Raw genomic sequence first — 55,639 nt, 5'->3', positions numbered from 1 at the left:
CAGTTCTGGCTTGACGTCCTGCAGCTGAAGGGCTGCCGCATCCGGCTTCATCTTCTTATAGATGTCCGTCAGGCCGGCCTCGGCCTGTTTGAGGAAATCGTCGCGCCGCTTCAGCCAGTCCTGGTATTCGGCCTTGCGCCTGTCCATTTCGGCAACGCGGCTGTCGATATCGGCGCGCAGCTTTTCGAGCTCCTGCTTCTGGAGGAGATAGCGCTGATCGCGAGCCGGATCGGCGATATTCGTGCAGAACTGCTTGACCTCGTCCGTCGAGGTGATGTCGCCTGCCGGCGCCACTTCCTGAGCGAAGGCGCCGGGAATGGAAAGTAGTACGAGGCCCGCGGCCGGCAAGGACAGCCGGCGCAACAGCTGGACGACCGGATTCTCGTTCTTGACCTTGATCATTGCAGCACAAGCTCCGCTTGCAGGGCGCCTGCAGACTTGATGCCCTGGAGAATGGCGATGATGCCATCCGGTTTGACGCCGATATTGTTGAGACCGGCAACGAGGGTGCGCAGGTCAGGACCGTCGATGATCGCAACCCGGCCGCCCGTTTTCTGGGCCTGGATATCCGTCTGCGGCTGGACGGCCGTCTCGCCGCGAGAGAACGGCTCCGGCTGGATGATCTGCGGCGTTTCGGTCACCTGCACGGTCAAAGTTCCATAGCTGACGGCGACCGGCGAGACGCGGACATCCGAGCCGATGACAATCGTGCCGGTGCGCTCGTTGATGACGACCTTGGCCGGCGTGTCGGTCTCGACCACGAGATTTTCGATATCGGCCATCAGGCGCGTGAGGTCTGCCTCACGCGGCTTCTCGATGACGACTTCCTGCGAATCCTTGGCTTCCGCGACCGGGCCGCCGAAGCGGGCCTTGGCATAACCATTGACGATATCGGCGATGCGGATCGCGGTGGAGAAGTCAGGGTTGCGCAGCTGCAGGACCAGATTGACCGAATCCTTGAAGCGGGATGGCAGCTCGCGTTCGATGATGGCACCGCCTGGCACGCGGCCGGCCGTCGTCACACCTTCGGTCACGGTCGCCGCCTGTCCCTGGGCCTGGAAGCCGTTGACGATGGCTGCACCCTGGGCGACGGCATAGATCTGGCCGTCGGCGCCTGAGAGCGACGTCATGACGAGCGTACCGCCGCGCAGCGACGTCGCGTCGCCGAGCGAGCTGACCGTCACGTCGATACGGCTGCCGGGGCTTGCGAAGGGCGGCAGGTTGGCCGTGACCATGACAGCCGCCGTATTCTTGGCATTCGACTGGCTGCCCTGGGTGGAAATGCCGAGGTTCTGCAGCATCGCGCGCATGGACTGCTCGGTGAAGGGCGAAGCGCGGAAGCCGTCACCTGTACCCTGCAGACCAACGATAAGGCCGTAGCCGATAAGCTGGTTGTCACGGCCGGCCTGCAGCGAGGCAATATCCTTGATGCGGGACGTCAACGCCCAGGCAGGCGCGACATCGGTCAGGCTCATCGCCAGAACCGCAACCAGGCTCAGAATACGAAAGAAGAAACTCATTTTGCCCTCACATGGACCGTACCATCGGCGAGCACGGTGCCGCTGACGATGACGCCGGAGTCCATATTGCGTGCACGGATCATCTGGCCGGTCGCACCATCTTCAAGGGGCGAACCGGCAGCGGAAATGGTCATCTGGCCGAGCTGGAAGACCAGGCGGATGTTGGAACCGCGCGTCACCGTATAGGGTTCACGCAGTGCGGAGATCGAAATCGTCCGGCCCGGCAGCAGCGTGCGCTTGGAAACGTACCCTTCGACCTGGGAGATCGACTTTGCATAGTCGCCTGCGAGGTTGGGATTCGTGACTTCGACTTCCTGAAGCTGAGAGTTCGAAATCGTGTCGCCGGGGTAAATGATCGTCGTCGGGACGACGGCATAACCCATGCCGGCATCCGCTGCGACCGGCACGAACATGCCGGTGATTGCGATCGTGGCCGCAGCCACCCATCCCTGGACGTATCCTGCCCGGCGAAACATCATGTTCGGCCCTTCCCTCTTACTTCAGGTTCTTGCTGACGATGGATGCCATTTCGTCAGCGGTGGTGATCACCTTGGAGTTCATTTCATAGGCGCGCTGGGCCGAGATCAGTTCGGTGATTTCTTTCACCGGATCGACGTTCGACGATTCCAGGTAGCCCTGCTTGAGGTAGCCCATGTTGTCTTCATCGGGATTGCCGATGACGGCATCGCCGGATGCCGGGGTTTCCTGGAAGAGGTTGTCTCCGATCGGCTTCAGGCCAGCCTCGTTGACGAAGTCGGCAAGCGTGATCTGACCGAGCGTCGTCGGATCGGTCTGGCCGGGCAGCTTGGCGGTCACTTCGCCGGAGCGGCTGATCGTCAGTTCGGTGGAACCCTGCGGGATGGTGATGCCCGGGATGACCTCATAACCGTCGATGTTGACCAACTGGCCCTGGTCGTTCTTGTTCAGCGCACCGGCGCGGGAATAGAGCGTCGTGCCATCGGTCGACTGGATCTGGAAGAAACCCTTGCCGACGATTGCGACGTCGAGGTCGTTACCGGTCTGGGTCAGCTCACCCTGGAGATGCAGATTGCGAACGGCAGAGGTCTGAACGCCGAGGCCGATATTGGCACCTTCCGGCACGATGGCCTGGTTGGCTCGGTTGGCGACACCCTTGGCGCGCTCCGTCTGGTAGAGAAGGTCGGTGAATTCTGCGCGGGCGCGCTTGAAACCGGTCGTATTGATGTTCGCGATGTTGTTCGCGATGACTTCCAGGTTGGTCTGCTGGGCATCCATGCCCGTTGCTGCGATGGCGAGCGCTCTCATGTGTTCGTCCTCAAATCAGTTACATCTGCATCTTGGTGACTTCGAGGAAGGCCGAAACGACCTTGTCGCGAATGGCGATTGCAGTCTGAAGGGTCTGTTCCGCCTGCAGCATCGAATCGACGACTTCGCGTGTGGAAGCCGTCCCCTTGATGCCGGCGAAGGACATGTTTTCTGCACCCTTCAGGCTGCTGACGGCTTGCGTCGCCATGTTGCCCATGACGGAAGCGAAGCTCAGGCCGCCGGATGCACCAGCCGCAGCAGACGAGGCCGCAGTCGTGGAGGAGGCAGAATTTTCGGTATCGATGGCGCCGAGGGCGCGGGTCATCGAAAGATTGCTGACATTCTGTACGCTGCTGATCATTATTGTCCGCTCTTCAGGAGATCGATCGTCGAGGAGATAAGGTCGCGAGTCTGCTTGATCGTCTGCAGATTGGCGTCATACGAGCGGTTGGCTTCACGCATGTCGGCCATCTCGATGAGGATATTGACGTTCGGCATCTTGACGATGCCCTTCTCATCCGCAGCGGGGTTGCTCGGGTCGTATTCCTTGGTGAAATCGCCTTCGTCGGTCCCGATCTTCTTGACGTTGACAGTCTCGACGCCGCTGGTGCGATCGAGCTGCTGGCCGAAGGTGATCGTCTTGCGGCGATAGGGATCGGCACCCGGCGTGTCGCCGGTCGAACGGGCGTTGGCGATGTTTTCCGAGACGATGCGCAGACGTGTCGACTGCGATTCGAGCCCGGAACCTGCGATTTTCATTGCTGCTGAAAGCGGATCCATCCGTCTACTTCCTTACCGTCATCAACATCATTCGATGAAAGGAACTGACGAGCGAGGTGTTCAGGTCATACTGACGCTTGATCTCGCCCGACTTGGAGAGTTCTTCGGCGATACCAACGGTGTTGCCGGATTCCTGGACACCGATTTCCTGATCGAGCGCGGCGTCCTTGACGTCGATATCGCCGCTCGTGCTGAAATCGTTGCCGCTCAGATGCATCGGATTGGTGCGCGCCATGGTCACGTCCGACTGGTCGAGCACGGCCTGGAAAGGCGTCACATCCTTTGCACGAAACTTCGGCGTGTTTGCATTCGCGATGTTGCCGGCAACAACCTCCTGACGGATCGTCAGCCATTCCGCCTGCTTTGAAGCCAAGTCGAAAAGTTGAATCGGTTGCATGAGAACTCTCCGTTTTTACTAGGCCGAACCTAGGGCGGTAATCTTGCGTGGGACTTACGGTAAATGCAGGATTTGCAGGCCATTGCTCGAGGTTACTTGCAGACATCGACCAACCGTCGCCCGACCGTTTCTCCGACACGGGCCTGCAGCGATTCACCTTTTGTCTGAACTGAAGCGTGTTACGATCCTCAGGGTTCGCCACCAACACTTCAGGCTTTGATTTCGCAGGTCTTTGTCGCAGAACCGCTGCCCGGTTTTGCGCGGCATGCTTTAGTTGTTCTGGTAGATCTCACCCTTGGAGGTAACGATCACCCACTTGCCATCGCGCTGTTCCAATGTGGCAAGGCGGCTTTCGTCAGGCAGGATCGAGCCGACGCGCACGACATACATGCCGGAGGGATCCTCGATGAGGGCCCGGCCATTGGCCACGTGCAGCAAACGGAAAGAACCCTTGCCGGGGAAAGGCTGGTCCTCCATCAAGGCGTCGCCGTTGCGCTCCTTGCCGAGCTCGGAAACGGTTGCCGTCGTCAAATTGTCGATCGGCGGGACTTTCTTGCCCTCATCGTTCTTGTTGACCATGGCGAGCGGCGACACGCTGAAGACGTTGCGCGCCGGCCAGTCCGGCAAATCGCGGGAGGCATTGCTGTCGGCGACGTTGATGCCGAACTTGTCCTCGTTGAAGAAGACGTACCAGGGGAAGAAGGCGGACGCACCGGCAAGTGCCAGACCCAAAAAGGTCAGCGCGCGATCGAGCAGCACGCCTTTGTTGCGCTCTTTCAGTGCGGCTATCCGTTCGTCTTCGAAATCGGCCATGATCAGGCCCTCCTTTGAATAGGCGCACTCGGAGTGGGCACGCCGGCGGCGGCCTTCAGAGCACCGGCAAGATCCGCAAAGGCATCGAGCGATTCTCGGTCTCCGGGAGACTGTTTCAGGACGTCATAGATGATCGGCACCTGCCTGACCGCCATGTCGAGATCGGCATCAGCGCCCGGACGGTAGCCGCCGATAAGGCGCAGGTCGCGCGTTTCCTCAAAGCGATGGATCAGCACCTTGAGGCGCGAAACCAGCTTCTCCTGATCCGGGGTCCAGGCCTTGCGGGCAAGACGCGAGATGGATGCGAGCGGATCGATCGGCGGGTAGCGCCCCTCCTCCGCCAGGCTTCGCTGCAGAACGATATGACCATCCAGAATACCGCGCGTCGAGTCGGCGATCGGATCGTTGTGATTGTCGCCATCGACAAGGATGGAAATGATCGCGGTGATGGTGCCCGCACCTTCCGCACCGGGACCGGCGCGCTCCAGAAGGCGCGGCAGCTCGGTAAAGACGGAGGCCGGATAGCCGCGCGCAATCGGCGGCTCACCGGAGGCGGTCGCGACTTCGCGGATTGCATGGGCAAAGCGCGTAACGCTGTCGACGATGAAGAGGACGTTTTCACCCTTGTCTCGGAAGTGCTCGGCGATGGTTACGGCCGTCAGCGGCGCCATCTTGCGCAGCATCGGGCTCTCGTCACTGGTGGCAACGACCGCAATCGCCTTCTTCATGTCGCTGCCGAGCGTATCCTCGATGAATTCGCGGACTTCACGACCACGTTCGCCGACCAGCGCGATCACCACCTTGTCGAAAGCGTCGGCACGAGCCAGCATCGACAGGAGTGTCGATTTGCCGACGCCCGAGCCGGCGAAGATGCCGAGACGCTGGCCGAGGCAGAGCGGCGAGAAAATATCGATCGCGCGCACGCCGGTCTTGAACCCTTTTTCGACGCGCTGGCGCGTCATCGAAGGCGGCGCAGTATTCGAGATCGACCGGCGGTCCAGGCCTTCGGTGATCGGGCCGAGCCCGTCGATCGGCTCGCAGAGGGAATTGATGGTGCGACCACACCAACTGTCCGACGGGGAGATGCGGAAGGCACCCTTGCGGATGACAACGTCATGGATGCCGATCGGCTCGCCCGGTTCGATCGGGCAGACATAAACCAGATCCGGCTCTACCCGGACAACTTCGCCGAGATGTATACCCGTCGCGGATTTATGGGCGACGAACTCGCCAAGACGCACATACCTCGAAATGCCGCGCACGGTATAGTGACCGGCTGCGATCGTATGAACGCGGCCGCCATGCGTCACCGAGAATTCTGGCGAGGCATAGCGTTCTGCAAGGGCGCCGAGATGCGTCAGCTTCGGCGAGAGTGCGTCTTCGGTCAAGAGCGTGGTGTTCATGCTTCACGCCCTGCCTTAGCGGCTGCCGCCCAGCGTCTGAACCGCTTCCTTGAAGGAATCTTCGCTGTCGCGCATCAGGGACGAGACGCTTTCGAAAGCGCGGTTCACTTCGATCAGCTGCGTCATCTCATGCATCGCATTGACGTTGGAATTCTCGAGGTAGCCCTGCTCGACACCGACATCGAAGCGATCGACGACGGCACGCGGCTGCTCTGTCGTCATGACACCGCTATTTTCGTAGCGCAGGAAACCCTTGTTGAGATCCGCTTCGAAGAGGCCAAGCGAGCCGACCTGGCGGTCGTTCTGGTAGATGATGCCGTCGGTGCCGACCTTCGGTTCGCCGCCGGCTGTGTTGAGGACGATGGGCGCACCACCCGCATCGAGAACCGGATAGCCGCGGGTGGAAACCAGTTCGCCGGTATCGCGCATCGTGAAGCGGCCGTCCCTTGTCAGAACGCGGCCCGCCGGTGTGTCGAGAGAGAACCAGGCATCGCCCTTGATGGCGAAATCGAGCATGTTGCCGGTGTGCTGCATCTCACCATGGGAAGTGTCCATGTAGTCGTTGCCCTGGGAGACGAAGGCGACCTTGGTGTTCGTCTTGTTCTCGTTGTTCGCCATCATTTCGTCGAACTTTACCTCGGTGCCGCGAAAACCGGTCGTATTCACGTTGGCCATATTGTCGGCGATCGTCGTCAGGCGTTTTTCGAGAGCCATCTGGGACGACAGGGAAACGTAAAGACCGGATTGCATGTCGGTAAGCTCCACATTGGCGATAAACGGGACGAAACACCGGGCTCCTTTTCGTTCGGCCACGGGTTCCGCTGAGCGGCATCTCAGACATGGGCGCGCATAGGCCCACTCGTCACGTTCAATATGAAGGCAAATCCTTGCGCGAAACTGGCAGCGCAAAAGCATACGCCAAAACGGCATTCATCAGCCTCACGCAAGGCACAAACCCTATCCGTCGCAAAGAAAAGCAACGTTCAGATTGGGCTGACGATGAATATTATTATCGGATTTGTAGTTGTCTGCGGCTGTATCGTCGGTAGCTTCATGGCCATGGGCGGCGAAGTCGATGCTCTTTTTCAGCCCTTCGAATTCCTGATCATCGGCGGCGCCGGCCTCGGCAGCTTCATCATGGCGAACCCCATGAAGGTGGTGAAGGACTCCGGCAAGGCGCTCGGCGAAGCCTTCAAGCACTCCGTTCCCAAGGAGCGCAACTACCTCGACACGCTCGGTGTGCTCTATTCGCTGATGCGCGACCTGCGTACGAAATCGCGCAACGAAATCGAAGCGCATATCGACAACCCGGCTGAATCGACGATCTTCCAGCAGGCTCCGACAGTTCTGAAGAACAAGGAACTGACGGCCTTCATCTGCGACTACGTGCGCCTGATCATCATCGGCAATGCCCGCTCCCACGAGATCGAGGCGCTGATGGACGAAGAAATCAACACCATCCTTCATGACAAGATGAAGCCTTACCACGCGATCCAGATCATGGGCGATTCGTTCCCCGCCATCGGTATCGTCGCGGCGGTTCTCGGCGTCATCAAGGCCATGGCGCATATCAACGACTCGCCGGAAGTGCTTGGCCACCTCATCGGTTCGGCACTCGTCGGCACATTCCTCGGCATTCTGCTTTCCTACTGCGTCTGCTCCCCGCTGGTCTCCCAGATCAAGGTCGTCCGCTCCAAGCAGCACCGTCTCTACGTCGTCGTCAAGCAGACCCTGCTTGCCTACATGAACGGCTCGGTGCCGCAGGTCGCCCTCGAATACGGCCGCAAGACGATCTCGGCGTATGAACGCCCGTCGATCGACGCAGTGGAACAGGAAATGATGAACCCAGGTGGCGAAAACAAGGCAGCTTAAATGACTATGAGCAATGCTTCGCATGACAACCAGACAATGGATCCCGCCCTTCTTGCCAAATTGACCGGCGGTCTCGGCGACAGGGGCAGGGTTGCCAAGCTCTGCAGTTCCTTCGGCGACATATACAGCGAATTCTTTCCCGACGTCCTGAAAAGCGAAACCGGCCTCGATGTGACAGTCGGCTATCTTGGCTGCGAGATCGGCTACAAGAATCACCTGATCGACGATCTCAGCACCAACATGACGCTGGTCGATGCGACGCTGCGCAATTGGTCGCAGAACATCACCATCGGCTGTGGCAACGGTTTCATCATCACCCTGATGGAGCACCTGCTTGGGGCCACGGCCGAAACGATCGAGGAGCCGGCCGACCGGCTTCTCTCCATTATCGAACTCGATCTCGCCGGCATGGTGTTCGACAAGATTTCCAAGGTGCTGCGCTCGGCCGTGAACGCGCCAGGCGGATTCGAGCCCAGCCTCTCGGCGCCCTTCGCGCATGAGGCCCGTGTGCGTCCGCCGGAGGATCGCACCGACGAATTTGCCGCTGCGATCAACATGTCGATCACGCTTGCCGGCATCGTTTCCGAATTCAGCCTGATCGTGCCGCAGACGGCACTGCTCAAGACGACGGTTTCGGCCCCGAAGCCGAAGAAGCAGCCCAGCAAATCGCCCGAGTTCACCGAGCAGATCGGCGACCAGGTTCGCCGCTCGCAGGTCACCCTCGAAGCGAAGATCCATCTCCAGGACCTGACATTGCGGACGATTTCCAAGCTAATGGCTGGCGATGTCATTCCTTTCCGGGACAGTGGCGACGTGCGCGTTGAAGTCAGCGCCAACAGCCGGGAATTGTATGTGTGCGAGTTCGGGCGTTCAGGCGACAACTACATGGTGCGCGTGAAAGACACCATGAATTCGGATGACGAGCTGATCCGGCACTTAATGAATTAATCGGTTCTCTCGCTCTCAGCGCCACAAAGGCAGTTTGAGGCAAGTTTCAACTGGAATAGTGATTTCATGGCTACGAAGAAGACACAGCAGAATAGTGACCTCTCCCTGGACATGCCGGGCAATGAAGCCGATCTGGATCAGGCTATCGACGATCTGCGCGGCGTGTTGAAGAAAGATACGGACGGCGACTTTCCGCAGTTCGGCGACGACCTGCAGAACGATGCTTTCGCAGCAGGAACGGATCTCTCGCCATTCGGCGGTGATGCCGGCGAAACATCCTTCGGCGGTGCCGATTTCGCAGGAAGCGATTTCGGGGGCGGCGATTTCGGCGACGATGCTGCCGGCAGCGGTGCAGCAGGCTTTCCCAGCCTCGACGCTGCGCCGAGCTTCGGCGGCAATTCCTTCCAGTCCGCTCCGGCACCGCTCGGCAGCGCGCTGAACTCGAACTTCGACCTGATCATGGACATTCCTATCGATGTCCAGATCGTGCTCGGGACGAGCCGCATGCAGGTTTCCGGCCTGATGAACCTCACCGAGGGTGCCACTATCGCGCTCGACAAGAAGATCGGCGAGCCGGTCGAAATAATGGTGAACGGCCGCAGGATTGCACGCGGCGAGATTACGGTTCTTGATAACGACGACACGCGATTCGGTGTAAAACTGATAGAAGTTTTGAGCACGAAAAAAGCCTGATCCCTGTGTGGGACGGAGAGGTTAGACCATGATGGACTTTGACGATTTCGGCGGCGCACTTGCCGGGAAACCGTTGACCCAGGCTGAAAAGGCGGCGGCAGTTCTTCTCGCTATGGGGAAGGGGGTCGCCGGCCGGCTGCTGAAATATTTTACGCAGGCCGAGTTGCAGACCATTATCGGATCTGCCCAGGCGCTTCGTGCGATCCCGCCGGACGAGCTCCTCCAGCTCGTCAGCGAATTCGAAGATCTCTTCACCGAAGGCGCGGGTCTGATGGACAACGCCAAGGCGATCGAGGCCATCCTCGAGGAAGGGCTGACCCCTGACGAAGTCGACAGCCTTCTCGGCCGCCGCACCGCTTTCCAGGCCTACGAAACCTCCATCTGGGATCGTCTGGCCGAGGCGGAACCTGCTTTCGTCGCCCAGTTCCTGTTGCGCGAACACCCCCAGACCGTTGCGTATATCCTATCCATGATGCCCTCGTCCTTCGGCGCGAAGGTATTGCTGCAGCTTCCCGACAACCGTCGTGCCGACATCATGAACCGTACGGTCAACATGAAGAGTGTCAGCCCGAAGGCTGCACAAATCATCGAAAACCAGGTGATGACGCTGCTTGCCGAGATCGACGCAGAACGCAACGCATCGGGCTCCACCAAGGTCGCCGACCTGATGAACGAGATGGACAAGCCGCAGGTCGATACGCTGCTCACCTCGCTCGAATCGATCAATCGCGAAGCGGTCAACAAGGTTCGTCCGAAGATCTTCCTTTTCGAAGATCTTATGTTCATGCCGCAGCGCAGCCGCGTCATGCTGCTCAACGACATCTCGACCGACGTCCTCACAGTCGCCTTGCGTGGCGCATCGGCGGAAATCCGCGAATCGGTTCTTTCCTCCATCAGTCCGCGCCAGCGCCGCATGATCGAATCGGATCTTCAAAGCGGCATGGCCGGCGTCAATCCGCGCGAGATCGCGATTGCACGGCGCGCCGTGGCGCAGGAAGCGATTCGCCTGGCCAATGCCGGCCAGATCGAACTCAAGGAAAAGGAAGGCGGTCCGGCGGCCGCCTAAACCATCGCAGCTGTTGACAATTCGACTGGCCGGCAAGGCGGCGGTTGATCGACAAGACGCACACGTCTACCCTTCTTGGAAACGGGCCGCGCTTTAGCAGCGGCCTTTTTCTTTGACGGAGGGCCGCAGACTTGGCCGATGAAGACAAGGACAGCAAAACAGAAGCCCCTACCGCGAAAAAGCGGTCTGATGCTGCCGAAAAAGGTAATACCCCCCACTCGCGTGAAATTTCGATCTTCACGACGATTCTCGCGACCTTCATCTACCTCGTCTTCTTCCTTCCCAGCGCAACGTCGCACATGGCCGAGACCCTGCGCGACATCTTCGAGCAGCCAGACCAGTGGAAGATCGAAACCGGACCTGACGTCATCTCGCTCTTTGTGAAGCTCGGCTGGGCCGTTGCGGCGCTTCTTGCCCCGGCTTTCATCATGTTCATAGTGTTCGGTATCGCCTCATCCGTCTTCCAGAACCTGCCGACACCGGTTCTCGAACGCATCCGTCCTCAGGCTTCGCGTATTTCGCCCGTCAAGGGATGGTCGCGGCTCTTCAGCCTCCAGGGGCTCGTCGAATTCGGCAAGTCGCTGTTCAAGGTGGTCGTCGTCGGAGTGATTCTCTTCTTCGTCCTTAGAAGCGAATATTTCGGCTCGATCGATGCGATGTTCTCCGACCCGCAGACGATCATGGTTCGCATGATGACGGCCATGCGCAAGATCATCATCGTGATGCTGATCGCCACCGCCATCGTCGCCATCGCCGACGTGTTCTGGACGCGCTACCACTGGTTCACCGAACTGAAGATGACGAAGCACGAGGTGAAGGAAGAAAACAAGCAGTCGCAGGGCGACCCGTTCGTCAAGAGCAGACAGCGCTCCGTCATGCGTGACCGCGCCCGTCGGCGCATGATCGCCAGCGTTCAGCGCGCCACCCTCGTCATCGCCAACCCGACGCACTATGCCGTGGCGCTGCGCTACGTGCGCGAGGAAAACGATGCACCGGTCGTCCTGGCCAAGGGCCAGGACCTTATTGCGTTGAAAATCAGAGAGATCGCCGAAGAGAACAGCATTCCCGTGTTCGAGGATCCACCTCTCGCACGCTCCATGTTTGCGCAAGTCTCGGTGGATAGTGTCATACCGTCAGTCTTCTATAAGGCCGTCGCGGAACTCATTCACCGGGTTTACGCCGCGGAGGCCAAGAACAAACGGGTAAGATAAGTCGAATGAAAAAATGCCCCTACTCTGCCCAGCGTGAAAAAATCCTTGCAGAAGCAATCAGCCCGGTCGCAACCGAGCTCAGGCTTCTGGACGCATCCGATCTGATTTCTCTGCTGCGTTTCGAGTATTACGGCAATCTCGCCGACCTCGTCGCCTCCGCAGCGGAACTGTTTTTCCATCCCGGCACCGTCAACTTCGGCCTGGGGGGAAACTATACGCTGGAATGGGGCGGCAAGCCCGAGGTCGTGCTCGATCTGGAAATCAAGCCGCGCGGCGTGACCGTCTATGCGCAGCTGACGCTGGCCGAGGACCATGCCGGTATCGAGATCAATCATATTTCCTTCCAGAACGCTTCCAGCGATCCGGACGCAAACACGGCTTTTCTGCAAAGAAGCCTGCACGAAGCGCGCTATATCGTGGCAAAGCCACAGGCGCTCGCCGGCTAAAGCAGTTTACGCTTGGGAATATCAGGCCCGGCCCGCAAGGCGCCGGGCTTTGCCGTTCTTTAGCTGATGTAGCCGAGCCGGATCGCCTTGGCGATCGCCTGGATACGGTTGACCGAATCAAGCTTGATGGTGGCCGAGCCGAGATAGGCGTTCACCGTGTGGACGGAAAGGCCGAGCTTGTCGGCGATTTCTTCGCTGATACGGCCGTCGCCGGCAAGCTGAAGGCAGGCGATCTCACGCTCGCTCAGCGCTTCCGTTGCCGCCGCACGACGTTCGTCAAGCGACAGCAGGTCCATCATGACATTGCAGCATCGGCCGTGCAGCTCGATGATCGTGTCGCTCAGGGGATCGAGATCGTCGCCCGTGAAGAGCACGAAGCCGTTGCCGATAGCGCCGAGACGCACCGGAAAGGCAAGACCGGAGAAAGGAACCACCCCGTCTTTCAGCCTCACCATGAAAGGTGAGAAGTCGGCAGGACCCGGAGCCGCGCGATCATGGCTGCCCGCCCAGAACAGCGGCAGCAGCGAACGATCGATGTGATTGAGCAAAGCCTCGCCATGGGCATCGACGAAGGCCTTGCCGAAGCCGGCATTCGAGGGACCCCAGTTTTCCAGCTCGCAGATCAGTCGCTGCTTTGCCGGCACGCCGGAACCCGTGACACGAAAGACAGCGAAACCTTGCGCATCCGCGAGCTTCTGCATGGCAATCAGGCGCGGAAAAAGGTCAGACCGGCTGGAAATCCTGTTCACGCGCACCATGCGCATCTGGTCCGTATTGCCTATCGCCCTGCCTGGTTGATGCCCCATAATTCCCCTCAAACGAGATTGTTGCGAACGGCGAAGGCTATCGCTTCGGAACGCGTCTTCGTTGCAGTCTTGCGCATCACGCTGGTAATATAGTTATTGATGGTATTCCGGGAGATACCGAGGATCATGGCGATCTCGTCGCTTGTCTTGCCTTCCGCGATCCAGAAGAGACATTCCAGCTCCCGCTCCGTCAGCTCGAAATCGCGATCGACCTTCGTGCCCCCGCACCGAAGGAAGCTTGCGAAATAGCCTGCAAGAAGGCCCACGTCCCGGAGACGTTCCGGCGAAAGCACGAAACCTTCCCTGAACAGGAACATCAATGCCAACCGAGATCGGCCGACATTGAAGGTCAGAGAACAATATTGCCGGCTTGCGCCGTGTGGCACTTCAACGCTGTCGGGCAAAAGCGCGAAGCCCGGCTGCAGCACCTGCATGCATTTTTCGAATTCGGTCGAGCGCGCATAGCCGGATACCAGGTCATTGGCGACCTCCTTCACCAGATCGAAAGGCCAGTCGGACGACACGATAAAGTCCAGACCGCTTTCCTGGATGAGGTCACAGCGCGCCATCAGATAATGCATGGCACCGACATATTCGGTCAGCGCTTGCAAGCCGGCCTGCAACTTGCCGGTTTCGGCGATGATGCGCAGACGATTGATCAGCTCGTGGCGCGGCAGAAGATCCGGCACATTGGCGCCGACGAAGTTCGCCATCTGCCTCTCGCCTCTATTCGCCTGAAATGTGTCCATATCCATTAGCAGTGACCTGCGGCTGAGAAACTATCGATTCTCGCAAAGAAGTTCTGTTTTAGGAAAAGGATTCAAACACATGCCCCACGCGAATCCCATTTCGAATCACTTAAGGGTAAGCCAACCACCGCAAATCACCATCTCCGACTTCTGGGGATTTACTTTTGTGGCCTTCCATGCGGTGATTCGACCACCATTCCACTCTCGCGAATATAGATAAAGTAGGATGATTCTGGCTTTGGCCGCAATGTTCCTCGCCTTATGCGCGAGTGGGGCCGCGCGGAATTATCGGTCTGAATGGCGTAATTATCACAGTTCCGGCCAGGGACGCGCCGAAACCGATCGCCCAACGGAAGCAAATATCAAACGCGTGAAAGCAACGACCTGTTGTTCTATTGGAAGCATACTTACATCGTCCCCCTTATTCAGGACTTCAGCGTCGCGAAGACGACACCATCCCTTTGCCGCAGGATCTCTACATCCGAATTCTTCGTTGCAAAGTAATCGGGTCCTTACGGGCCGGCTACCGGTGCCGATAACGTTTCCGTTACTGATCGGCCTATCCACAGCTGAAAAAGAAAAAGGCCGGTTTCCCGGCCTTTGTTATCATGCAGCTTCGTCGATGGCCCATTTTCTGAGGATCTTCGCAGCGCGTTCCTCGTTGATCTCCACCATACGGGCAAGCTTGCGTTCCGGACCTTCCTTGACGCGGCGGTTGAAGTTGCCGTCGTCGTCGCCGAGACTGAGCAGATCCTCGGTGCTGTCGAAGCCGAAGTCGGAGCCGAAGCCATCCATGAGAGCACCGCCCGCCGCAGCACCCGCCGGTGCGAAGTCGGGAAGTTCCAGGCCGGCCGATTCCGGAGTGGCGTCGCCGAAGACTGCGGCGGAGGATGTACCCGAGCCGCTGACGGTGCGGATGAGAGGACGCACGCCCAGCCAGATCACCACGAAGGCTACCGCAACGAAGGCCAGCGAGTTGATGATGCCTGCGAGGTTGCGGCTCAGCATATCCATGACATGGACACCGCTGTTGGCATCGTCGAGCAGCTGGTTCTCGAGGAAATCCATCGGGGTGACGGTGATGACGTCGCCGCGGTTCGGATCGATGCCGGCGGCCGAGGCGACGATCTTCTGCATCTCGGCAACATAGGCGTCAATCTTGGCCTGGTCGGCGGGCTCGCCTACCATTTTGGCGATACGGCCCTTGTTGACGACGACGGCGACCGAGAGCTTTTCGACCCGGTAGCTGTTGCGCGTGGTGGCCGTGGTCTTGCTGTTGATTTCGTAGTTGGTCTGTTCTTCCCGCTTGTCGGACTTGTCCTGCGATTGCGGACCATTTGCGCCGCCGGCCTGCGGGGCCGCCTGTGGAATGTTCTGCTCGACCGTCGTCGCATTGTCGGACTGATTCTGCTGCGACTGCTGCGCTTCCTTCGTGGAGCGAACGGAGCGCTCGACCTTGGATTCCGGATCGTAGGTGGTTTCCTGGATCTGCTGGGCGTCGGTGTTGAGATTGGCCGTGACGCTGGAGCGGAAGTTGTCCATGCCGAGGAAAGGTGCGAGCGCCTTGTCGATGTTGGATTCGACTTCCTGCTGGACATTCTGGACGATGTTGAGCGAGCGGTTCAGCGTGCCATTGGCGGCATCATCGCCGGAAGCGAGAAGCTGGCCGGCCGAATCGAGGATCGTCACGTCAGCGACATCGAGCCCCGGCACGGCCGAGGCGACGAGATGGCGGATCGAGGTGGCCGCGTTTCGTCCTGTCGCGGCGCTGGCGCGAATCATGACGGAAGCCGTCGGCTTCTGTTCGGCCTTCCGGAAGTTGCCGACCTCGGGCATGACGATGTGGACGCGTGCGGCGGTGATGCCTGAGATCGACTGGATGGTGCGGGCGATTTCACCTTCGAGCGCACGGACGCGGGTCACTTCCTGCATGAAGGAGGTGAGGCCGAGCGAGCCGACATTGTCGAAGAGTTCGTAGCCGGCATTGGCGCTGTTCGGCAGGCCGCGCTCTGCAAGCAGCAGACGGGCCTTGCCGGTCATGCCGGCCGGTACGGTGATGCTGGAGCCATCGGTCCCAACCTGGAAGTCGACATTGCTTTCAGCGAGCGCCATGCTGATCTGATTGAGATCAGTCGTCTCAAGGCCGACATAAAGCGTTTCCTGGGCCGGTTTGTTGACGAAAATTGCGGCCGCCAGGATGATTGCGATGGAAGCGGCGCCGACCCCACCAAGGATCATCAAACGCGTCCGCCCAAGGGAACCAAAGTTCTTAATAATCTGAACTAATTGATTTAACAGATTCATTCTGTTCTCGCACGATCCGTCAAAGACAAAGCAGGCTTATTGCCTCATTTGACGAATAGACGCCGAAACTTGTGCGAGCGTTTCGTTCAGCGCATCTAGGAGAATTGCAGTATCAGAAGAAATCGAAGTCGGCGGCAGCCTTGCTGAGCGGCTGGGAGTGGCCGTGGCGCGTACCGCCGCCGAGCGCTTTCTGCATCTCGGCAAGCTTGACGAGGCTGAGTGCGGTCGCGACATCGATCGACCAGTTATGCGGAATTTCACCGGTGATGGTGTCGATGAACTCGGCGAGACCGCGCGATTTCTGCACTGCGAGATCGATACCCTGCATCACCTTCATGCTATCGGGAGAATTGAGGATTTCCGAGCCGCCCAGTTCGATCAGCTGAGGTTCGATCCGTTCGATCAGGTAGGCAACGTCGTGAAGCTCGGAGACAATGCGCATCAATACGTCGCTGAGCGCCTCAACCGGCGATGGCGGCTCGATCATCGGTGTAAAAGTCATATAAAAATCCTCGCCATTAAAAGAATTCGATACTGGTCTCGGCGGGCTTTTGCGGAGCGGCGGGGCGCTGCTCGAGAGCGACAGTTCTCTGGGTTTCGGCGCCGGTCAGGGGGTATTGCCGGGCACGGCCGGACACCGGCCAGTATTCGATCTTGCGTCCATGCTCACCGCCCGTGCTGGAGCTGACCACCGGAATGCCTTCATCTCGAAGGAACTGCATGGCGAAGGCTGCGTTCTGCTCGCCGACATTCGAGAACGTCGAGATCGTCTTCGCGCCTCCGAAGATCTTGGCCTCCAGCCGGTCGCGCCGCGCGCCCTTTTTCAGGAGGCCGTTAATCAGCAGTTCCATGAGATGCACGCCGTAGCGCGTGGCATCGCCGCCGGTCATCGGGGTGTTGCCTGTCCCCGGCAGCAGGAAGTGGTTCATGCCGCCGACACCTGCGACGGGATCTCTGAGGCAGGCTGCCACGCACGAGCCAAGGATGGTCGAAAGCACCGCATCCGGATCACTCAAGACCTTGTATTCACCCTGAATGATGTGCACGCGGCGGGCCGCACCCTCAGTGATCATTTCAGGGCTCCAAACACGGCTTCGATGGCCGCTTTCATCTTTTCGATGGTGAAGGGCTTTGCCAGAACGTTGTTTGCGCCAAGCTGCGCTGCCTTGGTCACCAGCGCACGGTCGCCCTGTGCGGTGAGGATGATGAAGGCCGCCTTCTTGGTGTTCGGGTTGCTGCGCACAGCCTGAAGGAAGCCAATGCCATCCATCTTCGGCATGTTGAAGTCGGAGATGACAAGGTGATGGGGCTGCTCCGCCATGATCTTCATGCCCTGCTCGCCATCGCCGGCAGAGGTGATCTGCTTGAAGCCCAGCTGCGTCAGTGCGTCGCTGAGCAGCAAGCGGCTTGTAACCTGATCGTCAACGATCAGAACTTTGATTTTCTCCGCGATCGACATTATTCTGTCCCTTCCTTTCGGGCGGCTGTCATTTTCAGTATTTCTTCGCCGATAGCAGTCAGCGGTAGCTGCTGCTCAACTGCGCCAAGTTCGTAGGCAACTCTTGGCATTCCGTAAACAACGCAGGTTTTTTCGTTCTGACCGAGCGTTCTTGCCCCTGCGTGGCGCATTTTCAACAGCCCGGCGGCGCCATCGCGCCCCATGCCGGTGAGGATAACGCCAACGGCATTGCGCCCGGCGAGTTCGGCAACCGAATCGAAGAGCACGTCGACCGACGGGCGGTGGCCATTGACCGGCGCCCGTTCCACCAGCCGGCAGCAGGGCGCCGATGCATTGGAGACCTGCAGATGACGTTCGCCGCCGGGTGCGAGATAGACCTTGCCGATCTCGAGACGGGCGCCATCGGTCGCTTCCTCCACGACCGGCGCACAGAGGCGATTCAGCCGTTCGGAAAAGCTCTTCGTAAAGGTCGGCGGCATATGCTGGGTGATGACGGTCGGCGGGCAATTGGCCGGGAATTTTTGCAGCACGGCGATCAGGGCTTCCACGCCACCGGTCGAAGAACCGATCGCGACGATCTTGCGGCCGACGCGGAAATCGGCCACCGCGGTCGGCGTGACGGCGGCGGGCGTGGCCGGCTTGGCGAAATTGCGCTGTGTGCGGGCGGCCGCCTTCACCTTCTCGATAAGGTCGCCGAACGGGCGCGGTTCACCCGGCTGCGGTTTGCCGACGCAATCGAAGGCACCGATTTCGAGGGCCGCGAGTGTCGCCTCGGCGCCGCGATGCGTCATGGTCGAGACCATGATGACGGGCATGGGCCGCAGGCGCATGATTTTCTCGAGGAACTCGAGACCGTTCATGTTCGGCATCTCGATATCGAGCGTCACCACATCCGGGTTCAGCCGCTTGATCGCCTCGCGCGCTTCCAGGGCATCGCCGGCCTGACCGATGACATCGACTTCGGGATCCGAGCTCAAAACGGCCGAGATCAGGCCGCGCATGGTCGGCGAGTCGTCAACGACGAGAACTCTTGCCGGAGCGCTCATGCCTTCCTCCCGATACCCTTGGTCGTATAGCGATAGGTGGTGATGCCGATATTGTCGAAGACGTTCTTGGCTTCGCCCGAAACTCGCTCGGAGTGACCGATATAGAGATGACCCCCTTCCGGCAGCAGGCCGGCGAAGCGCTGCCAGATCTTCATCTGCGTCGGCTCATCGAAGTAGATTACGACGTTGCGGCAGAAGATGACGTCGAACTTGCCCTTGAACGGCCACTGGGCCATCAGGTTCAGCTCGTTGTAGGTGATGAGACGTTTCACGCGGTCGTCGACCTGGTACTTGCGGCGCCCCTGCATCTCCACCTCGGTAAACCATTGCTTACGCATGGCAGGCGAGACGGTTTCCAGCGCGTTCTCATCGTAGGCACCGGTGCGGGCGACCGCGAGGATCTTCGGGTCGATGTCTGTCGCGAGAATCTTGAAGTCGTAGTCGGCGACATTCGGCATCATTGAGAGGACGGTCAGTGCGATCGAATAGGGCTCCTGCCCATCCGAGGAGGCAGCCGACCATATCCGAACGCGGCCGCCGGCGCGCGCCCGGTTCAGAAGATCGGGCAGCACGTGGTCGCGCAGATGTTCGAAATGATGGTTCTCGCGGAAGAAGCGCGTGAAATTTGTCGTCAGGTGCGACAGCATCTCGCGCCGGGCGGCAGCACCGGCCGGCGAGGCGACAAGATCGCAATATTCGCGAAAGCCCGAAAGGCCGAGATTGCGGATGTGCTTCGACAGACGAGAGTAGACCAGCGAAGCCTTCGTCTCATTGAGAAAGATGCCGGCATCCGCATAGATCATGGCGGCGATTTCCGAGAGATCGCGGCGCGTCAGCGGGTATTCGCCGCTCGCCAGAACCTCGTCGGCACCAGGCTGCCTCTGATCTTTTACGCCAAGTGCATTCATGCGGCTTCGCTTTCGGTATCTGGGAACAGGGCTTCGAGTTCGATCAGGCAGATCATTCGCTTTTCGATCGAGAGAATGCCGCGAGCGAACTGACGCTGAAGGTCCGAGGAAATCTCGGGTGTCGGCTGAATGTCATCGTCAGTGACGGTCAGGATGTCGGAAACCGCATCGACCAGCAGGCCCACCACCTTGTGGTGGACCTGGGCGACGATGATGACGTGACGGGCACTCGGATCGGTCGGCTTCATGCCGAGACGGGCCGACAGATCGATGATCGGCAGCACTGCACCACGCAGATTGATGACGCCCACCATATAGGATGGCGAGTGTGGCATTCCGGTCGCCGGGGTCCAGCCCCGGATCTCGCGGACCGCCATGATGTTCACGCAGAATTCCTGATCGCCGATGCGGAATGCGATAAGCTCGTTTCCGCCGAGGGTCAGATTTTTCGCCGTGTACGACATTGCCTCTTATCCTACTGCCGCCAGAGACATTTCCGCCTTGAGGGACTGTCCGCGCGAGGCGCCGACCACCGCGTCCACGTCCAGGATGAGGGCCACGCGGCCGTCACCGAGGATGGTTGCGGCAGCGATGCCCGGAACGTGGGTGTAGTTCGCCTCGAGGCTCTTGATGACGACCTGACGCTGCCCCTGGATCGCATCGACCATGAGGGCGCGCTGACCGCCGCCTTCGGATTCGACGAGAAGGGCGACACCTTCGACGGGGTTTGCCTGGGTGGCGCGGAAGTTCAGGATGCGACCGACATCGACCAGCGGGCAGAAGGAATTGCGGATCGAGATCAGCCGGTGGCTCGCACCGAAGGAGTGGATCGCGGCGGCTTCCGGCTGCAGGGTTTCGACGATGGCCGTCAGCGGCACGACCAGCGTCTGGCCGGCGACCGTGACCACCATGCCGTCGAGGACGGCGAGCGTCAGCGGCAGGCTCATCGTGAAGACCGAGCCATGGCCCGGCTTCGAGGTGATGTTGATGCGACCGCCGAGCGCCTGGATCGAGCGCTTGACGACGTCCATGCCGACACCGCGACCGGAAATGTCGGAGATCTTGTCGGCCGTAGAGAAGCCCGGCAGGAAGATCAGGTTGTCGATTTCCTCATCCGACAGGTTGGCGTCAGGCGAGATCAGCTCGTTGGCGATCGCCTTCTGGCGGACCTTTTCGCGGTTGATGCCGGCGCCGTCGTCGGCCAGTTCGATCAGGATGCGGCCGGAACGATGTTTTGCCGTCAGGCGGACCGTACCTTCGGTGTTCTTGCCGGCAGCAGCACGCTTTTCAGGCGTTTCGATACCGTGGTCGACGGCGTTGCGGATCATGTGCGTCAGCGGCTCGGCCAGCTTGTCGATGACCGTCTTGTCCACTTCGGTGTTTTCACCTTCTGTGATCAGTCGGATCGACTTGCCGGTCATGTCGGCGATTTCGCGGACGATACGCGACATGCGCTGGAAGACCGGCTTCACGGGCTGGGCGCGGATCGCCATGACCGAGTCCTGGATCTCGCGGGTGAGCTGCTGCAGCTCTTCGAGGCCCATATTGATCGAGGACGTGCCGGTCGTATCGTTTTCGATGACGCTCTGGGAGAGCATCGCCTGGTTGATGACAAGCTCGCCGACGAGGTTGATCAGGCGGTCGACGCGATCGAGATCGACGCGGATCGTCTGGCCGGCGCTGGCAGCGGCATTGTTCTGGGCGGCAGCACTTGCTGCTGCAGCCGCAGCGGCGGCAGCCGATTCCTTCTTTTCGACACGGGCGGCAGCAGCAGCCATCTGCGTGACGTTGGTCGCCGTTTCGGCAGCAGCCACGGCCGCAGCCGTATCGTCGGCCGTGGTCTCGGCAGCAGCCGGTGCTTCGGAGGTACCGCCATCATCCAGGATCGAGAGATCGAACGGGACCGGGATCATCGGCAGTTCTTCATTGGTGTCGCCGGGCTTGGTGTCCTCTGCCGGCCTCACGGTCAGATCGCAATCCCATTCGGCGAATTCGAAGACCGAGCGGATGGCGTCTTCGCCCTTGTCCGTCTTGATCGTGATGTTCCAGAAGAAATAGGCGCCTTCCGGATCGATCTCATCGAGGCCGGGCAGAGCATCGGTGTTGCAATAGATGCTCATCTCGCCGAGGCGGGAGAGATCACGCAGCAGAAGGGTGGCGTCATTACCCTTTGAATAGAGTTCGAAGCGCGGCTTGAAGATGATTTCATAGGCCGGCAGATCGATCGGCTTCTCTTCACCGCCGAAATCGTCGAAGGAGAAGGGGATCGGCTGGAAGCCGCTATCGTCGGTCGGCTTCGGAGTCGGGGCTGCGGCAGCCGGAGCAGCAGCGGCCTTGGGAACCGGCTTCGGTGCGGGCGCCTCGGAAACTGCCGAAGGAGACGGCATCTCGCCGTGGGCAAGCGCTTCCAGTTCCTTGACGAGGCCGCGGCTTCTGCTTTCATCGACGCTGCCGCCATCGCGGGCAGCATTGGTCAGGTCGGCGAGCACGTCGGCCGACTTCAGCATGACCTTCAGGACGTCCTGGTTCGGCTCAAGCTTGTTGGAACGAACGCAATCAAGTGTGGTCTCGAAGACGTGGGCGAAGGCGACGAGGTCATCCAGACCGAAGGCACCGGCACCGCCCTTGATCGAATGGACCGCGCGGAAAACCGCATTGACGGTTTCCGGGTCGCGATCGCCATCATTCATTTTCAGGAGACCGGATTCCAGTTCGGCGAGCTGTTCCTCGCACTCCTGGAAAAAGATCTCTTTGATTTCGTTCATATCCATAGGAGCAAATCCTGGGCTTTTTAGGCGGTTACACGCTCGATGGCATCGATCAGCTTGGCGGGGTCGAAGGGCTTGACGATCCAGCCGGTGGCACCAGCCTGGCGGGCACGGTTCTTCTTTTCCGCGTCGCTTTCAGTGGTCAGCACCAGGATCGGGATCGCACGGTACTTCTCGTTGCGACGGACACCTTCGATGAAGCCGAAGCCGTCGAGGCGCGGCATGTTGATGTCGGTGACAATGACGTCAGGATTGGACTCTTCGAGAACCTCGAGGCCTTCAACGCCGTCTTCAGCCTGGATCGTCTCGAAACCCGCGTTGTTCAGGGTTACGAGAAGCATGTTCCGGATGGTACGGGAATCGTCCACCGTCAATACTTTCTTCTTCATTGCCGGATCTCCTTGGCAAGCAGATGGTCGATGTCGACGCCAACCAACTGCATGGTTTTCGTGAATGCGTCGGACACCTTCGAGAAGGTGATCGACTGCTTGTCCTGGTCCCAGGTCTTCTCGGCGGCCATCAGAACCTGGGCGCAAAGAGCGCCGATGCGTTCGACTGCCGAAGCATCGATCGCCAGAGGGTTTCCGCGCATGGAAAGAAGCTTGTCACGCAATGCGGACGCCTCATTGAGATCAAGAACCGCTGGCAACTCCAGCGTCTTGGCACTCTTCTTTGCTGCCATCAGCTTTTCCTTGTCCCCTTGTCCCCAACCCGCGAAAGCGAGCCGGCGTCATAATCCGATAGGTTAGTAAACATTCCGCCCACCTCCTGCTCTCGCGACAGGCAACGGCATGGTAAAATCGTCGTTTTCGTATTCGTCTTCGACCGCTTCCGGACGCGCCGCGATCGCAACCTGCCGAGGCTGGGCGGTACGTGCCGGCTGCAGCCGGGTTGCATAAGTGTTTTCACGGGCAATGCGGAATTCACGGATCGTCTGGCCAAGCTCGAGAATGACCGTGTAGAGGTGATCGGCGCCTTCGGCAGAACGCTCGGCGAAGCTTGCATTGTCTGCCACTTCGCCGCCGAGACCCTTTACATCGGCAGTCGCGGCTTCGAGGCCGGCGGCATGTTCACCGGTCTCGCTGGCGATATTGGCGATCGCCGCGTTGATGTCAGTCACCTGGCGGACGATGCTGGCAATCGAATCCTGCGTGCGTCCGACCATCTGCACGCCGGCATCGACCTGCGTCTTGGTGGTGGTCACCAGCGTCTTGATTTCACGGGCCGCTTCCGCCGAGCGCTGGGCAAGTGCCCGCACTTCCTGCGCCACGACGGCAAAGCCGCGGCCGGATTCGCCGGCGCGGGCAGCTTCGATGCCGGCATTCAGGGCGAGCAGGTTCGTCTGGAAGGCAATCTCGTCGATCGCGCCGATAATCTGGCCGATCTTCTCCGCAGACTGTTCGATATCGGCCATGGCGTTGATTGCCCGGCCGACGACCTCGCCGCTTTCCTCGACGGCGGCACGCGTGGCTGCGGCCGCCTTTTCGGCAGCCCGGCTGCCTGCTGCACCCTCGCGGACCCGCTCGGCGATGCCGGCAAGGGCAGCGGCGGAAAGCTGCAGGCGTCCGGCCTGACCGGAGGCATTGCCGGCAAAGCTGCGGGATGCGCCGGCAAGCGATTGTGTTGCGGCTTCGGCCTTCGCATTGCGCTCGGCAATCGCGGCAAATTCCGCCTGGAGGTTGTCGAGGGCCGCGTTCAGCGCGGCAGCAATGTCGGCGTGAGCGCCATCGACCGGTGCGCGCTGCGTCAGGTCCCGGGCTGACAGGCTTTCTATGACGTCACTGAAGATACGGGCGATTTCCGCCTCACCTTCGGCACGCTGATCGGCGAGTGCGCGCTGCTGCGTGGCGCGCAGCGCATTGAAACGCAGTGAGACGGCGATTTCGACATCGACCATCACGATGCGGAGGATCGATGTCATCAGGTCGGTGATCTCGCGAGCACGACGCTTGGCCGATGGCAGGACTGGGCGGCCGGCCAGTTCATCGGCGAGACCGGAAATCACGTGCTCCAGCATGACGCCGTGGCCTGCCACGTGCCAGCGGGGATCCAGGCCGATCTTGCTTTCGGTATCGGAGAGAACCTTGACGCGTTCCGCGTAGAGGCTGTCGAAACGTGCATCCGTCAACACATCCCAGTGTGAGGATTGCAGGTCGTGAAGGCGCTCGATCTGACGCTCGCTTTCGAAATTGCGCGCGGCATCCGGGAAAGACTGGAAACGATGGAAGAGATCGCGCAGGCCGGCCTTCAGATGAGCTTCAAGGGCAGGCCGATTGCGGCGGACCATCTCGCACTGGTCGGTGTCGAGACCTGCAAAGCGCAGGCGGTCACGCAGGCTGCCTGCCTGTGCTCCACGAGCCTGATCTGATGGCATATCCTGCCCCAACGCCTGTCCCCAACCACTTTCCGGGCTAACCCGGCCAAAAACTTTTGACGTTTCCGAAGAACGCTACGCACGGAGACCGTCTTCGCCATCGGTAACGACCGACGGACTGAAGCCTCCTGATCAGCAATTCTGTTTCGGAGCTGCCTGAAGAGATGGATACCGGATCGACCCGGTACGGCGGGGCGGCGTCATGCCTGGTGGGAACGAGTGCATCTTCCCATTCCGACGTGTAACCCAATGTTTATGGTTAATTCCTTGCTTGAAGGTTAATAAGCCCTTCGCGCCGATAGCTTTTGAAACAATTCGCCAGACTTGACCTAGTAAATACTGGCACAGAGTTGCATCGCTGCTACAAGGCACACGCAAGCTCTATGTTATAGAGCCGATTTGAAGAGCCTGACATGATGTCAACAAGGAAAGAGAAATGATAGTTCTCGGAATGGGTTCCTGCCTGATCGCGATTGCGATCGCCGCGGCCATCACCCTCCTCGATGTGATCGCGGCACACCGCGACAGCCGCACTCTTCGCGTCTTCTAAGACGCCGCCCTCCGACGCTCCTTACCTTTCCCGTTGGCAGCCCGATACCGTTGGTGTATCGACACGCGCTCCTGTGTCAGCGGAAGTAACCAATTAATGTCAGCTCGGACCGGCCTCTTCATCATTCTGGCGTTCACGATTTTCCGCCTCGTAACGCTGCATTTCGATACGACGGATCTGTTCGTCGATGAGGCGCAATACTGGTTCTGGTCTCAGAATCTCGATTTCGGCTATTATTCAAAACCGCCGATGATTGCCTGGGTGCTCAGGATCTTTACCGAGCTCGCCGGCTCCAGCGACATTTACTGGCTGCGGTTTCCCGGCCCTCTCTTCCACATGGCAACCGCGCTGGTGCTGATGAAAATGGCGAAGCGATTCATCGGGCCGGAGATCGAAGGCTGGGTCGGCGCGACCTATATCACGCTGCCGGCGGTTGCGCTTTCCTCTGTCTTCTTTTCCACCGACGTCATCCTGCTCTTCTTCATAGGCATTGCGCTCATTGCCTATTTCGAGTTGATGCGGCGTCGCTCTGCCGGGCTGGCGCTCCTCATGGGTGTCGGCGTCGGGCTGGCGTTCCTGACGAAATATGCCGTGCTCTTCCTTGTGCCGGGCGGCGCGATCGCGATGCTGCTCATTCCGGCGGCGCGCATCTCGGTGCGCGATTTCATCATCGCGGTCGTTACATCGGCAGTCGTCGCCGTTCCGAACCTCTGGTGGAACCTGCAGAACAACAATACGACGGTGCGCCACACCCAGGATATCGCCCACTGGAGCGATCTCGGCATCAATATCCGCGGCGGGCTGGAATTCTTCTCGGCGCAGTTTGGCGTCGTCGGCCCGATCGTCTTCTTTGCCATGCTCTGGGCCGTCTGGAACATGATCCGCGGCCGCAGCGAGCCGCGCGAGAAGATACTCGTCTGGCTGTCGATCCCGGTCGTGCTGCTCATTACCTTGCAGGCGACAATTGCCAAAGCCTATGCCAACTGGGCCGTAACGGCCTATGTGGCCGGCATCGTGCTGGCCGTCTGGGTGCTTTATCGGCTGTGGCCGAAGGGTCTCAGAACATCGCTCACGATCAATGGCATTGCCTGCCTGCTCTTCCCTTTCGCAACGATCTTCTCGCATCAACTGGTGCTGCCCAACGGCAAGGAAGTCATGGAACGCTATCTCGGCCGCGCCGAAGTCAGCCGTGAAGCTGCCGATCTTGCCGCGCAGGCCGGCGCCGGCATCATCGTCACCGACAACAGGGACATGGTCGCCGACCTCTTCCACACGCTGCGGGATACGTCCTACAAGATCTATGCCCGTCCGCCGGCCGATCTGCCGGACAGCTATTACGAGCAGGAATTCGCCCTGCCGGCCGATACCAGCGGGCAAGTCCTATTCCTGACTTCCAAGCCGCTGACCTGCGCAAACGAAACGCCGGAAATGCTGAAAAGCTGGCAGCCGGAAAAAGGTAACTACAAAGGCGATACGATCTATGTCTACAAGGTCGGCGCGGCCTGCCTGATGCGGTCCTGAGGAAGTTCAATTCACGGGGCCGGGCAGGCAGAGGCCGGTTCCGCAGCCTTCTATTTCAATAAATTTTACGCCGCCCTCCTCGAAGGCAAGGCGCAACTGTGCCTCCGTCGCGCGATGGATTTCGTGATGACGGCCTTCATAGTCGCGGATCGTGCTGCGGGAGACGGCTGCCTTGTCAGCAAGATCCGTCTGAGTCCAATCAAGCAGCCCACGAGCCGCTCGGCACAAAGCGGGCGTCAGAATTGTTTCTTTTGCACCTTGACCCATAATTCCAAGCCGCCCATATTGGTCGATATAAATCATATATGTCATGTTTTGAACAGGATTTCCAGACCGGGAGAGAGCGATGCCTCACGATACGCCTTTGATTTCGACAATCGTCGGCGGCCTCGTGCTGGCATTTATTCTAGGCGCGATCGCCAATCGCCTGCGCCTTCCTCCTCTTGTGGGATATCTTGTCGCGGGCGTTCTCGTCGGCCCTCATACGCCGGGTTTCGTTGCCGATCAAAGCCTTGCGCCGGAGCTTGCGGAAATCGGCGTCATCCTGCTGATGTTCGGCGTCGGCCTGCATTTTTCCCTTAAGGACCTGCTCTCCGTGCGAGGCATCGCGGTGCCGGGTGCTGTCGTACAGATCGGCTTTGCCACGCTGCTCGGCTGGGGTCTCGGCGCATTTCTCGGGTGGCCGACGGGGGGCAGCCTCGTCTTCGGCCTTGCGCTTTCCGTCGCCTCGACGGTGGTGCTGCTGAAAGCCCTGCAGGAGCGGCGTCTTGTCGAAACGGAACGCGGGCGTATCGCCGTCGGCTGGCTGATCGTCGAAGACCTAGCCATGGTGCTGGCTCTGGTGCTGATCCCGGCCGCGGCCAGTATCACCGGCGATGGTCATGGCCCGGTCGAACCTCTTTCGGCGGGCCTCAACCGGCTTCTCGGCCTCGATCTCGGCGTCGGCGGCATCATCGCCATGACGCTGGTCAAGGTCGCGCTGTTCGTCGCGCTCATGCTGGTCTTCGGCCGCAAGCTCATTCCCTGGACGATGCATCGCATCGCCCATACGGGCTCGCGCGAGCTTTTCCGTCTCGGCGTGCTGGCCATCGCACTCGGCGTCGCCTTTGGCGCATCCAAGCTTTTCGGCGTGTCGCTGGCACTCGGCGCCTTCTTTGCCGGCATGGTTCTCGCCGAAAGCGAACTCAGCCATCGCGCCGCCCAGGAAAGCCTGCCGCTTCGCGATGCCTTTGCGGTGCTCTTCTTCGTCTCCGTCGGCATGCTGTTCGATCCGAACATCCTAATCGAAAGGCCGCTGCCGGTACTCGCGACCGTCTTCATCATCGTGATCGGCAAATCCGTGGCGGCGTTCCTGATCGTCCTGCTTTTCAGGAAGCCGGTCGGCACAGCGCTGACAATCTCGGCAAGCCTCGGGCAGATCGGCGAATTTTCCTTCATCCTCGCCGCCCTCGGCGTCGATCTCGGCCTACTGCCGGAGGAAGGCCGAGACCTGATCCTTGCCGGCGCGATCATCTCGATCATTCTCAACCCCCTGCTCTTCTTCGTCTGTGACCGCATGCGGCCGCTCCTCGAAGCCAAGCGCGAGGAGCCGGCGGAAGCTCCAGTTCCGGCAACGGATACCGTCACGGCACATGTGGAAGAACACGTTGACGCGGACGACGTTCACCCGACGGCACTGAGCGGCCACGCAATCCTCGTCGGCTATGGCCGCGTCGGCAGCATTGTCGGCCAGAACCTCAAGTCCGCAGGCACTCCTTTCCTTGTCATCGAGGATTCCGACAAGCGCATTGCAGAGCTGCGTGCGCAGGGAATCGAAGTGCTCTCCGGAAATGCCGTCAGCCGCGAAACACTCGATCTCGCCAATATCGCCGGCGCCCGCAGCCTCGTCATCGCCATTCCGAATGCCTTCGAAGCCTGCAGCATTGCCGAGCAGGGCCGCACCATCAATCCATCGATCCTGATCGTCGCGCGCGCTCATTCCGACGCCGAGGTAGACGAACTGCGGCAATACGGCGCCGATACCGTGATCATGGGTGAGCGGGAAATTGCGCTTGGCATGGTTGACCGGCTCGCTCAAGTGCATCATGACAGTGCACCCTATGAAGACGGACCTTCGGCTGGTACAATCGTGCCGTCGGTGGAGCCTCCGCCGGAAAAAGAATGAGAGATTGGCGCGCCTTTGAGCCGATTTGGGAGTGAAATCGCTGAGACAGAGGAGACGGAGCTGGGTCAGCGCCGTCTGGCAAGTCGTATTGCCGCTTCCGTTGTCGTCGCGTTTCTCGCCTATCTCGGCCTGCTCTTCGGCGGCAATATCGTCATCAGCCCGTCGTCGGCGCCGAACAGCCTGTCGTCTTCCAGCCGGGATTCGCAGCAGACGCAGGTGACTGCGCGCGACGCCATTCGCGGCTTGCTGATCAGCGACCGCAAGATGGCACCGAAACAGCAGGTCCACGATGCCGGCCCGGCATCGCTGAACGCTGCGCCCGCACTGCATATTGCCGACTGGCGCCAGGCCGCCCCGGCACCTGAGTTTGAAGCCCCGCTGCGGCCTGCCACAGCCCGGGCTCACCAGCCCCGCGCACCGCCGCAGGCTGCCTGAATCACGTCACCTTCGGGTGCTTCTGATCAAATAGACATGTAGACATGCCGCAGCGCGGTCGCGCCGGCCAAAGCATTATCCAAGGACTTAAAACATGCGCAATTCACCATGGCTGGTGTTCACCTATACGGTGATCATCGTGCTCGGCCTGTTGATCGCCCTTCCAAACGCGCTGCCGCCAAGCGTGCTCCAGCGCATTCCTGCCTGGCTGCCGCATAGCCAGGTCTCCCTCGGTCTCGACCTTCGCGGCGGTTCGCACCTCGTGCTCGAAGTCGATGAGGCCGATCTCACCAAGGAGCGCCTGAACTCGCTGCTGCAGGATGCGCGCCGCGTGCTGCGCGAAAAGAACATTCAGCCGAAGTCGATCGTCCGCAACAATAACAACATCGTAGTTTCGCTCGCCGATCCCCAGCAGAGCGATGCTGCCGTCACGCAACTTCGCACCCTTGGCAATGTGATCTCCAGCGGCATCAGCGCCGGCCAGTCCGACCTTGCGGTCACGGCCGATGGCGGCAATATCACCATTGGATTCTCGCCGGCCGGTATTGCAACCAATGTTGACAATGCCGTCGCACAGAGCCTTGAAGTCATTCGCCAGCGCGTCGACCAGGTCGGCGTTGCCGAGCCGACGATCCAGCGCATCGGCTCCAACCGTATTCTCGTCCAGCTTCCGGGCGCACAGGATCCGTCCCGCCTTCGCGAACTTCTTGGCTCCACCGCCAAGATGTCCTTCCATATGCTCGCCCCGAACGGCCAGGCCGGCCCCGGCGTGACGATCATGAAGGACGACGAAGGCAACTCCTATCCGGTTCTCGACCGCGTCGAAATTTCCGGCGACCGCCTCTCGGATGCCCGCGTCAGCTTCGACCAGAACCAGCAGCCGGTCGTTACCTTCCGCTTCGACAGCGCCGGTGCTACCCGCTTTGCCGATATTACCCGTCAGAATGTCGGCAATCCCTTCGCCATCGTGCTTGACGACAAGGTGCTGAGCGCGCCTGTCATCCGCGAGCCGATCACCGGCGGTTCGGGGCAGATCTCCGGCAACTTCACGACTGAGAGCGCCAATACGCTCGCGGCCATGCTGCGCGCCGGCGCCCTGCCCGCCAAGCTGACCGTCATCGAAGAACGCACCGTCGGCGCCGACCTCGGCGCGGACGCGATCAAGATGGGCCTCTATGCCGGCGTCGTCGGCTTCGTGCTCGTCGCCGCCTTCATCTTCGTGCTCTACGGCACCTGGGGCATTCTCGCCAATATCGCGCTTCTGATCCACACGATCCTGACCTTCTCGGCACTGACGCTTGTCGGCGCGACGCTGACCCTGCCCGGCATCGCCGGCGTCGTGCTCGGCATCGGCCTTGCGGTCGACGCGAACGTCCTGATCAACGAACGCATCCGTGAAGAAACGCGCAAGGGCAAGAGTGCCTTTGCGGCTATCGACACCGGCTTCCGCCGTGCCTACTCGACCATTATCGACGGCAACATGACGGCGCTCATCGCTGCCGCCATCCTGTTCTGGTTCGGCTCCGGCCCGGTTCGCGGCTTTGCCGTGACCATGGCGCTCGGCCTGATCATCTCGATGTTCACCTCGGTCGCCTTCGTGCGTGTCACGATGATCGAGATCGCCCGTCGTCGGAAGTTGAAGGTCCTGAACATCAGGCCGCTGATCCCCTTCAGCCCCTACGACAAGCATATCCAGTTCATGAAGGCACGCTTCTTCGGCGTGACCGTCTCCGCGCTGTTGTCGATCGCTTCGATCGCCCTCTTCATCTATCCGGGCCTCAACTACGGCGTCGACTTCCGTGGCGGTATCCAGATGTCGGTGAAGACGCAGGACGCTGCCGATCTCGGCCGCTTCCGCGAAGGTCTGAACGGCCTTGGCCTCGGCGAAGTCGCGTTGCAGTCCTTCGGCGACAACAAGACCATGCTGGTGCGCGCGCAGCGCCAGGACGGTGGCGAGGAAGCACAGACGGCCGCGGTGACCAAACTGAAGGCCGAGATCGTCAAGATCGACCCGTCGGCGACCGTGACCGGTACCGACGTCATCGGTCCGAAGGTTTCCGGCGAGCTTGCCTGGGCCGGTATCCTGTCGGTCGTCGTCGCAAGCCTTGCGATGCTGTTCTACATCTGGTTCCGGTTCGAATGGCCGTTCGCGGTCGGCGCCATCGTCACTCTGGTGCTCGACGTGACCAAGGCGATCGGCTTCTTCGCGTTGACGGGACTGGACTTCAACCTGACGGCCATCGCAGCCATCCTGACGCTGGTCGGCTATTCGGTGAACGACAAGGTCGTCGTCTACGACCGCATGCGTGAAAACATGCGTCTCTACAAGTCGATGCCGCTACGCGAAATCATCGACAAGTCGATCAACGAGACGCTGGCCCGAAGCCTCTATACCAATGCGACGGCCTTCCTCTCGCTGCTGCCGATGGCAATCTGGGGCGGCAGCGCCGTGGAAAGCTTCGCGATCCCGATGGCCTTCGGCATTCTCGTTGCCGCTGCATCGTCAATCTTCATCGCAGCGCCGATCCTGCTCTTCCTCGGCGACTGGCGCCGCCGCCATGCCAAGGCAGTCGCGGCTTCGAACGATGCAGCCGTGGAAATCATTCCGCCGGACGCAGGCCAGCCGCGCAAAACGGCAGGCTAAACCGCCGATATTTAACGGACTTGGAGAGGGCGCCGGTTGCACAGCCGGCGCCCTCTTTCTATGTTCGGTTCAAAGAGATCGGGAGCACCGCCACATGTCTTCCAACCCGACGGCGAAAAAGCCGGAAACCGGCTCCACTGACAATCAGGAGGAGCGTATCAAACGTTTCCTCGCGACCGCTTCGCACGACCTGCAATCACCGCTCCGCCATATCGCCATGTATGCGGAAATGCTGCTCGACGATCTTGAACCGACGCTCGACAGCGAACAGCTGCAGAGCTTGAGAACGATCATGGACAAGGCCCAGACGGCACAGCGGCTTACCAAGGCATTGATCAGCCTTGCAGGAACGACACCCCAGATCACCATCAGCGACGTGCGCCTCACCGATGTTGCGCAGGAGGCCTGGAAGCAATCGGTGGAGGAATTTCCCGTGAGCGGCGCCGCACTCGTTGCCGACAATCTGCCCCTCATCCGCAGCGATGCGGCAGTTCTGACTATTGTTTTGAGACACCTCTTCTCCAATGCGCTGACATACCACGGCGCCGCCGCGCCACATGTGATCGTGACGGCCGCACGAGAAGCTGCTGACTGGCGCATCATCGTCACCGACAATGGCTGCGGCATCGAGCCTGCCTATCGGGAGAAGATCTTCGATGCCTTCTGGAAGCTGCCGAAAGCAGGCAGCGTGCCCGGCCCGGGGCTTGGCCTCACGACCACCCGGGATCTGCTCGCCGCCTTCGGCGGCGACATCAGGCTCGACCATTCCGATGAGAGCGGCAGCCGCTTTGCGATCCGCCTGCCGGCGTAGAGCTTCCTGGTCAGATGCTGTAATCATCCTTCCAGAAATCCGGGACATCATATGTCACGTATTCTCGGATGATGTGCTGTAGCGTCTGGACGTCGATCTCGTCTTTGCCGATACGGAAATCGACACCGTAATCGGGAAATTCCTGGAAATAATTGCCTGATATGTCGGTCGAGATGACGCCAATCGGGCCGGTATAGCCGATACCCCGGAGTTCAGGCACCGTCTCGCGAAAATCAGCGTTTGGCAGCAGGCGGTTGTCGAGAAGGACGAGATCGAAGCGAGCAGCCCTTATCTTGTCCAGCGCATCACCGATCGATTGAGAGTATTCGACGTCGACGGGCGGTTCAGAGAGGTCTGCGATCTTCTTTTTGAGCGAACGGAACTCGATGAACTCGTCATCGACGAACAATACCTTCACCGCATTCCTGCGCGTTGCTTCCGCACTCATCGTTTCACCTTTCCCCGACGTGAAACCGGCTCACGAAACCAGACCGTTTCGCAACGCAATCGCCACCATATGAACGCGGTTGACAGCATCAAGCTTCCGGACTGCGGCCGTAATATGGGAATTGACCGTGTGTTCGGAAAGGCCGAGGATGATGGCGATCTCCGCGGAAGTCTTGCCTTCGCTCGTCCACTTGACGATTTCGGTTTCGCGCTGCGTGAGCCGACCGGACATTTCCTGCGTCAGGATTTCCTCATACAGCTTGTCGAAGATGCGCATGGCATCGAGCAGAATATCCGCCACCTCGCCCTGGTCCGGCTCCGGTCGCGGGCCGCTGAGCACCAGGCTGTAGCGACGTCCTTCCGGCGTAAACAGCGGGATGAAAAGAAATGTGCTGCCGCTGAATTCGTTGAAGACCAAGTCTGGAGGGTAGCCTTCTATCGCCGCACTTTTCCCATGTACCGGCGTCGTCAGGAACTGCGCCGTCCGCGCCTTGGCAGTTCCCAATGCTTCCTTGAGAGTCTTGACAAAGAGGCTCATGCGCCGTTCGGCGACATTGGTGATGACGACATCGCGTTCGCCGAAAGGCGCTGCAGCCTCCGAGATACGCGCCAGGGTAAAATTGTCGAAATTGTAATGCTGCGCGGCCGCCTTCAGCAGGCGAAAAAAATCCGTGCGATTGATCGCCCGGCTCAGTTCCGGACCCGCATGAAAGGGAACTGCGGCAGCACTGGTCATTCCGACTCTTCCTCCTCCCCAATTCTCATTCCGGCGATCCCGAAATCTTGGGATATACGTCTAAAACGCGAACAGCTACAAAAATTGCGAGACGGTTGATGATCGATAGCGAAATGGGGATTTTCAATATCGCAAGCGGAGACATCTCAACTACAGGTGATGCATAGGGCAGTTTACTCGAATAGTAGCTCTTACCTAGGTATCGCAATCTCTCTGCATTCAACATCCATGGATGCGGAAGACAGTGCCGGAAGTAAGCGCGGGAGAGCCGGTCGGGCCATTCAGCTAAGGGGTTGGCTGACGTTCGTGGCGGCGAACATGGATCGGGCGGCTCTCTCAGTGCTTTTTGATTTTCTTCTCTTGGGTTGCATTTTGAAATGCGCTGCCGGGCTTGTCAATTGTGCTTTGTCGCACAGATCGGGCACTTCAGGGATGCAGATCCGCCGCATTTCCGCAATCATCGATTGCCGGTGATGCTGGCAAAATCCAACGGTTTCTCAAGGTAGAAATCGGCACCAGCGGCAAGCGCCCGTTCCCGGTCCTCCGCTGCATCAGAACCACTGCAAACGCCGAGCCGCATGGCTGAAAAGCGGTCCTCTCCCCGCAGCCGCGCGATCAGCCCGCTGCCGCTGTCAAGAGGCATATAGAGGTCAGCGATGAGTATATCCGGTACGCCTTCGCCTCTTTCCAGCCGCTCCTCGAGCGCCTCGAATGCCGACTGTGCGGTGGAGAAGCAGAATAGATCAACATCCACCTTCTGTTTCTTTCGGATATAGTCGATATAGAAGAGATCATCCCTGCTATCGTCGACGTAAAACAAGATCGGCATCTGGCACCACAATCGGGATATTGTTTCGGCGGATCTATACTGTCCTTGGCTGAGACTTTAACGCCACTTCGCTAAAATTCGATATCGACCTTTGATGATTTGTTGTCGAAAAAGCATGTTTTGCCCAACAATCTGGCTATTGAGTATTCGTCGATTTCGGAAAAGATGGCTTGCTAACAAGGACATGGCGGAAAGGTGGTGCAGGTGCAGGATGCTGGCAATGCGAGACGAGACGGGACGGAAAGCGGTCACTACCGCATGGTCGCGATCGTCATCGGCTACCTGCTGGTCCTGCTTGGCCTGACGGTGGTAGCCGGGTGGCTGCTCGAGATCGAAATGATCATCTCGATCGTGCCCGGCTTTCCCTCCATGGCATTCAATACCGCCATCTGCTTCGTTCTGTCGGGTATCGGGCTCGCCGCTTCGATGGGAAAACGCAAGCCCGGCCGCATCGTGCCCCTCATCGCTTGCGGCCTTGCCGCTCTGGTTTCCGCGGTGCGCCTGACAGAGATCATCACGCTCGGCCGCACGATACACAATGTCGATGTGTTCCTGACGCAATTTCTCGTCTCTCCAAGCTTTTCCGAACAGATCGGCGGCGGCATGGGGCCGAACACCGCGCTGATCTTCCTGATATCAAATCTCTCCATTCTCCTTGCGCTCTATGGGAAGGAGCGGCGCGGCCAGCTCGTACAGGAACTCACCAGCTATATCGTGATCACCCTCGGCATGATCGCGCTTGCCGGATACATCACCAATGCCGAACAGGGATATCGCTGGGGTCCCTATGCCGCGATGGCCCTGCCGACGGCTATCGGTCTGGTGGCTTTGGGTTGCGGGCTTCTCGCCAGATCCTGGTGGATGTTGCCAACCAACCGGGCACAGATCCCCCTCTGGATACCGGCGTCGATCTGCTTTACCGGCCTCATTGTCGATCTCTACACGCCGCTTGGCGTGGCAAGCGGCATTCTCTATGTCCCGCTTGTGCTGACAGCGCTCTGGTTCGGCAATCGTAACGCGCCGATCTTCTTCGCTTTCGTCTGCACTGTGCTGATCCTGCTCGGCTTTTTCGCCGTCAACCATGCTGAGAACGAATTCTGGCGCGAAGCCGCCAATCGGTCGATCACGGCAGCGACGCTCTGGCTGATTGCCATTTTCGTCTTCTATTTCATGCGCAACAACCAGCGTCTGGAAACCGAACGCATCCGGTTTAGCGCGCTCGTGCGCAATACGCCCGACGCGGTGATCGCCATCGACGAGGCGGGGCGGATCATGAGCTTCAATCCGGCCGCCGAGACCATGTTCGGCTATACATCGCAGGAAGCGATCGGCAACAACATCAAGATGCTGATGCCGGAACCCTATCATTCCGAACATGACGCCTATCTCGGCAACTATCGGCGCACCGGCGAGGAACGGATCATCGGTACGACGCGCATGGTCTCCGGCCGCCGCAGGAACGGCGTCGTCTTCCCGATCGACCTCTCGGTCAGCGCCGTCGTCGCCGGTTCGAGCAAGACCTTCGTCGGCATCGTGCGCGATATCAGCGAGCGTGTGCGGCAGGAAGAGCGGATGAAGACGACGCTTGCCCAGCTTGAGGAATACACAGCCGATCTCGAACGTTCCAACCACGATCTCGACGAGTTCGCCTATATCGCCTCGCACGATCTCAAGGAACCGCTGCGCGGCCTGCACAATCACTCGCGTTTCCTGCTGGAAGACTACGAAGAGAAGCTCGACGATGACGGTGTGCGCCGGCTCAACCGGCTGGTTCGACTCAGTCAGCGCATGGAAAAGCTCGTCAACGATCTTCTCTATTTCTCGCGCATCGGCCGCCAGCAGCTCGCGGTCAAAAGAACCGATATCGGTTCGATCGTCCGCGACGTCGCCGCCACGATGGAGCTTTTCCTGGAGGAACGGCATGCAAAGGTCGTCATCGACGGCCTGCTGCCGGAAGTCGTCTGCGATGCGCCGCGCCTGACCGAAGTGTTCCGCAATCTCGTCACAAATGCGGTCAAATACAACGACAAGCCCATGCCGCTCATCAGCGTCGGCTATCTGGAACGCTATGTCGGCAGGGACGGGACGACAGCCCGCAACGTCTTCTATGTGAAGGACAACGGCAAAGGCATACCCCAAGAATTCTACGAGGATATTTTCCGCATTTTCAAACGGCTTGAAAAATCGCAGGATTCCGAGGACGGCACCGGCGCAGGGCTCACCTTCGTGCGCAAGATCATCGGGCGTCACAATGGTGAGATATGGCTGGAGTCGGACATCGGCATCGGCACGACATTTTATTTTACCCTGGGAAGGAAGCGCGAGGGCCAGAATGCAGCAGCGTGATACGCAACCGATCCTCATCGTCGAGGATAGCGAGGATGATTTCGAAGCGACGATGCGCGCCTTCAAGCGCACCAATCTGCGCAACTCCATCCGCTGGGCCGCCTCCGGTCAGGAGGCACTCGACGTGCTCGCCACCATGACTCCGAAGCCCGGCCTCATCCTGCTCGACCTCAATATGCCGGGCCTCGACGGGCGCAAGACCCTTGAGGCGATCAAGTCCAATCCGCATTGGCGCAAGATCCCCGTCGTGATCCTCACGACATCGGACGACGAGCGCGACATCGAGGGCTGCTATGCGCTCGGTGCCAACACCTATGTACAGAAGCCGGTCGATCTCGATGGACTATTCGCCGCTATCCAGCGGCTCAAGGAATACTGGTTCGAAATCGCAATCCTGCCTTTAGAGGACTGACGTTTGGCGGAAGACTGCTGCGTTCTCATCATCGATGACAACATAGACGACCGGGAAGTCTATCGCCGCATGCTGGCACGCGTCTCCGGCACGAATTATACCGTGATCGAGGCCGAGACCGGTGACGAGGGTCTGGCCCTCAGCAGCCAGAGGCACCCTCACTGCATCTTGCTCGACTATTCGCTTCCCGGCCGCGACGGCCTTGGCGTGCTCTCGGAAATCCTCGCCCAGGATGCCGCCGCCAATGTGGTCATGCTGACCGGCCAGGGTAACGAGACCGTCGCCGTTGAAGTGATGAAAAGCGGTGCGCGCGACTATCTCACCAAGGATGCGCTATCGCCCGAAACCCTGCACCGCTGCATCCAGAATGCGATGATGCATGGCGCGCTGGAAGCAAAGCTCGAGCAGAAGCGGCAGTCGCTCGAAATCTTCACCCGCGCCATGGCGCATGATCTCAAGGAGCCGCTGCGAACGATCAAGTCCTTCAGCCGCATCCTGCATGGCTCGGCCGAATTGCCGGCCGAAGACCGCGAGCTTCTCGATTATATACTGAGCGCCGCCGATCACATGGAAGACCTGATCGTCAAGGTCTCGGGCTTTACGAGGCTGGAGGTTTCGAGCGAACTCGAGCTCAAGCCCGTCCCCTTGTCGGCAGTGCTCGATCAGGTGGAGCACAATCTGCACCAGCAGATCGAAAGCCGGCAGGCGATCCTTATCCGCGGCCATCTGCCGGAGGTGATGGGCGACGCGACGCTGCTGATCCAGCTTTTGCAGAACCTCGTCTCCAATGCGATCCGCTATTGTGAGGATACCGTTCCGGAAGTGCGCATTTCGGCCATAGCAGACAGGGGAGTCTGCCGCCTGACGATCGACGACAACGGGCCGGGCATCGACCCCGATCATCGTGAGCTGATCTTCCAACCCTTCAAGCGCCTCGTCGGCCGCGGCATCGAAGGCACAGGGCTCGGGCTTGCCATATGCCGCCGCATCGCGCAGCTGCATGGCGGCTCTATCTGGTGCGAGGCGAAGACCGGCAGAGGTGCGACCTTCCTGCTCGAAGTACCACTCGCGGAGACATCGGGCGGACAGCCGATCACTCGCAAACAGTCCCCGACGGCAAAAGCATCCGACCATGCGAGCGAAAGCCGCGGCAGGCTCGCCGAAGTGCTGCTGGTGGAAGACAGCCCGGCCGATATCCAGCTTCTGAAGATCAAGCTGATGCGCCGCGAGAAGGTGAATTTCAACCTGCATGTGGCGACCAACGGTCGTGAGGCGATGCGGCTCCTGGAGCAACGCGCAGGTATCCCGGACGAACCGCAGATCGACCTGATGTTGCTCGACATCAACATGCCGATCATGGACGGTTTCGAAGTGCTGAATGCGCTCTCATCCGATCAACGGCTGAACCGGATTCCAGTCTGCGTGCTGAGCACATCAAGCGACGAAAGCGACATGCAACGGGCAAAGGATCTCGGCGCACTCGCCTACATGGTCAAGCCGCCGACACTGCAGCAACTCGAGGAAGCGTTAGAGGAAGTCGACACGCTGGAGCTCCTGCCGCGTGGTGACGCACTTGTACTTTTTGCGGAACAAAATTAGAGAGAAGGCCATTGGCAACGGCATGACGCTAGCAACGACCCTCATACTCGCGCTCCTGGCCTCGCCTTTTCAATTCGGGCTTTCATCCATGGCTTCAGGCATACACCATATCACGCTGATCACCCGCAAGGTGCAGGCGAACGTGGATTTCTACGCCGGATTCCTTGGTATGCGGCTCGTCAAACAGACGGCCGGTTTCGAGGACGCCACACAGCTTCATCTCTTCTATGGTGATGCCGAAGGTACTCCGGGCTCGCTCGTGACTTTCCTCGTCTGGGAGGACGGAGCGCCCGGCCGCGCCGGCTACGGCCAGATCAGCGAAATGTCGCTGGCGATCGATCCCTCCAGCATCGGTTACTGGCTGACGCGCGCGATGCGCTTCGGCTTCCGCTCGGAAGGTCCGGCAGATGAATTCGGCGAGCCGGTTCTGCGGCTGAAGGATCCCGACAATGTCATCGTGAAGCTCGCCGGCGCCAAGGATCTGAAATCGCCAACCGTCTGGGATGGCAGCGAGGTGCCGATCGAGCATGCCGTGCAGCGCGTGCGTGGTGCGACCATGCTGACTGAAAAGCCGGCGGAGAGCCGCCATTTCATCGAAAGCCATTTCGGCTACAGGTTCCAGGCAAATCGGGGCACGATCGATCGCCTCATCTCGCAGTCGGGTGACGTCATCGACGTGCGCGATGCGCGTGGCTTCTGGGGCGGCGCGCCGGGCACCGGCACGTTCGACCATGTGGCCTTCCGCGCCGATGACGACGAAGCCGTGCTTGCCGTTCACACGGCGCTCGAAAAGGAAAATGCTTCGGCAACCAACCTGCACGATCGCAAATACTTCCGCTCGCTCTATGCCCGTGAACCCGGCGGCACGCTCATAGAGCTTGCCACCAACCAGCCAGGCATGCTGGTGGATGAGCCGAAGGCTACCCTCGGCAGCAAGCTTTTCATCCCACCGAAGGATTCGATTACCAGTCTCAGCGACCTCAAGGTCGTGCTGCCGCAATTTTCCATGCCCGGCAAGCCGCGTATCAATTACCGCGATCTGCCTTTCGTCCATCGTTTCTATACGCCACCGGATCCGGACGGCAGCGTCTTCGTGCTGCTGCACGGCTCCGGCGGCAATGAGACGACGCTGATGCCGCTCCTGAACAAGGTCGCTCCACGCGCCACACTCCTCGGCGTGCGCGGTCGTGCGACCGAAGAAGGCTTCCCGCGCTGGTACAAGCGCATTACGCCTTTCTCCTTCGACCAGGACGACATCAAGAACGAGGCCGAAGCCTTTGCCGCCTTCATCGAAGGCGCGGTCAAATCCTACGGCCTCGATCCGAAGAAGGTCGTCTATGTCGGCTATTCCAACGGCGCGAACCTTTTGAATTCGCTGCTCTACCTGCACCCGAACCTGGTGCACAAGGCTGTGCTCCTTCGCTCCATGCCGGTGCTCAGCACCTATCCTCATGCCGACCTGAAGGGCACGGACCTGCTCGTCATCAGCGGCAAGATGGATGCCTATGGCAAATATGCGAGCGAACTGGAAACCCGGCTGAAGACATCGGGGGCGACTGTCGATTCCGACGTCATCCCCGGCGGTCACGATCTCGGCGATGCCGACGTGCCGATCATTCAAAAATGGCTGCTGCAGGAAAACAAACTGCAGGAAACCCAGTAAGCTACCAGTGGAAACTGTCTGGGCATGATGCTGGCACGGCCTCCAGTGCCGCCGGCGCCTTGCGATCGATCGCGTAAAGCCTCGCAAAGCCAGCGTCTCGCAGAAGGCGGGTACCTGCCGGCATGACGTCGCCGACATTCTGATCGACGGTATCGGCATTGACGACCATGATGAAATCAAACTTGCTGCGCCAGTCGACGAGATAGGGCGTGAAGCTGGCAGCCTCCGCCATCAGGCCCGGACAGGACAGAACACCGGTTGAAAAGAGATTTCCTTCCGGTACCGAACGGTCCGACCAGGAGGGCAGGACGGCAAGAGGCTGCTTGCCCTGCGCGCTGAAGAGCGTCGGGACAAAAGCATGCGCCAGAGGCACCGCCAATGTCGGCAGATGCCGAAATGTATCCTCGGTGAATGCATAATGCCGCTGATCGAGTTTTATCTCGGCAAAGGCCGGATCGTGCTGCAGCGGCAAGATCGCTGCGCCGGGAGGAACAGCTTCAAGCACCTTCTCAACGCTGGCAACATCGGCCTGCCCCTGCCACCAGTTGAAACCGATCCAGGCGGTTCGGCCAAGGACAGCGATATTCAAGGCGATGAACAGGACGATGGCCTGACGCCGGCCGACTTTTTGGAAAGGGCAGATCATCACCATGCCGACAAGGGCAGCCATGATGGGAAAGCGCCAGCTTATCCAGCCGGTACCGAAGGCATGCCGTGGTGAAAGGATGGCTAGAACAAGAAGACCGGCCGAGGTGATCACAAGCCCCGCATGAACGCGCATGTCCTTTGCGGCAACCGCCCTGCTGCAGACGAGCAGAATCGGTACAAGCAAAATGACATCGACGATCGCAACATAGGTCCAGACGGCCGACAGCAGGTTGAAAATCAGCAGTACCGGCCCGTCGTTCCAGGCCGCCAGGATGCCGCCAGCATGACTGCCCGGGAGCTCTGCGGCGGTCAGTGCCAGCACAAGCGGCGGCAACAGGCAGGCAGCCATTGCAGCGGCAAGTCTGCCGGCGAGACGCAACACCGCCGTGCGCGATGTGAGAATGTCAAAGCGCCAGGAAAATTCCAGCCCGCAGACGATCGCCAGGAAGAAGCCTACCGAGAAGATATGCACGACGGTGAGAAACAGCGACGCGGCCACCCGCCAGAGGAAGAGCCTGACCGCAGAACCGGACTGCAGCCGGTGATCCATCGTTGAAAACAGTAACGCAAGGCCGAGGCCGATCTGGAAATTGATGAAACCGCCGATCAGCGTGGCGCACCAGGCGAAATACAGCATGCCGATCTGCCAATAGTAGCTGCCGCCGAACAAGCGGCGATGCAGAGCGATTGCGCCAAGCGGCGGAAGGACAATGGCCAGGAACAGCAGGGTACGGGCGAGCAGCGAGACGCCGATGACAGGACCGATGAAACGGGCAAGCAGATCGATGCCGACATTGGTGAAGGTGCGGTTCCACTCGATCGCGTAGATCTCGGGGAATGGTGCTTCCCTTATGCCGCCGGCAAGCAGCCACATCCGGGCATAGTGGTTGGCGTAATCGAGCAGCGGCGGAAATTTGAACAGGCCGACAAGAATGGCCACAAAACCCATGAACACGAGCAGAGGCGCCGTCGACGCCTGCCGGACAGTCACGTCCTGCAGCTTTTCCGCGCCGTGGACTTCAGCTGAAAATATCTGACCAAGGTTCGCCATAGCCAATCCTGTCCGAACTCCTGGACAGGTTTAGCAGCCAATGGTCAAGCTTCCTTTAAGCGGGTCACCCTCGCCTGGCGATCATGATGCCTGCAAGCACGATGAGGCCCCCCAGGGCCTGCATTGCCGTGATCGACTCGTTGAGCAGCGCCCAGGCGAGAATGGCCGCCACGACCGGCTGGAGAAGCAAGGTCAGCGAGGAGAACGCGGCCGGCAGGTAAGCAAGCGCATAGGCGATCGCCACTTGCCCGCCCGCATGGCTGACGAAGGCAAGGCCCGAGACCACCGACCAGCCGTAAAGGCTTGCCGGCAGCATGTGGCCTTCGAAGAAGAACGCGAGCGGGAAGACGCCGACCGCGGCAGAGGCTGTGCTCCACAGCATGATGCGGATCGTATCGAAACGACTGCGCAGCGCGCCGATTGCCAGGATGTAGCAGGCGTAGAAGAAGGCGGCGATCATGGCGACCCCATCACCCCGCAGGTCGCCGTTTCCAAAGGCAGCAGGCCCGCCCTTCAGCACGATTACGCCGGCCAATGCCAGGACCAGACCGAGCACGAAGACGCGGGTAACCTTGGCGCCCAAGAATAGAAATCCGATAGCGGTGACGAAGACCGGGGCAAGGTTTGCAAGCAGTGTCGCATTGGCGACGGAGGTCATGGTGATCGACAGATGCCAGGCCGACAGATCAAGCGCCAGCACGGCGCCCGGCAGGATCAGCATACCGTAATCGGCAAGGCTCTTCGGCTTGGGACCGGTATCCTTGCGCAGAAGCGAGAAGATGAAGATCGGGATCAGCGCCAGCGCCACACGCCAGAAGGCCGTTGCCATCGGCCCGACCTCGGAAAGCCGTACGAAGATTGGCGATCCGCCGATCGCCGCACCACCGATAATGAGGGCGATGAGCGGGAGGCGGCTGGAAGACGGAGTTTCGGAAACGGGGGAAGCGGCCTGCGACATGATCTCGATGCTTTCTGCACGGCTGATCTCGCAAGCCGCGACTGACGCAGCGACTATCAGAAGTCGCGCCTCGATGACAGTCGGTGAACGACAGATCGATCAGAAATAGATCGTGATTATCCCTCGGCCGCGGCTTTCAGCTTTTCTGCGATCTCGCGGGCGACGAAGACCGCATGCTCTGTGATTTGCGGCAATCCCATCAATTCGCCGAAGGTGCCGCGTGCAAGCGGACCGGAAATGAGCAAGGTGGGGATCACCTGACCATCCGCTCCGAGCGCTTCGGAATGCTCGGAACAAGCAAGCCCGAGACCGGCCGGGTCGAGGACGAGACAGCCTTCGCGCGCGAGTTCTCCCAGCCAGGGCTGTGTCTGCAAGATGCCGCCATGCGCCGGACCAGTCGTGACGACGACGGCGTCGAACGTCCGTTCCAATCTTTCGCGGGCGTGCCGCGGCTGCAGGGTGACACGGATCGTTTCACCCTCGACCTTGGCATCGGCAACGGATGCCGCGAGTACTTCCAGCCGGCCGGCTTCGATTGCCGAATCGAGCACGGCTTCCACCTGTGGGGCGATGCGGAAACGATGAACATCCCAATATGGTCTGAGATGTCGGACGATGCGCCGCCGCTCGGCGACAGGCAGAGCACGCCATAGATCGTGGCCCTGGGAGCGCACCTGATCGATGACAGCATGCCAGCTCAAGCCCTGCTCAGCCGCCTGGCGAATGGTCAGCCGGATCCTGCGCAACAACGCGACTGCAGAGTATCCCGGATCGGCGATGAAATCGCCGAAGGGCTCCTGCGGAGCCGCAGCATGGCCGCGAGAGCGCAGGCCGCGGCGGGAAATCGCGACGACAGGACCCTCATGGCCGTTGCGTGCAAGCGAGGCGATGACATCTGCAGCCGTCAGACCGTTGCCAATGACGAGAACCCTATCCTGCGGCCGCACGATCTCCAGGGAGCCGGGTTTCGTGGTATCGGCGACGAAACGAGGATGGCTTGAAAGAATAGCCGCGAGCCTGCCCGGTGCAACCGGGGGAGGATGGCTGGTGGCGATGGCAACGATATCGGCTTGCGTCCGACCACCCTTGGCGTCGAGGATCACCCAGCCATCACCCTTGCGGCGGATGGCCGTCACCAGGGCGCGGCGATGCGTGATGGCACCCGACTTCAGGAAGGGTTGCAGAAGCGAGCCGACATAATCACCGAAGACACGCCGGCGCGGGAACAGCTGGCCATTCTGGCGCGCGGCCTCGGGATCGTCGCGCACGGCATTGTTCATCTCGATCCAGCGCTGGAACTCTTCCACATCGTCCGGCTGCAGGCTCATCTTGGCGGCCGGTACATTGATGCGGTGCGCCGGATCGACAGTGTCATAGGCAAGACCGCGGCCCAGCATGGGGCGCGGCTCGAACACCACAATCTCGGGCACATCGTTGCCGGCAAGCTTCAACAGATGATAGGCGACACCCGCTCCTGAAACACCGCCGCCGATAATGGCGACAAGCGGCCGCCGGGATTTCTGTTCGGTCGAAAGTTCTGTCTGAAACTGCATCTCAGCCGGCATCATTTCAATGGATGCGAAAGCATATGTGGAGCACGACGGCCACGCAATGCTCCGGTACCATTGTCTATAATTTTTATGCAGAAATCTGCGGCGACGCGATCATCCGGAAATCGTGGTTGCGAATTCCGGCGTGCCCCGGATGGTGTTGCTGACCGTGCAGATTTCGTCTTCGGCCATATGGGCGATCTTGCGACGCGTTTCCTCGTCAATATCGCCCTTGATGGAGAAAGCGATGTTGAATTTCGCGACGCGGGACAGCCCTTCCACAGCCTTCTCGCCGGTCACATCAGCGGTGATCTCCGTGACCTTGTCAAGGATGCCGAGCTGGCTTGCCGCCATGCGGGCGCTGAGCACGAGACAGGCCGAAAGCGAGGAATAGAGCAGATCGAGCGGATTGAAGCCCGGCTGCGACGGGCTGGTGACGATATCGATCTCGCCGCCGGTAACCGAGGTGACATGCGGGAAACCGACACGGCCGAGAACAGCCTTTGCACCGGTGGGACGGGGACGAGCCTTGAGATCGGCCATTTTGAAATCCTCTATCAAATATAGCTTTCAGATAGTGGTTCCGGTCCAGAGCCGCAATGCGGTGATTTGATTTTCACTCAGCGCTACCGAACGGAACTTTTCTACTTCTCAGCAGTTTTTTTCCAAAGCAACCTCATGAAGAGGCACGGTTTCTCCATGCCCAATGCTCGCCACATCGACCGCAAGCACAAAACTATGGATGCTCGCGACCGGCTGATCGTTGCGCTCTACGCCCAACTCAAGGCCGAGCGGGAAACACGCGAGACGTTGGAATGGGCAATTCGCAACGGTGCAGTATCCAAGGAAGTACTGGAGGCGATTGCCGGCGATCCAGTTCCGGTCGTCACCAGCGAGGATATCGCATCGCTCGAAAAGATCATCGCGCTTGACGAGCGGCGCAGCCGCCCGTCCCGGCAATGAATGACCAGAACGGTTGACAAGGAGGAGAGCATATGGCCGACATCACCTATCAGATCGTTCCCCACGACAATGGTTGGGCTTACAAGCTCGGCGACACATTGTCCGAACCCTACGCTACCGCTGAACAGGCAATGGATCGCGCGAGAAACGCCGCTGCTCGCCAGAAGATCGGCAACGGCGATGCGCTGCTCGCCTATCCAGCGCCAGATGGAAACGGCTGGAAATTCCAGCCACTTGAAACCGACAAAGGCAACGGCAGGCTCTGAACGGAGGGGGCGATGGCAGCACGCGCAAGCTGGAAGGGCCATCTGAAGGTCGGCGATCTCGCTTGCGCCGTCGGCCTTTATACGGCCGTCTCCTCGTCAGATCGCGTCTCCTTCAACATCATCAACCGCAGGACCGGCCACCGCGTCGAGCGGCAGTTCGTCGACAGCGAAACCGGCAAGCCGGTGGAGCGGGACAACCAGGTCAAAGGCTACCGAATGGAGAGCGGCGGCTACATTCTCATCGAAGGCGATGAGATTGCCGAGATCATGCCCGAAAGCGACAAAGTGCTGAATGTGCAGGGCTTCATTCCCTGCGATGGGATCGACAAACTCTATTTCGACCGCCCCTACCATCTGGCGCCGGTCGACGCGCACGATGCGGAAGCGCTGGCGCTGATTGCGAGGGTCATGCTTGACGGCAAAATGGCAGCCCTTGCCGAAGCCGTGCTCTTCCGCCGCAACCGCACACTGCTCATCCGCGTACAGGACGACCATGTCATCGCGACCATGCTGAACTTCGACTATGAGGTGCGCTCGGCAAGCTCCGTCTTCAAGGACATTCCCGATATCAAGTTCGACAAGGAGATGCTGGAGCTTGCGGGGCACATCATTGCCACCAAGCAGGGCAGCTTCGACCCGAGCCAATATCACGACCGCTACGAGGCAGCACTCGTCGAGTTGGTAAAAGCCAAGATCGAAGGCCGTGCGCCGCCGAAACGCAAGCGCGAGCCTGAGCGCAAGGTGGTCGATCTCATGGAGGCATTGCGCCAAAGTGCGAAAATGGGCGCGAAGATGGACCGCAAGACACCGACGAAGAAGCCCGCCGCCCGCAAGACCGCCGATAGAAGCAGCAGGAAGGCAAGCTGATCATGGCGCTCGAAACCTATCAGGCCAAACGGGATTTCAAGATCACGCCAGAGCCGCGCGGCAAACAAGGCCAGGCGAAGGGCAACAGCTTCGTGATCCAGAAACATGACGCCACACGGCTGCATTACGACTTTCGGCTCGAGATGGACGGCGTACTGAAAAGCTGGGCCGTCACCAAAGGGCCGAGCCTCAATCCCGAAGACAAGCGCCTGGCCGTTCATGTCGAAGACCATCCGCTCTCCTATGGCGATTTCGAGGGCATCATTCCGAAGGGCCAGTATGGCGGCGGCACCGTGATCGTCTGGGATCGCGGCACGTGGACGCCGCTTGGCGACGCGCGCAAGGCCTATCGCAAGGGCCATATGGAATTCGAGCTCGACGGGGAGAAGCTGAAGGGCCGCTGGCACCTGGTACGCATGCATGGAAAACCCGGCGAGAAACGTGAGAACTGGCTGCTGATCAAGGGTGACGATGAAGAAGCGCGGCATGAAGGCGGACCCGATATCCTTGAGGAGCGTCCCGAATCCGCCAAAACCGGCCGGCAACTCGAAGAGGTGGCCAAAAACCCGGACGCAACCTGGCACTCCAGACCGGAGGGCGGCAAGGCTGTTGCCGCAAAAGCGAAAATGCCGGCCAGAAAGGCAAAACCTCCTGTCGCGCAGAAGCGGGATTGGCCGAAGGGCGCGAAAAGGACTGCCATGCCCGGCTTTACCGAACCGGAGCTTGCCAAACTCAAACCCAAGCCGCCGACCGACGAGGGTTGGATTCATGAGATCAAGTTCGATGGCTATCGGCTGCAGGTTAAGATCGAGCACGGACGTGTGACGATGCTGACACGCAGCGGGCTCGACTGGACGGAAAAATTCGGCAGGGACATTGTCGATGCCTTTGGCTCCGCTGCGGTGGAAACGGCTGTTCTCGACGGCGAACTCGTGGTCGAGCGTGATACCGGCGCATCGGATTTCTCCGCCCTGCAGCACGACCTCAGCGAAGGCCGGTATGATCGCTTCGTCTTTTATGCTTTCGATCTGCTTTATCTCGATGGCTACAGCCTGCTGAACGTAAGCCTCCTCGAACGCAAACATTTGCTCGAAAGCCTGCTGCCTGATGATAGCGGCAAACTGCGCTACAGTGCGCATTTCAACGAGGATGGCGGGCTGGTACTGAATCACGCCTGCCGGCTCAGCCTCGAAGGTGTCGTATCCAAGCAGCGCGACAGCAAATATGTCTCCGGTCGCAACGGCGAATGGATCAAATCGAAATGCTCACAACGGCAGGAATTCGTCATCGGCGGCTACGTGCCATCGACCGCGATGAAAAATGCCATCGGCTCGCTCGCCATGGGCTATTACGAGGACGACGCACTGAAACATGTCGGCCGCGTCGGCACCGGCTATACGGTCGCGACGGCACAGATGCTTTACGAGCGGCTGTCGGCCATCGAGATGAAACAGAATTCCTTCGACGACAAGCTGACCGCCGAGGAGCGGCGCGGCCTGCACTACGTCAAGCCGCAGCTTGTTGCCGAAGTGGAGTTCCGCGCGTGGTCGGCCGATGGTAACCTGCGCCACGCAGCCTTCCGGGGATTGCGGGAGGACAAGCCGGCAAAGGATGTTGTGCGCGAGATGGAAAAGACGACCGCAAAAAACCTGCCAACATCGGCAGTGCAGCTCACCCATCCCGACCGTATCTATTGGCCTGATGAGGGTGTCACCAAGGAGGGCCTTGCCAATTATTATGCGCAGGTCTGGCGTTTCATGGCGCCCTATGTCGTCAATCGACCGCTGGCGCTCCTGCGTCTGCCCGATGGGATTTCTGGCCATCAGCGCTTTTTCCAGAAACATGCCTGGAAGGGCATGAATGACCATATCGAGCAGATTACCGACCCCAAGGACAAGGGTGGCGAGAAGCTGCTGCGTATTGGCGATTACGATGGCGTCGTGGCACTGGTGCAATCGGCAGTGCTGGAAATCCATCCGTGGGGCACGACGACGGACAACTGGGAAAAGCCGGACATGATCACCATGGATCTCGACCCCGGCGAGGACGTGCCATGGGAAAATGTGATAGCGGCCGCTTACGAACTGAAGGAGCGCATCGAAGGCGAAGGCCTTGCAGCTTTCGTCAAGACTTCCGGCGGCAAGGGCCTGCATGTCGTGGCGCCGCTTGAGCCGAAGGCCAGCTGGGTGGACGTGAAGGGCTTTGCCAAATGGCTGGCGGACAGCATGTCGAAAGATGATCCCGACCGCTACCTTGCGACCGCAACAAAGGCGAAGCGCAGCGGCAAGATCTTCATCGACTATCTCCGGAACGGCCGCGGGAACACCGCCGTTGCCGCCTATTCCACGCGTGCCCGGCCGGGTGCCGCCGTCTCCATGCCGCTGGAGTGGAGTGAGCTGACCACCGAAATAGGCCCCGCCTATTTTACCGTGGACAATACGCCGGCGCGGCTCGATGCGCTTAACAAGGATCCCTGGGACGGGTTCTTTGCGGCTGCCAAGCCATTGCAGAAGCGGAAAAGATAGGCGCGAGTCTATGCACAGACCGACAGCCCTCCCCTTCCGGGGAACGGAATCCGAGAAGTCCTATCGCGACTTTCCGCGATCGCCCTCAGCGGCGAGGCTCTTCTTCAGCGCATCCATGATGTTGATGACATTGCCCGTCGATTTCACCGGGGCAGGCTTGCGGGGTGGGGCTGCCTTCCTGAGGCTCTTTTCTTTACCGCGGATCAACGCCTTCAGCCGCTTCTGAACCGGATCCTGCACCATCGAAGGGCTCCATTCCTTCGTCTCTTCCTTGACCAGCTTCTTCATCAAGGTCAGCAACTCGCTATCGACCTTTGCCTTCATATCGAGGTCGGCTGCCGGTTCGCGCACCTCGTCGCCATAACGCAATGTCCAGAGAACGATGCCCTTGTCCTGCGGCTCCAGCAGCACGGCCCGTTCGCGTCGGTAGAGCACCAGCCGCGCAACGCCGACCACATCATTGGCCCGCATCGCCTCGCGGATCACGCAGAAGGCTTCCATGCCGACCTTGTCTTCCGGCGCCAGGAAATGCGGCTTGTCATACCAGATCCAATCGATCGATCCACGCGGTACGAAACTGTCGATATCGATGGTGCGGGTGCTCTCCAGCCCCACCTCCTCGATCTCCTCGTCTTCGAGCAGGACGTAGTCGTCCTCGCCGCGCGGATAGCCCTTCACCTGATCTTTCTCGGAAACCGGCTTATGCGTGACGCTATCGACATAGCGGCTTTCGACGCGATTTTTCGTTGCGCGGTTCAACACATGAAACCGCACCTTGCTCGACTCCGTCGTCGCCGGCGTCAGTGAAACGGACGCTGTGACAAGCGAGAGCTTGAGGTAACCTTTCCAGAAAGTTTGACGGGCCATGCGCCATAAACGAAAATCGTGGCGAGAGGTTCCGCCCGGGAGGGCTTTGGACGCGAAAATTTCCCTACGCCGGCGAAGTTTCGACGTGACAGCCAAGAGTTCACGGCCGCGATCACATATTCGTTTCGACAATTTCCTGACACGATTTTCGTACCAATGGTTCGATGTCGTTATGAGCAGGCAAGCACATGCATAAAGAAGATGTCTCCCGAGCCAAGAAAGTCGCTTTCGTCCTCACGCTGTTCTTTGGTGTGATGATATCCTACGCGAAGTTTGCCGGACTTTTTCCACCGCCTAATTTCAGCGACGAAAGCAAGTATGGCCCGGCGGGCTGGTTCTCAAGCTTCGACCTCGGACCGCCACCATTCTTTCACCCAAAGGATTTCCGTCCGATTGAAGAACCGCGCGACATTTCCGTTTGAGTGATGTGGTGCGGACTGTTGCAGTCCGCTCCCTCCAGCACGTTTATTCGTTCTCCGCCGCCGCAACATGTTGCGATCTTCACTGCTTGTGAAGTGACGGGCAGGCCCCCCGCTTTATCAATCAGCTTTGCAAAACGCGCCTGCCATATAGACCATATTCCTGGTCGCGAATTTAGGCGCAATTCTTAGGAGTTTTTGGCGAATTTGGTACTTCAGCCACCCCTTCGCCCGTCCGGCTAGATACTGTTCGTATTGAATGTCATGAGCGAAAACCATTAGCCGTTCGACCTTTAGACCACACGTCTTCAGCAAGTTTTCGAAGGAGCCTGGCGTATAAAAGTTGATGTGACCGTAGGGGCCGGACTCGCGGATGGATTTCGGAAGATCGTTCGTCAGTTCGAGCGGAACTTCGACGTAGAGATTTCGGCTGACACGTTTGGCCTCCCGCAGAAACATTCGTTCATGCTCGACATGTTCAAGGACATGGATGGCAAGCCCGAGATCGAATGCCTTGTCAGGATGTGGGATTGAATAACCGTCGAATTGGTCCGCTGCCGCCAGACTTTTAATTTGACGTGCGCGTATGGCCTCGATGCCTGAGCGAGATAGCTCTACTGCAGCGAAACGATTGGCAAAGCCGTTGCCGGCAAGTTCCGAAAGGACCGCCCCTTCTCCGGCGCCAATGTCGATTACCGACTGAAAGCTGTGATCCGCTGCAACTTTCTTAATGTGTCCCACAGACTGTTTTGCTGCGATCGCGCGTTTCTGAGCGACTTCGCCATCAGCGTAGTAGTCTGAATACATTTCAACAATTTCGGCGCTACTGATCATCCCCGTTCCTCCCGAGGCGATTATGCGTACCAGCCACATATAAGCAAGTTAGAATCATCTAACTACACACAAAAGTTGTGCTTATTAGTGCACGGGGACGTCTACACTTCTTGATTCTGGCCAGCGAAAGCGAGGCGTTCGAGCCTCATATTCCCGCTGGCGGCGGACGTTGAAGCTAGTCTCGGTGAGTGTCCCGGGGGCGATGTCTACGACAAGCGACCCGATCCCGAGATCGATCATCTTTTTGCAGACATTCGGTTTTCTCCAAGGAAGGACGCTGGCGGCTGCTCAAGCAACCCCACGGCGAGACCGAGACCAAACAGGATGCTAGGTGCCCCCAAGACGGACAGGCAAGGCGCATATTCTACGTGTAGCGGTGGCAGCTAAAAGTGGGCGAGGCTATTGTCGACGAGGAGATGCGTCGAAGAATGCTCGGTCAAAAGGTGGCCACGGTACATCCAATGAAAAATGAAGGTGGACAGAAAGGTGGACTGGCTTGGCGCGCGTCTATCCAAGCAACCGAAAACAAAAAAGTTTGAAATGCGATGGTGCCCAGGACCGGAATCGAACCAGTGACACGCGGATTTTCAATCCGCGACGAAACGGGCATTTTCAACGACTTTCCATGGCGAAAACCGTCTAGACGTGGAACCGACATCAACCACTTATCATGACTTTGTCTAGAAATCGCAAAGCCTGACGCGGCTCCAGGGTATCGAACCTTCGACCCCGAATTCGCTCAGAATTAATTCAATTCCACCAACTACTTAACACCCTGCCGGCGACCGTCGGCGGGACGCGCCTTCGTGCGCCTTTACAAAGGAGACAACATGAAGATCCTATACGCCCATCCGACCGGCGAAACTGGCGAGCGTGACTGCGTCGCCTTCGTCGATGTCGAGTTCAACGAAGATATCCGTCTTTATGGCCTTCGCCTCGTGCGGCAGCCTGATGGTCGGCATCTGATATACGCGCCGCAGGCCGGCCACCGACGCACAGCGACGTTCTCCAAGCCCCTGGCAGAGCAACTTTCCGCTCTCGCTCTTGAGGCCTATGAGGCGGCGCGCCATGACGGAAACTAAAGCTCCCAAGCCCGAAAGCCTGGAGGCGAAATTCCATCTTCTCGCGATGCTGCCCTACGACAAGCGAGCGAAGCGGAAGCACAGCCTCGTGTTCGGTTTCATCCTCGACTGGTATCACTCGAGATATGGTGACGCCCTTGCCAGCGTCCGGCACGTCGTCGCCACGATCAAAGAACGTGATCCTGCCGGCGTCGGCCTTTATGCCGGCGACGTCCACAGCGCTCTCACTGATCTCGTTGCCTGGGGCTATCTGACCCAGCAGAAGGGGTCTGGCCGCACCGCCAGCCGCTATGTTCCCGTTTGGGAAAAGGCCTATAGCGTTCATAAAACTCCGAACACTACGGAAGATGAAATTAGCGTTCGGGAAAACCAGAACACAAGTGTTCGGGAAACTCCGAACGCAAACGGCGATAGCGTTCATAAAATCCAGAACGAAGACCCACCTACTGGACCCGGTCTACAGACCCGGGAACATGTAGTGGGAAATATGTTCGATGCCGCGCCGGTGGCGCCGCCCGCGGTTGGCCTGGAGGCCACCGCAGCGGGACCGGCATCGGGAGATCGCTTTGCTGAATTCTGGAAAGCTTGGCCACGGAAGCACGGCAAGGCGAAGGCAGCCAAGGAGTGGAAGAAGATCACCCACGCCGCAGATCTGGTATCGCACGTCATTGCGACGGCTCGCATCTGGGCCGATCACTACGCCAAGCACGGGGTCGATATGAAATGGATACCAGAACCCGCCAACTGGCTTGCCGGCGAGCGCTGGGACGAAGACTTGCCGCTAGTCCATATCGATGCAAAGGGCGCCGCAATCACGAAGGCCAAAGCCAATGCTCCCGCCAAAACGCCGAAGGCTCGGCGTCGGGGCCCTCGTATCGTTGATATCGTCGACGCGGATGTAGACCAAAGCGTGACAGGCTCGTCGGTACTCATCTTGCACCTTTCGGAGCGAGACAAACCAAGCTGCTGGGAGCATCGGATCATTATCGAGGATAGAAGCATGGACAAGCAACGAGCCGGCCAAAAGGAATTTGGCCAACTTATGAGAGCGTTGGGCCTCGATAGCGTAGACGACAGTTCCGAACTTTGCGGCCTATCGGTGACCGTCTCCGAACGGGACGGCGAGCTCGCCTACGCGCCCGCGCCATCCATCGAACTCAAGGAGGCCGCGTGATGGAATACGGCGAATTGTACAACGCGACTAAAGACGCCTTCACCGACGCTCTGGCCGAGCACAAGAGCCGGCCGCGACTAATGCGGATCAATGCATTCGAAGCTGAAGACGAGGACGGCAAGCCGGTGCAGGTCATAGGCGTAATAGACGACGACGACATGATGAAGTTCGTGGTCATCGAAGAAGAAGACGACGGGCAGATCTTTCCGATTGCCTGCTCGGCCGTCTACAGGAAGGGGGCGGCCAAAAACTGAGTTAGCGCGCCATCCTGCGCTAATCCTGTTGCCGGCCGGGCTTATCGTACGCCTGACGAAACCGCCAGGCGCGATCGCTTCTGGACCAAATTACATCAGTCCCGGTCATTTTTTTGAAAAGCGATAGCACCTCTTTAGATATCGCTAGATTGCCGTTGTCGTTCATGTAAGTGGCGGCTGAGCCGAATTTTTTGTACAGCTCATAAGCGACGACATCCTGCGAGAGATAGCCAGTCCGCTTAAGCTCGGCGATCATCCAATCTGCTGCTGCTTCATTTGACATTAGCGTCTTTCGCCACTTCCAGAGCATCGACGGCGAAATGCGCCTTCTCATTTTTAGCCCCAGCAAACCACGATGTCTGAACCGTCGTGCTGGAGACAACTGAGACGACCGTCATCTTAGGCCCGCCTGATTTCAACATAACTATATCACCTACTTTGAAGGCCATGGTATTTCCCTATGTTTTGAAATGGCAGAACGGCGGGATTTCTCCCGCCGTCTCCTCGGTGATCACTTGCCGTGCTTGGTGGGATCCACCAAACGATAGCTAGAGCCCGGCTTAGGCGTGGGCGGGAGGGGCTCGCCGCGAACGACGGTCCTTTCCGGTCCAGCACCGCCACGCGGCCCAATGATCTGATACTGTCCAGAACGAGGTGCTTCGTTACCTGGGCGGAAGGGAGGATGCTTTGCCATTTTTGAGTGGCGCTTTCTCTCAGCTTGAAAAGAAAGACCAAGGGCGCTAATTACGGTGTTGCTAGACTACCGCTTCGGACGCACGGCTTGCTTCGCGGCAAGCTGAGCGTCCGCGGCAAACACACAAGGCGTGGCAGAATCATTTCTGCGCACGCCTTTTTGTTGCACGAGTCGCGCCGTTAACGCAATATTAATTTTGCTGGGAATTCTCTATGTTCTGTTTATAAGTCGCTTCGCAACAAGCTGTCAACCTGACGGCAACGTCAAATTGGAAATTTTTTCCGATGTAGTCGGGACCGATCAAGATGCGAGGCGGTCAACGAATCGAGAGTCCTGAAATAAATTTCTACTGGGAGGGCGCCCAAAATTCCTGCCTGGACTTCCTATCGGACCGGGGGGGGGGGGGGGGGGGGGGGGGGGGGGGGGGGGGGGGGGGGGGGGGGGGGGGGGGGGGGGGGGGGGGGGGGGGGGGGGGGGGCGGGC

Annotated in this window: 58 protein-coding genes and 1 tRNA gene (1 of these 59 cut by a window edge); 23 read left to right on the top strand and 36 right to left on the bottom strand. The window is 59.5% G+C overall.

From position 1 onward, the window contains the following. The 10 genes from FHX06_RS20880 to flgF all read right to left on the bottom strand — a co-directional run. Positions 1–402: the 5' portion of a MotE family protein gene (locus FHX06_RS20880; protein WP_113206966.1), read on the bottom strand. 138 nt of this gene lie to the left of the window's left edge; 402 of the gene's 540 nt are visible here — the first part of the coding sequence; its start codon is at positions 400–402; the stop codon falls past the left edge of the window. Further along, positions 399–1,520 carry a flagellar basal body P-ring protein FlgI gene (locus FHX06_RS20875; protein ID WP_112541523.1) on the bottom strand — a complete coding sequence of 374 codons (1,122 nt, stop codon included), beginning with the start codon at positions 1,518–1,520 and terminating at the stop codon, positions 399–401. The genes FHX06_RS20880 and FHX06_RS20875 overlap by 4 nt, the downstream gene beginning before the upstream one ends. Then, entirely contained in the window at positions 1,517–1,999 is a 483-nt protein-coding gene (flgA, locus tag FHX06_RS20870) for a flagellar basal body P-ring formation chaperone FlgA (protein WP_112969849.1), read from the bottom strand. The genes FHX06_RS20875 and flgA overlap by 4 nt, the downstream gene beginning before the upstream one ends. A 16-nt stretch (positions 2,000–2,015) precedes the next feature. Next, entirely contained in the window at positions 2,016–2,804 is a 789-nt protein-coding gene (gene flgG / locus FHX06_RS20865; protein ID WP_112541525.1) for a flagellar basal-body rod protein FlgG, read from the bottom strand. A gap of 19 nt (positions 2,805–2,823) precedes the next feature. Further along, positions 2,824–3,165: a flagellar hook-basal body complex protein FliE gene (locus FHX06_RS20860; RefSeq protein WP_112541526.1), complete on the bottom strand. Its 342-nt coding sequence runs from the start codon at positions 3,163–3,165 to the stop codon at positions 2,824–2,826. Beyond that, entirely contained in the window at positions 3,165–3,584 is a 420-nt protein-coding gene (gene flgC, locus FHX06_RS20855) for a flagellar basal body rod protein FlgC (RefSeq protein WP_113012948.1), read from the bottom strand. Before flgC ends, FHX06_RS20860 begins: the two co-directional genes overlap by 1 nt. Positions 3,585–3,588: 4 nt before the next feature. After that, on the bottom strand, positions 3,589–3,981 hold the full coding sequence (gene flgB, locus FHX06_RS20850) for a flagellar basal body rod protein FlgB (protein WP_112541528.1): 393 nt from the start codon (positions 3,979–3,981) through the stop codon (positions 3,589–3,591). A gap of 270 nt (positions 3,982–4,251) precedes the next feature. After that, entirely contained in the window at positions 4,252–4,794 is a 543-nt protein-coding gene (locus FHX06_RS20845) for a flagellar protein (RefSeq protein WP_112541529.1), read from the bottom strand. Between the two features lie 2 nt (positions 4,795–4,796). Continuing rightward, positions 4,797–6,197 (bottom strand): flagellar protein export ATPase FliI, encoded by a 1,401-nt coding sequence (gene fliI / locus FHX06_RS20840; RefSeq protein ID WP_183880741.1) that lies wholly within the window; start codon positions 6,195–6,197, stop codon positions 4,797–4,799. Between the two features lie 15 nt (positions 6,198–6,212). Then, positions 6,213–6,947 (bottom strand): flagellar basal-body rod protein FlgF, encoded by a 735-nt coding sequence (gene flgF / locus FHX06_RS20835; protein ID WP_112541973.1) that lies wholly within the window; start codon positions 6,945–6,947, stop codon positions 6,213–6,215. 249 nt (positions 6,948–7,196) lie between these two features. On the opposite strand from flgF, the gene motA reads away from it, so the two are divergent. From motA to FHX06_RS20805, 6 genes are all read left to right on the top strand, one after another. After that, entirely contained in the window at positions 7,197–8,069 is an 873-nt protein-coding gene (gene motA, locus FHX06_RS20830; RefSeq protein WP_037071050.1) for a flagellar motor stator protein MotA, read from the top strand. Further along, positions 8,070–9,017, top strand: coding sequence for a FliM/FliN family flagellar motor switch protein (locus tag FHX06_RS20825; RefSeq protein WP_112541531.1), 948 nt, complete (start codon positions 8,070–8,072; stop codon positions 9,015–9,017). It abuts the gene before it with no gap. Between the two features lie 66 nt (positions 9,018–9,083). Beyond that, entirely contained in the window at positions 9,084–9,710 is a 627-nt protein-coding gene (fliN, locus tag FHX06_RS20820) for a flagellar motor switch protein FliN (RefSeq protein ID WP_183880739.1), read from the top strand. A 28-nt stretch (positions 9,711–9,738) separates the two neighbouring features. Further along, on the top strand, positions 9,739–10,776 hold the full coding sequence (gene fliG, locus FHX06_RS20815; protein WP_112969854.1) for a flagellar motor switch protein FliG: 1,038 nt from the start codon (positions 9,739–9,741) through the stop codon (positions 10,774–10,776). A gap of 131 nt (positions 10,777–10,907) precedes the next feature. After that, positions 10,908–11,987, top strand: coding sequence for a flagellar biosynthesis protein FlhB (gene flhB, locus FHX06_RS20810; protein ID WP_112541534.1), 1,080 nt, complete (start codon positions 10,908–10,910; stop codon positions 11,985–11,987). 5 nt (positions 11,988–11,992) lie between these two features. Further along, positions 11,993–12,433, top strand: coding sequence for a hypothetical protein (locus tag FHX06_RS20805; protein ID WP_112541535.1), 441 nt, complete (start codon positions 11,993–11,995; stop codon positions 12,431–12,433). A gap of 59 nt (positions 12,434–12,492) precedes the next feature. Here the strand turns inward: FHX06_RS20805 and visR are convergent, their stop codons facing one another. From visR to FHX06_RS20740, 13 genes are all read right to left on the bottom strand, one after another. Continuing rightward, complete coding sequence (gene visR, locus FHX06_RS20800) at positions 12,493–13,239, bottom strand: transcriptional regulator VisR (RefSeq protein ID WP_183880737.1); 747 nt, start codon at positions 13,237–13,239, stop codon at positions 12,493–12,495. Between the two features lie 8 nt (positions 13,240–13,247). Then, a complete protein-coding gene (gene visN, locus FHX06_RS20795; RefSeq protein ID WP_113211391.1) occupies positions 13,248–13,994 on the bottom strand; it encodes a transcriptional regulator VisN in 747 nt (248 codons plus the stop codon). A gap of 600 nt (positions 13,995–14,594) precedes the next feature. Beyond that, complete coding sequence (fliF, locus tag FHX06_RS20790; protein ID WP_113211390.1) at positions 14,595–16,292, bottom strand: flagellar basal-body MS-ring/collar protein FliF; 1,698 nt, start codon at positions 16,290–16,292, stop codon at positions 14,595–14,597. Positions 16,293–16,404: 112 nt separating this feature from the next. Continuing rightward, a complete protein-coding gene (locus FHX06_RS20785) occupies positions 16,405–16,794 on the bottom strand; it encodes a hypothetical protein (RefSeq protein ID WP_183880735.1) in 390 nt (129 codons plus the stop codon). Positions 16,795–16,810: 16 nt separating this feature from the next. Further along, positions 16,811–17,365 (bottom strand): chemoreceptor glutamine deamidase CheD, encoded by a 555-nt coding sequence (gene cheD, locus FHX06_RS20780; protein WP_112541540.1) that lies wholly within the window; start codon positions 17,363–17,365, stop codon positions 16,811–16,813. Next, positions 17,362–17,751, bottom strand: coding sequence for a response regulator (locus tag FHX06_RS20775; protein WP_007816129.1), 390 nt, complete (start codon positions 17,749–17,751; stop codon positions 17,362–17,364). The genes cheD and FHX06_RS20775 overlap by 4 nt, the downstream gene beginning before the upstream one ends. Next, the gene (cheB, locus tag FHX06_RS20770) at positions 17,751–18,797 is read right to left on the bottom strand and encodes a protein-glutamate O-methylesterase CheB (protein ID WP_113146986.1); all 1,047 of its coding nucleotides are present in this window, start codon (positions 18,795–18,797) and stop codon (positions 17,751–17,753) included. Before cheB ends, FHX06_RS20775 begins: the two co-directional genes overlap by 1 nt. Next, complete coding sequence (gene cheR, locus FHX06_RS20765; RefSeq protein WP_112541542.1) at positions 18,794–19,705, bottom strand: protein-glutamate O-methyltransferase CheR; 912 nt, start codon at positions 19,703–19,705, stop codon at positions 18,794–18,796. Before cheR ends, cheB begins: the two co-directional genes overlap by 4 nt. Beyond that, complete coding sequence (locus tag FHX06_RS20760) at positions 19,702–20,169, bottom strand: chemotaxis protein CheW (RefSeq protein WP_112541543.1); 468 nt, start codon at positions 20,167–20,169, stop codon at positions 19,702–19,704. Before FHX06_RS20760 ends, cheR begins: the two co-directional genes overlap by 4 nt. A 6-nt stretch (positions 20,170–20,175) precedes the next feature. Further along, positions 20,176–22,476, bottom strand: coding sequence for a chemotaxis protein CheA (locus FHX06_RS20755; protein ID WP_112969858.1), 2,301 nt, complete (start codon positions 22,474–22,476; stop codon positions 20,176–20,178). A 20-nt stretch (positions 22,477–22,496) separates the two neighbouring features. Next, positions 22,497–22,862 carry a chemotaxis response regulator CheY1 gene (gene cheY1, locus FHX06_RS20750; protein WP_003570362.1) on the bottom strand — a complete coding sequence of 122 codons (366 nt, stop codon included), beginning with the start codon at positions 22,860–22,862 and terminating at the stop codon, positions 22,497–22,499. After that, a complete protein-coding gene (locus FHX06_RS20745; protein ID WP_112541545.1) occupies positions 22,859–23,155 on the bottom strand; it encodes an STAS domain-containing protein in 297 nt (98 codons plus the stop codon). Before FHX06_RS20745 ends, cheY1 begins: the two co-directional genes overlap by 4 nt. A 63-nt stretch (positions 23,156–23,218) precedes the next feature. Continuing rightward, positions 23,219–24,847, bottom strand: coding sequence for a globin-coupled sensor protein (locus FHX06_RS20740; RefSeq protein ID WP_113211389.1), 1,629 nt, complete (start codon positions 24,845–24,847; stop codon positions 23,219–23,221). A 646-nt stretch (positions 24,848–25,493) separates the two neighbouring features. Between FHX06_RS20740 and FHX06_RS20735 the strand changes: the two genes are divergently transcribed. After that, complete coding sequence (locus FHX06_RS20735; RefSeq protein WP_113211388.1) at positions 25,494–26,918, top strand: ArnT family glycosyltransferase; 1,425 nt, start codon at positions 25,494–25,496, stop codon at positions 26,916–26,918. Between the two features lie 6 nt (positions 26,919–26,924). Here FHX06_RS20735 and FHX06_RS20730 read toward each other — a convergent pair whose 3' ends face one another. After that, positions 26,925–27,230 carry a helix-turn-helix domain-containing protein gene (locus FHX06_RS20730; RefSeq protein ID WP_113012953.1) on the bottom strand — a complete coding sequence of 102 codons (306 nt, stop codon included), beginning with the start codon at positions 27,228–27,230 and terminating at the stop codon, positions 26,925–26,927. Positions 27,231–27,264: 34 nt separating this feature from the next. Between FHX06_RS20730 and ybaL the strand changes: the two genes are divergently transcribed. The 4 genes from ybaL to FHX06_RS20710 all read left to right on the top strand — a co-directional run bounded on the left by ybaL (position 27,265) and on the right by FHX06_RS20710 (position 32,972). Beyond that, on the top strand, positions 27,265–29,082 hold the full coding sequence (gene ybaL / locus FHX06_RS20725) for a YbaL family putative K(+) efflux transporter (protein ID WP_113211387.1): 1,818 nt from the start codon (positions 27,265–27,267) through the stop codon (positions 29,080–29,082). A 15-nt stretch (positions 29,083–29,097) separates the two neighbouring features. After that, the gene (locus FHX06_RS20720) at positions 29,098–29,517 is read left to right on the top strand and encodes a hypothetical protein (RefSeq protein WP_112969862.1); all 420 of its coding nucleotides are present in this window, start codon (positions 29,098–29,100) and stop codon (positions 29,515–29,517) included. Positions 29,518–29,611: 94 nt separating this feature from the next. Next, a complete protein-coding gene (gene secD, locus FHX06_RS20715; protein WP_113211386.1) occupies positions 29,612–32,161 on the top strand; it encodes a protein translocase subunit SecD in 2,550 nt (849 codons plus the stop codon). A 94-nt stretch (positions 32,162–32,255) separates the two neighbouring features. Continuing rightward, positions 32,256–32,972 carry a sensor histidine kinase gene (locus FHX06_RS20710; RefSeq protein ID WP_113211385.1) on the top strand — a complete coding sequence of 239 codons (717 nt, stop codon included), beginning with the start codon at positions 32,256–32,258 and terminating at the stop codon, positions 32,970–32,972. 10 nt (positions 32,973–32,982) lie between these two features. Here FHX06_RS20710 and FHX06_RS20705 read toward each other — a convergent pair whose 3' ends face one another. The 3 genes from FHX06_RS20705 to FHX06_RS20695 all read right to left on the bottom strand — a co-directional run bounded on the left by FHX06_RS20705 (position 32,983) and on the right by FHX06_RS20695 (position 34,984). Next, the gene (locus FHX06_RS20705; RefSeq protein ID WP_112541553.1) at positions 32,983–33,420 is read right to left on the bottom strand and encodes a response regulator; all 438 of its coding nucleotides are present in this window, start codon (positions 33,418–33,420) and stop codon (positions 32,983–32,985) included. A gap of 30 nt (positions 33,421–33,450) precedes the next feature. Beyond that, positions 33,451–34,155, bottom strand: a complete 705-nt coding sequence (locus FHX06_RS20700) for a LuxR C-terminal-related transcriptional regulator (RefSeq protein ID WP_112541554.1) — start codon at positions 34,153–34,155, stop codon at positions 33,451–33,453. Positions 34,156–34,612: 457 nt separating this feature from the next. Continuing rightward, complete coding sequence (locus tag FHX06_RS20695) at positions 34,613–34,984, bottom strand: response regulator (protein ID WP_113211384.1); 372 nt, start codon at positions 34,982–34,984, stop codon at positions 34,613–34,615. 204 nt (positions 34,985–35,188) lie between these two features. Here FHX06_RS20695 and FHX06_RS20690 point away from each other — a divergent pair, with 204 nt between their 5' ends. From FHX06_RS20690 to FHX06_RS20675, 4 genes are read left to right on the top strand one after another with little or no spacing between them, the layout of a single operon-like run. Further along, positions 35,189–37,330 carry a PAS domain S-box protein gene (locus FHX06_RS20690; protein WP_183880733.1) on the top strand — a complete coding sequence of 714 codons (2,142 nt, stop codon included), beginning with the start codon at positions 35,189–35,191 and terminating at the stop codon, positions 37,328–37,330. Continuing rightward, positions 37,317–37,742 (top strand): response regulator, encoded by a 426-nt coding sequence (locus tag FHX06_RS20685; RefSeq protein WP_112541556.1) that lies wholly within the window; start codon positions 37,317–37,319, stop codon positions 37,740–37,742. Before FHX06_RS20690 ends, FHX06_RS20685 begins: the two co-directional genes overlap by 14 nt. Positions 37,743–37,745: 3 nt before the next feature. Then, on the top strand, positions 37,746–39,341 hold the full coding sequence (locus FHX06_RS20680) for a response regulator (RefSeq protein WP_113211383.1): 1,596 nt from the start codon (positions 37,746–37,748) through the stop codon (positions 39,339–39,341). Positions 39,342–39,363: 22 nt separating this feature from the next. Continuing rightward, entirely contained in the window at positions 39,364–41,004 is a 1,641-nt protein-coding gene (locus FHX06_RS20675; RefSeq protein ID WP_183880731.1) for a VOC family protein, read from the top strand. Between the two features lies 1 nt (position 41,005). Here the strand turns inward: FHX06_RS20675 and FHX06_RS20670 are convergent, their stop codons facing one another. The 4 genes from FHX06_RS20670 to FHX06_RS20655 form a co-directional block, all read right to left on the bottom strand. Next, entirely contained in the window at positions 41,006–42,703 is a 1,698-nt protein-coding gene (locus FHX06_RS20670) for a hypothetical protein (protein ID WP_183880729.1), read from the bottom strand. A gap of 64 nt (positions 42,704–42,767) precedes the next feature. Beyond that, entirely contained in the window at positions 42,768–43,661 is an 894-nt protein-coding gene (locus FHX06_RS20665) for a DMT family transporter (protein ID WP_183880727.1), read from the bottom strand. Between the two features lie 116 nt (positions 43,662–43,777). Further along, positions 43,778–45,229: an FAD/NAD(P)-binding protein gene (locus FHX06_RS20660; protein ID WP_183880725.1), complete on the bottom strand. Its 1,452-nt coding sequence runs from the start codon at positions 45,227–45,229 to the stop codon at positions 43,778–43,780. Between the two features lie 96 nt (positions 45,230–45,325). Continuing rightward, a complete protein-coding gene (locus FHX06_RS20655; protein ID WP_018114032.1) occupies positions 45,326–45,754 on the bottom strand; it encodes an OsmC family protein in 429 nt (142 codons plus the stop codon). 156 nt (positions 45,755–45,910) lie between these two features. Here FHX06_RS20655 and FHX06_RS20650 point away from each other — a divergent pair, with 156 nt between their 5' ends. From FHX06_RS20650 to ligD, 4 genes are read left to right on the top strand one after another with little or no spacing between them, the layout of a single operon-like run. Continuing rightward, on the top strand, positions 45,911–46,174 hold the full coding sequence (locus FHX06_RS20650) for a hypothetical protein (protein WP_112969871.1): 264 nt from the start codon (positions 45,911–45,913) through the stop codon (positions 46,172–46,174). Positions 46,175–46,206: 32 nt separating this feature from the next. Then, entirely contained in the window at positions 46,207–46,440 is a 234-nt protein-coding gene (locus tag FHX06_RS20645) for a DUF2188 domain-containing protein (protein WP_018113919.1), read from the top strand. 12 nt (positions 46,441–46,452) lie between these two features. Continuing rightward, positions 46,453–47,307: a Ku protein gene (locus FHX06_RS20640; RefSeq protein ID WP_183880723.1), complete on the top strand. Its 855-nt coding sequence runs from the start codon at positions 46,453–46,455 to the stop codon at positions 47,305–47,307. A gap of 2 nt (positions 47,308–47,309) precedes the next feature. Next, the gene (ligD, locus tag FHX06_RS20635) at positions 47,310–49,832 is read left to right on the top strand and encodes a DNA ligase D (RefSeq protein WP_183880721.1); all 2,523 of its coding nucleotides are present in this window, start codon (positions 47,310–47,312) and stop codon (positions 49,830–49,832) included. A 60-nt stretch (positions 49,833–49,892) separates the two neighbouring features. Here ligD and FHX06_RS20630 read toward each other — a convergent pair whose 3' ends face one another. Continuing rightward, a complete protein-coding gene (locus tag FHX06_RS20630) occupies positions 49,893–50,699 on the bottom strand; it encodes a Ku protein (protein WP_183880719.1) in 807 nt (268 codons plus the stop codon). 188 nt (positions 50,700–50,887) lie between these two features. Here FHX06_RS20630 and FHX06_RS20625 point away from each other — a divergent pair, with 188 nt between their 5' ends. Further along, complete coding sequence (locus tag FHX06_RS20625) at positions 50,888–51,121, top strand: hypothetical protein (RefSeq protein WP_113211379.1); 234 nt, start codon at positions 50,888–50,890, stop codon at positions 51,119–51,121. A gap of 117 nt (positions 51,122–51,238) precedes the next feature. Here FHX06_RS20625 and FHX06_RS20620 read toward each other — a convergent pair whose 3' ends face one another. After that, complete coding sequence (locus tag FHX06_RS20620; protein WP_112541563.1) at positions 51,239–51,952, bottom strand: class I SAM-dependent methyltransferase; 714 nt, start codon at positions 51,950–51,952, stop codon at positions 51,239–51,241. Between the two features lie 546 nt (positions 51,953–52,498). Beyond that, positions 52,499–52,617, bottom strand: a tRNA-OTHER gene (locus FHX06_RS20615). A gap of 165 nt (positions 52,618–52,782) precedes the next feature. On the opposite strand from FHX06_RS20615, the gene FHX06_RS20610 reads away from it, so the two are divergent. Genes FHX06_RS20610 through FHX06_RS20600 form a run of 3 tightly spaced genes read left to right on the top strand, consistent with a single transcriptional unit; the run spans position 52,783 to position 54,462 of the window. Continuing rightward, positions 52,783–53,034: a hypothetical protein gene (locus FHX06_RS20610; RefSeq protein ID WP_183880717.1), complete on the top strand. Its 252-nt coding sequence runs from the start codon at positions 52,783–52,785 to the stop codon at positions 53,032–53,034. After that, positions 53,021–54,208, top strand: coding sequence for a hypothetical protein (locus FHX06_RS20605; protein WP_183880715.1), 1,188 nt, complete (start codon positions 53,021–53,023; stop codon positions 54,206–54,208). The genes FHX06_RS20610 and FHX06_RS20605 overlap by 14 nt, the downstream gene beginning before the upstream one ends. Beyond that, complete coding sequence (locus FHX06_RS20600; protein WP_183880713.1) at positions 54,208–54,462, top strand: hypothetical protein; 255 nt, start codon at positions 54,208–54,210, stop codon at positions 54,460–54,462. The genes FHX06_RS20605 and FHX06_RS20600 overlap by 1 nt, the downstream gene beginning before the upstream one ends. A 19-nt stretch (positions 54,463–54,481) precedes the next feature. Here the strand turns inward: FHX06_RS20600 and FHX06_RS20595 are convergent, their stop codons facing one another. After that, positions 54,482–54,745: a DUF6953 family protein gene (locus FHX06_RS20595; RefSeq protein WP_183880711.1), complete on the bottom strand. Its 264-nt coding sequence runs from the start codon at positions 54,743–54,745 to the stop codon at positions 54,482–54,484. After that, a complete protein-coding gene (locus FHX06_RS20590) occupies positions 54,735–54,911 on the bottom strand; it encodes a DUF2158 domain-containing protein (RefSeq protein ID WP_183880710.1) in 177 nt (58 codons plus the stop codon). The genes FHX06_RS20595 and FHX06_RS20590 overlap by 11 nt, the downstream gene beginning before the upstream one ends. Between the last annotated feature and the right edge of the window lie 728 nt (positions 54,912–55,639).

The sequence above is a fragment of the Rhizobium sp. BK512 genome (assembly GCF_014194915.1).
Lineage (GTDB): Bacteria > Pseudomonadota > Alphaproteobacteria > Rhizobiales > Rhizobiaceae > Rhizobium.
This window is presented reverse-complemented; position numbering and strand designations above follow the sequence as displayed.

Excerpts from the sequence above, each read along its gene's own strand:
- FHX06_RS20875 (WP_112541523.1), bottom strand. The coding sequence starts at position 1,520 with ATGAGTTTCTTCTTTCGTATTCTGAGCCTGGTTGCGGTTCTGGCGATG.
- flgA (WP_112969849.1), bottom strand. The coding sequence starts at position 1,999 with ATGATGTTTCGCCGGGCAGGATACGTCCAGGGATGGGTGGCTGCGGCC.
- flgG (WP_112541525.1), bottom strand. The coding sequence starts at position 2,804 with ATGAGAGCGCTCGCCATCGCAGCAACGGGCATGGATGCCCAGCAGACC.
- FHX06_RS20860 (WP_112541526.1), bottom strand. The coding sequence starts at position 3,165 with ATGATCAGCAGCGTACAGAATGTCAGCAATCTTTCGATGACCCGCGCC.
- flgC (WP_113012948.1), bottom strand. The coding sequence starts at position 3,584 with ATGGATCCGCTTTCAGCAGCAATGAAAATCGCAGGTTCCGGGCTCGAA.
- flgB (WP_112541528.1), bottom strand. The coding sequence starts at position 3,981 with ATGCAACCGATTCAACTTTTCGACTTGGCTTCAAAGCAGGCGGAATGG.
- FHX06_RS20845 (WP_112541529.1), bottom strand. The coding sequence starts at position 4,794 with ATGGCCGATTTCGAAGACGAACGGATAGCCGCACTGAAAGAGCGCAAC.
- fliI (WP_183880741.1), bottom strand. The coding sequence starts at position 6,197 with ATGAACACCACGCTCTTGACCGAAGACGCACTCTCGCCGAAGCTGACG.
- flgF (WP_112541973.1), bottom strand. The coding sequence starts at position 6,947 with ATGCAATCCGGTCTTTACGTTTCCCTGTCGTCCCAGATGGCTCTCGAA.
- motA (WP_037071050.1), top strand. The coding sequence starts at position 7,197 with ATGAATATTATTATCGGATTTGTAGTTGTCTGCGGCTGTATCGTCGGT.
- FHX06_RS20825 (WP_112541531.1), top strand. The coding sequence starts at position 8,070 with ATGACTATGAGCAATGCTTCGCATGACAACCAGACAATGGATCCCGCC.
- fliN (WP_183880739.1), top strand. The coding sequence starts at position 9,084 with ATGGCTACGAAGAAGACACAGCAGAATAGTGACCTCTCCCTGGACATG.
- fliG (WP_112969854.1), top strand. The coding sequence starts at position 9,739 with ATGATGGACTTTGACGATTTCGGCGGCGCACTTGCCGGGAAACCGTTG.
- FHX06_RS20805 (WP_112541535.1), top strand. The coding sequence starts at position 11,993 with ATGAAAAAATGCCCCTACTCTGCCCAGCGTGAAAAAATCCTTGCAGAA.
- visR (WP_183880737.1), bottom strand. The coding sequence starts at position 13,239 with ATGGGGCATCAACCAGGCAGGGCGATAGGCAATACGGACCAGATGCGC.
- visN (WP_113211391.1), bottom strand. The coding sequence starts at position 13,994 with ATGGATATGGACACATTTCAGGCGAATAGAGGCGAGAGGCAGATGGCG.
- fliF (WP_113211390.1), bottom strand. The coding sequence starts at position 16,292 with ATGAATCTGTTAAATCAATTAGTTCAGATTATTAAGAACTTTGGTTCC.
- FHX06_RS20785 (WP_183880735.1), bottom strand. The coding sequence starts at position 16,794 with ATGACTTTTACACCGATGATCGAGCCGCCATCGCCGGTTGAGGCGCTC.
- cheD (WP_112541540.1), bottom strand. The coding sequence starts at position 17,365 with ATGATCACTGAGGGTGCGGCCCGCCGCGTGCACATCATTCAGGGTGAA.
- FHX06_RS20775 (WP_007816129.1), bottom strand. The coding sequence starts at position 17,751 with ATGTCGATCGCGGAGAAAATCAAAGTTCTGATCGTTGACGATCAGGTT.
- cheB (WP_113146986.1), bottom strand. The coding sequence starts at position 18,797 with ATGAGCGCTCCGGCAAGAGTTCTCGTCGTTGACGACTCGCCGACCATG.
- cheR (WP_112541542.1), bottom strand. The coding sequence starts at position 19,705 with ATGAATGCACTTGGCGTAAAAGATCAGAGGCAGCCTGGTGCCGACGAG.
- FHX06_RS20760 (WP_112541543.1), bottom strand. The coding sequence starts at position 20,169 with ATGTCGTACACGGCGAAAAATCTGACCCTCGGCGGAAACGAGCTTATC.
- FHX06_RS20755 (WP_112969858.1), bottom strand. The coding sequence starts at position 22,476 with ATGGATATGAACGAAATCAAAGAGATCTTTTTCCAGGAGTGCGAGGAA.
- cheY1 (WP_003570362.1), bottom strand. The coding sequence starts at position 22,862 with ATGAAGAAGAAAGTATTGACGGTGGACGATTCCCGTACCATCCGGAAC.
- FHX06_RS20745 (WP_112541545.1), bottom strand. The coding sequence starts at position 23,155 with ATGGCAGCAAAGAAGAGTGCCAAGACGCTGGAGTTGCCAGCGGTTCTT.
- FHX06_RS20740 (WP_113211389.1), bottom strand. The coding sequence starts at position 24,847 with ATGCCATCAGATCAGGCTCGTGGAGCACAGGCAGGCAGCCTGCGTGAC.
- FHX06_RS20735 (WP_113211388.1), top strand. The coding sequence starts at position 25,494 with ATGTCAGCTCGGACCGGCCTCTTCATCATTCTGGCGTTCACGATTTTC.
- FHX06_RS20730 (WP_113012953.1), bottom strand. The coding sequence starts at position 27,230 with ATGACATATATGATTTATATCGACCAATATGGGCGGCTTGGAATTATG.
- ybaL (WP_113211387.1), top strand. The coding sequence starts at position 27,265 with ATGCCTCACGATACGCCTTTGATTTCGACAATCGTCGGCGGCCTCGTG.
- secD (WP_113211386.1), top strand. The coding sequence starts at position 29,612 with ATGCGCAATTCACCATGGCTGGTGTTCACCTATACGGTGATCATCGTG.
- FHX06_RS20710 (WP_113211385.1), top strand. The coding sequence starts at position 32,256 with ATGTCTTCCAACCCGACGGCGAAAAAGCCGGAAACCGGCTCCACTGAC.
- FHX06_RS20705 (WP_112541553.1), bottom strand. The coding sequence starts at position 33,420 with ATGAGTGCGGAAGCAACGCGCAGGAATGCGGTGAAGGTATTGTTCGTC.
- FHX06_RS20700 (WP_112541554.1), bottom strand. The coding sequence starts at position 34,155 with ATGACCAGTGCTGCCGCAGTTCCCTTTCATGCGGGTCCGGAACTGAGC.
- FHX06_RS20695 (WP_113211384.1), bottom strand. The coding sequence starts at position 34,984 with ATGCCGATCTTGTTTTACGTCGACGATAGCAGGGATGATCTCTTCTAT.
- FHX06_RS20685 (WP_112541556.1), top strand. The coding sequence starts at position 37,317 with ATGCAGCAGCGTGATACGCAACCGATCCTCATCGTCGAGGATAGCGAG.
- FHX06_RS20675 (WP_183880731.1), top strand. The coding sequence starts at position 39,364 with ATGACGCTAGCAACGACCCTCATACTCGCGCTCCTGGCCTCGCCTTTT.
- FHX06_RS20670 (WP_183880729.1), bottom strand. The coding sequence starts at position 42,703 with ATGGCGAACCTTGGTCAGATATTTTCAGCTGAAGTCCACGGCGCGGAA.
- FHX06_RS20665 (WP_183880727.1), bottom strand. The coding sequence starts at position 43,661 with ATGTCGCAGGCCGCTTCCCCCGTTTCCGAAACTCCGTCTTCCAGCCGC.
- FHX06_RS20660 (WP_183880725.1), bottom strand. The coding sequence starts at position 45,229 with ATGATGCCGGCTGAGATGCAGTTTCAGACAGAACTTTCGACCGAACAG.
- FHX06_RS20655 (WP_018114032.1), bottom strand. The coding sequence starts at position 45,754 with ATGGCCGATCTCAAGGCTCGTCCCCGTCCCACCGGTGCAAAGGCTGTT.
- FHX06_RS20650 (WP_112969871.1), top strand. The coding sequence starts at position 45,911 with ATGCCCAATGCTCGCCACATCGACCGCAAGCACAAAACTATGGATGCT.
- FHX06_RS20645 (WP_018113919.1), top strand. The coding sequence starts at position 46,207 with ATGGCCGACATCACCTATCAGATCGTTCCCCACGACAATGGTTGGGCT.
- FHX06_RS20640 (WP_183880723.1), top strand. The coding sequence starts at position 46,453 with ATGGCAGCACGCGCAAGCTGGAAGGGCCATCTGAAGGTCGGCGATCTC.
- ligD (WP_183880721.1), top strand. The coding sequence starts at position 47,310 with ATGGCGCTCGAAACCTATCAGGCCAAACGGGATTTCAAGATCACGCCA.
- FHX06_RS20630 (WP_183880719.1), bottom strand. The coding sequence starts at position 50,699 with ATGGCCCGTCAAACTTTCTGGAAAGGTTACCTCAAGCTCTCGCTTGTC.
- FHX06_RS20625 (WP_113211379.1), top strand. The coding sequence starts at position 50,888 with ATGCATAAAGAAGATGTCTCCCGAGCCAAGAAAGTCGCTTTCGTCCTC.
- FHX06_RS20620 (WP_112541563.1), bottom strand. The coding sequence starts at position 51,952 with ATGATCAGTAGCGCCGAAATTGTTGAAATGTATTCAGACTACTACGCT.
- FHX06_RS20610 (WP_183880717.1), top strand. The coding sequence starts at position 52,783 with ATGAAGATCCTATACGCCCATCCGACCGGCGAAACTGGCGAGCGTGAC.
- FHX06_RS20605 (WP_183880715.1), top strand. The coding sequence starts at position 53,021 with ATGACGGAAACTAAAGCTCCCAAGCCCGAAAGCCTGGAGGCGAAATTC.
- FHX06_RS20600 (WP_183880713.1), top strand. The coding sequence starts at position 54,208 with ATGGAATACGGCGAATTGTACAACGCGACTAAAGACGCCTTCACCGAC.
- FHX06_RS20595 (WP_183880711.1), bottom strand. The coding sequence starts at position 54,745 with ATGTCAAATGAAGCAGCAGCAGATTGGATGATCGCCGAGCTTAAGCGG.
- FHX06_RS20590 (WP_183880710.1), bottom strand. The coding sequence starts at position 54,911 with ATGGCCTTCAAAGTAGGTGATATAGTTATGTTGAAATCAGGCGGGCCT.